Here is a 42,155-nt window from a genome sequence, read left to right on the forward strand (position 1 = left end):
ACAAGGAAACAAGGAAATGGTCATGCCGGGCGACAACGTGTCGATCACGGTCAAGCTGATCGCCCCGATCGCCATGGAAGAAGGTCTGCGCTTCGCTATCCGTGAAGGCGGCCGTACCGTCGGCGCCGGCGTCGTGGCAAAGATCCTCGACTAAGCAGTAATACTGGCGAACACGGCACCAACCGGCCGTGGTCGTCTGCCAGAGGGGTTGGCGGAATCGTCGACCCCGAAGTTGTTTTTAGGGGTATAGCTCAACTGGCAGAGCGTCGGTCTCCAAAACCGAAGGTTGGGGGTTCGATTCCCTCTGCCCCTGCCAAATCAATCAGCCGCGTCGCGAGAATGAATCGTGACGCGGCTTAGTCTCGTTTGCGAAACATGGCCAATCCCAATGTCGAAACCGTAGGCGCCTCGAGCGGCAAATGGCTGCTCGTCGTCGCGGGGCTCCTGGTGGTTGCGGGAGTGATCGGCTTCTACGTACTCGCGCAGCAGCCGTCGTACGTGCGTGGCGCGGCGCTGTTCGCCGGTCTCGCACTGGGCGTCGTCGTGGCGCTCGTGTCCGCCCCCGGCAAGGATTTCGTGGGGTTCGCCAAGGAATCGTATCGGGAAGTCAAAAAGGTCGTCTGGCCGACGCGCAAGGAAGCCGGTCAGATGACCGGGCTCGTGTTTGCCTTTGTAGTGATCATGGCGTTGTTCCTGTGGTCGGCCGACAAGCTCATCGAGTGGGTGATTTTCTCCCTCGTGCTGGGCTGGAAATAAGAGGTAACACATGACGGATAACGCTCAGCAGGAAACCACGGCAGCCGAATCGCCTTCGTCGAAGAAGCGCTGGTATGTGGTGCACGCCTACTCCGGCATGGAAAAGAGCGTGCAGCGCGCGCTGCAGGAGCGCATCGAGCGCGCCGAGATGCAGGACAAGTTCGGCCGCATTCTGGTGCCCTCCGAAGAAGTCGTGGAAATCAAGGGTGGTCACAAGTCCGTGACCGAACGCCGTTTCTTCCCGGGCTACGTGCTCGTGGAAATGGAAATGACCGACGAGACGTGGCATCTGGTGAAGAACACCAGCAAGGTCACCGGCTTCGTCGGGGGCGCGCGTAACCGCCCGAGCCCGATTTCGCAGCGCGAAGTCGACAAGATCATGACCCAGATGCAGGAAGGGGTCGAGAAGCCGCGTCCCAAGACGCTGTTCGAAGTGGGCGAAATGGTGCGCGTCAAGGACGGCCCGTTCACCGACTTCAACGGCAACGTCGAGGAAGTGAACTACGAGAAGTCGCGCCTGCGCGTCTCGGTCACGATCTTCGGTCGCGCAACGCCGGTCGAGCTCGAGTTCGGTCAGGTCGAGAAGGTTTAAGGATTTGACCGCCGCGGCGCGCGAGTGCCGGGGCGGACAGAGAGGGCAGGCTGAGAGGTCCGCCCAAAGAGGAGCGTGAGGCTGTGCCGACAGGCATGGCGATAGCGCGTTACGACTCAACAGGATCCGTTTTCCCGAGGAATCCGGATCTGGATTGGAGTAGAAATGGCCAAGAAGATCATTGGCTTTATCAAGCTGCAAATTCCGGCTGGTAAGGCAAATCCCTCCCCGCCCGTTGGTCCCGCACTGGGTCAGCGTGGTCTGAACATCATGGAGTTCTGCAAGGCGTTCAACGCCCAGACCCAGGGCATGGAACCTGGTCTGCCGGTGCCGGTGGTGATTACCGCCTTCGCCGACAAGAGCTTCACCTTCGTGATGAAGTCGCCGCCCGCGACCGTGCTGATCAAGAAGGCAGCAGGCATCGCCAAGGGTTCGCCGAAGCCCCATACCGACAAGGTTGGCAAGATCACCCGCGCCCAGGCTGAAGACATCGCCAAGGCCAAGAACGCTGACCTGACCGCCGCCGATCTGGACGCCGCCGTGCGTACCATCGCCGGTTCGGCTCGCTCGATGGGCATCACCGTGGAGGGTCTGTAAATGGCTAAGGTTTCCAAGCGCGTCGCCGCCAACAAGGCGAAGATCGAGCGTACCAAGTTCTACCCGATCGACGAGGCCCTGGGCCTGGTGAAGAGCTGCGCTTCGGCGAAGTTCGACGAGTCGATCGACGTGGCCGTGCAACTGGGCATCGACGCCAAGAAGTCGGACCAAGTGGTGCGTGGTTCCGTGGTGCTGCCCGCCGGTACCGGCAAGTCGGTGCGCGTGGCCGTGTTCGCCCAGGGCGAAAAGGCCGAGGCCGCCAAGGCTGCTGGCGCTGACATCGTCGGCATGGAAGACCTGGCCGAGCAAGTGAAGGCCGGTAACCTGAATTTCGACGTCGTGATCGCTTCGCCGGACACGATGCGTATCGTCGGTACGCTGGGCCAGATCCTCGGCCCGCGTGGCCTGATGCCGAACCCGAAGGTTGGCACCGTGACGCCGGACGTGGCCCAGGCTGTGAAGAACGCCAAGGCTGGTCAGGTGCAATTCCGTGTCGACAAGGCCGGTATCATCCACGCCACCATCGGTCGCCGTTCGTTCGAAGACACCGCGCTGAAGAGCAACCTGTCCGCACTGCTGGACGCGCTGGTCAAGGCCAAGCCGGCCACCAGCAAGGGTGTGTACCTGCGCAAGATCGCCGTGTCGTCCACGATGGGCGTTGGCGTTCGCGTCGAACAGACTTCGCTGTCGGCCTAAGCCCGACGGCACTCACCTGACCGGTTCCCGATAACGCCGGCCAGGGCAGGAATGAAGGATCCCGGCATCGCCGGGGTCGGTTTCGGCGCCGAAGGGCGACGAAGCAAGGCTTTGGGCAGTGGTGCCCGCCAACCGCGCAGCGGCAACGCAGCGCGACGGCAGGTACCGCTGGTTATCAAAGACCGCTGGTGTTCATGCCGCAGCAATCAGGCAGCGTGGACTTAATCGGTCGGCACATGGGGGCATCGCCCGATGGCAGCCGTCCCGCCAGCGCAGATGGCGCACCCGAAGGGATTGATGAATCCGGGCATGTCCCGGGTGATTCGGGCCAATCGGACGCCGTTCGTTTGGACTGATGCGATTGCAGAGGAGATTTCCCGAGCACCGCATCGTTTTGGAGCTTAACCGTGCCACTCAATATTGAAGATAAGAAGGCCGTCGTTGCTGAGGTTTCGGCGCAAGTCGCCAAGGCCCAGACCATCGTCGTGGCCGAATATCGCGGCATTGCGGTTGGCGATCTGACCAAGCTGCGTGCCAACGCTCGTCAGCAAGGCGTGTACCTGCGCGTTCTGAAGAACACGCTGGCTCGCCGCGCCGTCGAAGGTACGCCGTTTGCAGGCCTCGCAGAGCAAATGACCGGTCCGCTGATCTACGGGATTTCCGAAGATGCAGTGGCCTCGGCCAAGGTTCTGAACGACTTTGCCAAGACCAACGACAAGCTGGTCCTGCGCGCTGGGTCGTATGACGGCAAGGTGCTCGATGCTGTGGCCGTCAAGGCACTGGCTTCGATCCCGGGCCGCGAAGAACTGATTGCTCAGCTGCTTGGCGTCATGCAGGCACCGGTGTCGGGCTTCGCCCGTCTGCTGGCCGCCCTGGCTGCCAAGAAGAGCGAAKGCGCTCCCGCGGAAGAAGCGGAAGCCCCTGCTGCTTAAGCTGTCGCAGGCCTCGCAAAGACAGATCGCATTACCGATACCGAATCACATCTAGTAGGAGTATTCCAAATGGCAATCACTAAAGACGACATCCTCGAAGCCGTAGGCTCGATGTCCGTGATGGAACTGAACGACCTGGTCAAGGCGTTCGAAGAGAAGTTCGGCGTGTCCGCCGCTGCTATGGCCGTGGCTGCTGCCCCGGGCGCTGGCGGTGCTGCTGCTGCTGAAGAGCAGACCGAATTCAACGTGATCCTGGCCGAAGTTGGCGCCAACAAGGTCGGCGTGATTAAGGCTGTTCGCGAAATCACCGGCCTGGGCCTGAAGGAAGCCAAGGATCTGGTTGACGGCGCTCCGAAGGCTGTCAAGGAAGGCGTGGACAAGGCTGCTGCTGCCGACGCCAAGAAGAAGCTGGAAGACGCAGGCGCAAAGGTCGACGTCAAGTAAGTGGTACCGCGCGTGCCCTCGTGGCACGCGGATGGGGCTGGCAAAGGGAAATCCCGGCGCCAGCCTTTTTGCGCTTCTGTGGGTGTGTTTGATTGGGCACCCGGCGGATCGAAGTACCGGCCAGGGCGCAAATAAAGTGATGGATAGACTGCTTGGCGAGCGAAATCATTCGCTGCCTTAGCAGAAGCCAAACATCAGTGGCACACTAAGTGGTTGCTGATGTTTGTCTTCTGAACCGACTGCAGAAGACAAGTTTGGTCGGGTGTCCCCCGGGCGAGTACAGGCATTGCGCCGTGCAATGACCACACCGCCCGCAGCGTGCGGACACCGTCAGCCAGAGGTTGGTAGCGGCCAACCGCCAAATCCCCTCCCAGTCGCTGAACACCTCAGGTGCCGGCCAGGTCCAGCCTGCCCTGCGATGATTMGGAGATCCCATGGCGTACAGCTTCACCGAAAAGAAGCGCATTCGCAAATCCTTTGCGAAGCGCGCGACGGTTCATCAGGTTCCATTCCTGCTTGCCACCCAGATTGAATCCTACACCCAGTTCTTGCAAGCGGAAACGCCGACCGCGCGTCGCAAAACAGAGGGTCTGCAGGCCGCTTTCAGCGCGATTTTCCCAATCTCCTCCCATAACGGGCTTGCCCGTATGGAGTTTGTCTCGTATCACCTGTCCAACCCGCCGTTCGACGTCAAGGAGTGCCAGCAGCGTGGCCTGACGTTCCACTCGGCGCTGCGTGCCAAGGTTCGCCTGATCATCAACGATCGCGAGAACCCGGGCAAGGTCAAGGAAGTGAAGGAGCAGGAAGTCTACATGGGCGAAATTCCGCTCATGACGTCGACCGGTTCTTTCGTGATTAACGGCACCGAGCGTGTCATCGTTAGCCAGCTGCACCGTTCGCCGGGCGTGTTCTTCGAGCACKACAAGGGCAAGACGCACAGCTCGGGCAAGCTGCTGTTCTCGGCACGGATTATTCCGTACCGTGGCTCGTGGCTGGACTTCGAATTCGATCCGAAGGACATCCTGTACTTCCGTGTGGACCGCCGCCGCAAGATGCCGGTGACGATCCTGCTGAAGTCGATCGGCCTGACGCCGGAGCAAATCCTGGCGCACTTCTTCGTGTTCGACAACTTCACGCTGCAGTCGGAAGGCGCGCAGCTGGAATTCGTGCCCGAGCGCCTGCGTGGCGAAGTGGCGCGTTTCGACATCGCGGACAAGAACGGTCGCGTGGTCGTGGAGAAGGACAAGCGGATCAACGCCAAGCACATCCGTGACCTGGACTCCGCCGGTACCAAGCTGATCAGCGTGCCGGAAGACTATCTGCTCGGCCGCGTGCTTGCCAAGAACATCATCGACCCGGACACGGGCGAGGTGATCGCCAACGCCAACGACGAGCTGACCGAGACGCTGCTGGAAAACCTGCGCGAAGCCGGTGTCAAGCAGATCCAGACGCTGTACACGAACGACCTGGACCAGGGCCCGTACATGTCGCAGACGCTGCGCGTGGACGAGACCGCCGACCAGACCGCCGCGCGTATCGCGATCTACCGCATGATGCGCCCGGGCGAGCCGCCCACCGAGGAAGCCGTGGAAGCGCTGTTCCAGCGCCTGTTCTACAGCGAAGAGTCGTACGATCTGTCGCGCGTTGGCCGCATGAAGGTCAACAGCCGTCTGTCGCGCCCGAGCGGCGAGGGCAGCATGGTGCTGCAGGACGAAGACATCCTCGAGACGATCAAGATCCTGGTGAACCTGCGTAACGGCAAGGGCGAGGTCGATGACATCGATCACCTGGGTAATCGTCGCGTGCGTTGCGTGGGCGAACTGGCGGAAAACCAATTCCGCGCCGGTCTGTCGCGCGTGGAGCGTGCCGTCAAGGAACGTCTGGGCCAGGCCGAGACCGAGAACCTGATGCCGCACGACCTGATCAACTCGAAGCCGATTTCGTCGGCGATTCGCGAGTTCTTCGGTTCGTCGCAGCTGTCGCAGTTCATGGACCAGACCAACCCGCTCTCGGAAATCACCCACAAGCGCCGTGTTTCCGCACTGGGCCCGGGTGGTCTGACGCGCGAGCGCGCCGGCTTTGAAGTCCGTGACGTGCACCCGACCCACTATGGCCGCGTGTGCCCGATCGAAACGCCGGAAGGCCCGAACATCGGCCTGATCAACTCGCTGGCACTGTACGCCCGCCTGAACGAATACGGCTTCCTGGAAACGCCGTACCGCAAGGTGGTGGACAGCAAGCTGACCGACCAGGTGGACTACCTGTCGGCCATCGAGGAAGGCAAGTACGTGGTGGCCCAGGCCAACGCGACCGTGGATGCCGATGGCACCCTGATCGATGAACTGGTCTCGTCCCGCGAAGGCTCCGAGCGCGAAACGCGCATGGTGACTCCGGACCGCGTGCAGTACATCGACGTGGCGCCGTCGCAGATCGTGTCGGCCGCTGCCTCGCTGGTGCCGTTCCTGGAACACGATGACGCGAACCGTGCACTGATGGGCGCGAACATGCAGCGTCAGGCCGTGCCTTGCCTGCGTCCGGACAAGCCGCTCGTGGGTACCGGCATCGAACGTACCGTGGCCGTTGACTCGGGTACCGCCGTGCAGGCCATGCGTGGCGGCGTGGTGGACTACGTCGATGCCATGCGTATCGTGATCCGTGTGAACGACGACGAAGCCGTTGCTGGCGAAGTCGGCGTGGACATCTACAACCTGATCAAGTACACGCGTTCCAACCAGAACACCAACATCAACCAGCGTCCGATGGTGAAGGTTGGCGATATCGTCGCGCGTAACGACGTGATCGCCGACGGCGCCTCGACCGACCTGGGCGAGCTGGCACTGGGCCAGAACATGCTGGTGGCGTTCATGCCGTGGAACGGCTACAACTTCGAAGATTCGATCCTGATCTCCGAACGCGTGGTGGCCGAAGACCGCTACACCTCGATCCACATCGAGGAACTGTCGGTCGTCGCCCGTGACACGAAGCTGGGACCGGAAGAAATCACGCGCGACATCTCGAACCTCGCCGAAGCGCAACTCGCGCGTCTGGACGAGTCCGGCATCACCTACATCGGTGCCGAAGTCGAGGCTGGCGACGTGCTGGTGGGCAAGGTCACGCCGAAGGGCGAGACCCAGCTGACCCCGGAAGAGAAGCTGCTGCGCGCCATCTTCGGCGAGAAGGCATCGGACGTGAAGGACACCTCGCTGCGCGTGCCGTCGGGCATGAGCGGCATCGTGATCGACGTCCAGGTCTTCACCCGCGAAGGCGTGACGCGCGACAAGCGTGCCCAGTCGATCATCGACGACGAACTGAAGCGCTACCGCCTGGACCTGAACGACCAGCTGCGTATCGTGGAAGGCGATGCATTCCAGCGTCTGGAACGCCTGCTGCTCGACAAGCCCGTCAACGGCGGTCCGAAGAAGCTGGCGAAGGGTGCCAAGCTGACCCGCGAGTACCTGGCCGATCTGGACAAGTACMACTGGTTCGACATCCGTCCGGCCGACGAAGAAGTGGCGGCCCAGCTCGAGGCAGTGAAGGAAGCCATCGAGCAGAAGCGTCACGAATTCGACCTGGCCTTCGAAGAGAAGCGCAAGAAGCTCACGCAGGGCGACGAACTGCCGCCGGGCGTGATCAAGATGGTCAAGGTGTACCTGGCCGTGAAGCGTCGCCTGCAGCCTGGCGACAAGATGGCAGGTCGTCACGGTAACAAGGGTGTGGTGTCGAAGATCGTGCCGATCGAAGACATGCCGTACATGGCGGACGGTACCCCGGCCGACATCGTGCTGAACCCGCTGGGCGTGCCGTCGCGGATGAACGTGGGCCAGATTCTGGAAACCCACCTGGGCTGGGCCGCGCGCGGTCTGGGCCAGCGCATCGGTGACATGCTCAAGGCGCAGACCAAGGCACAGGAGCTGCGCAAGCTGCTGGCCCAGGTCTACAACGAGAGCGGCAAGCCGGAAGACCTGGACAGCCTGACCGACGCCGAAGTGCTGGAACTGGCTTCGAACCTGAAGAAGGGCGTGCCGTTCGCAACGCCGGTGTTTGACGGTGCGCATGAGGATGAAATCCGCCGCATGCTGGACCTGGCCTACCCGGACGAGATCGCCAAGGAGAAGGGCCTGACCCCGTCGAAGCAGCAGGTCACGCTGTACGACGGCCGCACCGGCGAAGCGTTCGAGCGTCCGGTCACGCTGGGTGTGATGCACATGCTGAAGCTGCACCACTTGGTCGATGACAAGATGCACGCGCGCTCGACGGGTCCGTACTCGCTCGTGACGCAGCAGCCGCTGGGCGGTAAGGCCCAGTTCGGTGGCCAGCGTTTCGGTGAGATGGAAGTGTGGGCACTGGAAGCCTACGGCGCGTCGTACGTGCTGCAGGAAATGCTGACGGTCAAGTCCGATGACGTGAACGGCCGTACCAAGGTGTACGAAAACATCGTCAAGGGCGAGCACTCGATCGACGCCGGCATGCCGGAATCGTTCAACGTGCTGGTGAAGGAAATCCGCTCGTTGGGTATCGACATCGATCTCGATCGTTACTGATCGGCGCGATGACGGCGTCCCGCTGCGGCGGGCGCCGGCCCGGTAGACCCGGCAGAGAAGATTTCCCACAGGATGAATGCCGTGGCCCCGAACAGACTTCGGTGCCGCGGCGAAACAAGGAGTTGCAATGAAAGCATTGCTCGATCTCTTTAAGCAGGTTCAGCAGGAAGAGCAGTTCGACGCGATCAAGATCGGCCTCGCCTCGCCCGAGAAGATCCGTTCGTGGTCGTACGGTGAAGTGAAGAAGCCGGAAACGATCAACTACCGGACGTTCAAGCCGGAACGCGATGGCCTGTTCTGCGCCAAGATCTTTGGCCCGATCAAGGACTACGAGTGCCTGTGCGGCAAGTACAAGCGCCTGAAGCACCGTGGCGTGATCTGCGAGAAGTGCGGCGTCGAAGTCACGCTGGCCAAGGTGCGTCGCGAGCGCATGGGCCACATCGAACTGGCTGCGCCGACTGCGCACATCTGGTTCCTGAAGTCGCTGCCGTCGCGTCTGGGCATGGTCCTGGACATGACGCTGCGCGACATCGAACGCGTGCTGTATTTCGAGGCATTCGTGGTGCTGGAACCGGGCATGACCCCGCTCAAGAAGAGCCAGATCATGTCCKAGGACGACTACATCGCGAAGTGCGATGAGTACGGCGAGGGCGAGTTCGTCGCCATGATGGGCGCCGAAGGCATCCGTGAACTGCTGCGCGGCATCGACATCGAGAAGCAGATCGAACAGATCCGCGCCGAGCTGCAGGCCACCGGTTCCGAAGCCAAGATCAAGAAGTTCGCCAAGCGCCTGAAGGTGCTCGAGGCGTTCCAGCGTTCGGGCATCAAGCCCGAGTGGATGATCCTGGAAGTGCTGCCGGTGCTGCCGCCGGAACTGCGTCCGCTGGTACCGCTGGATGGCGGCCGTTTCGCCACCTCGGACCTGAACGACCTGTATCGTMGCGTCATCAACCGTAACAACCGCCTGAAGCGCCTGCTGGAACTGAAGGCGCCCGAGATCATCGTGCGCAACGAAAAGCGCATGCTGCAGGAAGCGGTGGATTCGCTGCTGGACAACGGCCGTCGCGGCAAGGCGATGACCGGCGCCAACAAGCGTCCGCTGAAGTCCCTGGCCGAGATGATCAAGGGTAAGGGCGGTCGTTTCCGTCAGAACCTGCTGGGCAAGCGCGTCGACTACTCGGGCCGTTCGGTCATCGTGGTGGGCCCGACGCTGAAGCTGCACCAGTGCGGCCTGCCCAAGCTGATGGCGCTCGAGCTGTTCAAGCCGTTCATCTTCCACAAGCTGGAAACGATGGGCATCGCCACCACGATCAAGGCGGCGAAGAAGGAAGTGGAAAGCCAGACGCCGGTGGTGTGGGACATCCTCGAAGAGGTGATCCGCGAGCACCCGGTGATGCTGAACCGTGCGCCGACGCTGCACCGCCTGGGGATCCAGGCGTTCGAGCCGGTGCTGATCGAAGGCAAGGCCATCCAGCTGCACCCGCTGGTCTGCGCGGCATTCAACGCCGACTTCGACGGTGACCAGATGGCTGTTCACGTGCCGCTGTCGCTGGAAGCACAGATGGAAGCCCGCACGCTGATGCTGGCCTCCAACAACGTGCTGTTCCCGGCCAACGGCGATCCGTCGATCGTCCCGTCGCAAGACGTGGTGCTGGGTCTGTACTACACGACCCGCGACAAGATCAACGGCAAGGGTGAAGGCATGACGTTCGCTGACATCAGCGAAGTCATCCGCGCCTACGAGAACAAGGAAGTCGAACTCGCTTCGCGCGTGAACGTGCGGATCACCGAGTACGTGCTCGTCGACAAGGACGCCGTGGGCGATGCCCGCTTCGCGCCCAAGATCACGCTGCAGGCCACCACGGTCGGCCGCGCGATCCTGTCCGAGATCCTGCCGAAGGGCCTGCCGTTCTCGGTGCTGAACAAGCCGCTGAAGAAGAAGGAAATCTCGCGCCTGATCAACACCGCATTCCGCAAGTGCGGTCTGCGCGAGACCGTGATCTTCGCCGACAAGCTGCTGCAGTCGGGCTTCCGCCTGGCGACGCGCGCCGGTATCTCGATTGCCATCGACGACATGCTGGTGCCGCCGCAGAAGGAGAAGATCATCTCCGACGCCGCTGCCAAGGTGAAGGAATACGACAAGCAGTACATGTCGGGTCTGGTGACGGACCAGGAGCGTTACAACAACGTCGTGGACATCTGGGGCGCCGCCGGCGACCAGGTGGGCAAGGCGATGATGGAGCAGCTCCAGCACGAAGACGTGGTCGACCGCGAAGGCAATACGGTCAAGCAGGAATCGTTCAACTCCATCTACATGATGGCCGACTCGGGCGCGCGGGGTTCCGCAGCGCAGATCCGCCAGCTGGCCGGTATGCGTGGCCTGATGGCCAAGCCGGATGGCTCGATCATTGAAACGCCGATTACGGCGAACTTCCGTGAAGGCCTGAACGTTCTGCAGTACTTCATCTCGACCCACGGCGCGCGTAAGGGCCTAGCCGATACGGCACTGAAGACCGCGAACTCGGGTTACCTGACCCGTCGTCTGGTCGACGTGACGCAGGATCTGGTCGTGGTCGAAGACGATTGCGGCACCACCAACGGCGTGGCCATGAAGGCCCTGGTCGAAGGCGGTGAAGTGATCGAAGCGCTGCGCGACCGTATCCTCGGCCGTGTGACCGTGTCTGACGTGGTGAACCCGGAAACGCAGGAAACGGCGATCGAGACCGGCACGCTGCTGGACGAAGACCTCGTCGACCTGATCGACAACCTCGGCGTGGACGAAGTCAAGGTCCGCACCCCGCTGGCGTGCGACACGCGTTACGGCCTGTGCGGCAAGTGCTACGGCCGCGACCTGGGCCGCGGCGTGCTGGTGAACTCCGGCGAAGCGGTGGGCGTGATTGCCGCGCAGTCGATCGGTGAGCCGGGTACGCAGCTGACCATGCGGACGTTCCACATCGGTGGTGCGGCATCGCGTGCGGCAGTGGCCTCGAGCGTGGAAGCCAAGGCGACCGGTACGGTCCGCTTCACGGCGACCATGCGCTACGTGACGAACGCCAAGGGCGAACTGATCGTGATCTCGCGTTCGGGCGAGACGCTGATCACGGACGACCACGGCCGCGAGCGCGAGCGCCACAAGATCCCGTACGGCGCCACGCTGCTGGTGCAGGACGGCCAGGCCATCAAGGCTGGTACGCAGCTGGCCACGTGGGATGCGCTGACGCGCCCGATCGTGTCGGAATACACCGGCATGACGAAGTTCGAGAACGTCGAAGAGGGCGTGACCGTCGCCAAGCAGATGGACGAAGTCACCGGCCTGTCGACCCTCGTGGTGATCGATGCCAAGCGCCGTACGGCTGCCACCAAGGGCCTGCGCCCGCAGGTGAAGCTGCTCGACGCGAACGGCCAGGAAGTCAAGATTCCGGGCACGGACCACTCCGTGACCATCGGCTTCCAGGTTGGCGCGCTGATTACCGTGAAGGACGGCCAGCAGGTGCATGTGGGTGAAGTGCTCGCACGTATCCCGACCGAATCGCAGAAGACTCGCGACATTACCGGTGGTCTGCCGCGTGTGGCTGAACTGTTCGAAGCGCGTTCGCCGAAGGACGCCGCCGTGCTGGCGGAAGTCACCGGTACGACATCGTTCGGTAAGGACACCAAGGGCAAGCAGCGCCTGGTTATCACGGACCTGGACGGCAACGCCCATGAGTTCCTGATCGCCAAGGAAAAGCAGGTGCTGGTGCACGATGGCCAGGTGGTGAACAAGGGCGAAATGATCGTGGAAGGTCCGGCGGACCCGCACGACATCCTGCGCCTGAAGGGCATCGAGGAACTGGCGCACTACATCGTGGACGAAGTGCAGGACGTGTACCGTCTGCAGGGCGTGAAGATCAACGACAAGCACATCGAAGTGATTGTTCGTCAGATGCTGCGCCGCGTGCAGATCCAGGACGTGGGCGACACCCGGTTCATCCCGGGCGAGCAGGTGGAGCGTTCGGAACTGCTGGACGAAAACGACCGCATGATTGCGGACGGCAAGCGTCCGGCCACGCACGAGAACCTGCTGCTGGGTATCACGAAGGCGTCGCTGTCCACGGACAGCTTCATCTCGGCGGCATCGTTCCAGGAAACGACGCGCGTGCTGACCGAGGCCGCGATCATGGGCAAGACCGACGACCTGCGTGGTCTGAAGGAAAACGTGATCGTGGGTCGTCTGATCCCCGCCGGTACCGGCCTGGCCTACCACCGTGCCCGCAAGGCACGCGAGGCGGCCGAGCGCGAACGCGCCCAGGCGATCTCGGACGAAGAGCAATCGCTCTTCATCGAGCCGCCCGTGGTGCAGGCCACCGAGGGCGACGGCGACGCGGTCTGATCGCGATCGTTGCTGCACTGGAAGTGAAAAACCCGGCTTTCGAGCCGGGTTTTTTTTCGTCTGCGCGATCCGCAGCCATTGACTGCTCACGACAGGGCCAGCACGGCGGCCTCCATGCCTTGGGGCAGATGCAGGGTTAGTACGGACAACGCGGGAGCGACGCGCCGGCACAGATTCGTCAATACCTCCCCGGGTCCTGATTCCACGATGTGCGTGACGCCGTCGGCCTCGAGGTGCCGAACCATTGCCGTCCAGCGCACCGGGGCAGTCAGTTGCGCCACCAGCGCCGGCTTGATCGACGCCTCCGTGGCGACTTCAAGGCTATTGCCGTGCAGCACGCGCAACGAAGGGGCCGTGACGCGGATGTCGTCGAGGCACCGGGCGAGCGCCTCCGCCGCTGGCTGCATCAGCGAGCTATGGAACGGGCCACTGACTGGCAGCACGAACACCATCTTTGCGCCGGCCTCCCGGGCGGCCATCTTGAGACGCTCGATGGCCGGCATATGGCCGGCCACCACCACTTGCCCGGGCGCATTGAAATTCACCGGCTCAAGTACGCCGCCACCTCCGGCGCAGGCGGAACAGAGTCGTTCCACTGTCAGGTCATCGAGACCGATGACCGCTGCCATGCCCCCAACGCCGGGCGCCACCGCCGCCATCATCGCCAGCGMCCGTTGGCGCGCGATGTGCAGGGCATCCGGCAGCGCCAGGGCACCGGCGGCAACCAGCGCTGAAATTTCCCCAACACTGTGTCCGATCGCCCATGGCACGGCTACTGGAGACTGGGCCTGCCAGGTGCGATAGATCGCGATCGACGCCGCCACCACCAATGGCTGCGTGTTGACCGTGCGGGCGAGTTCCGCTGGATCGGCATGCTGGCTAAGGTGCCAGAGGTCCAGATCAAGCACATCCGAGGCTTCGTCGATCGTCTCGACGAACACACGCTCACCCCGCCACGCGGAAAGCATGCCGACGGATTGCGACCCCTGACCAGGAAACACGCAGGCGGGAACGATGCGAATCATTGCCGACGCCCCTTTAGCGCGCCGTCTCGACAGCATCGGTCGCTGCGAGCCAGCACCAGGCGGCCGCGCAGTGAAGGAGCCCGATAGCCAGAGATGCGAACGAGGATTGGATGTCGAACGTGGACAGGGGTTGCCGGAGCACCCATCCCACTACGATGAGGCCGCCCCGCAGCGTATAGATTGCTGCAATGCCGATCACCGCAATGCGCATCTGGGGGAGCGTCGGCAGCAACCCGGCCGCCGCCGCATAGTAGGCAGCAAAGACGAAGAACACCCCCGTGATGCCCGCTGTCAGCAATCCCGGCACCCAGGAGCCGCGCTCCGCCATGCCTGCGAGGGCCTCGCCGGCGCCGAAGGCACGGTACGCCTGCGGCCCTTTGGCGATGATGTAGATATGCAGGAAGGCGACAAGCGCGCTGCAAGCTGCGGCGGAAGTGGCGAGAATTGGCGTGATCATCATGACCTCGGATAGGGTTGGGATCAAAAGCGTAGGGCTAAAAGTTGTGGGTCAGATTGACCTGCAACATGCTGTCGCGACACAGCGCCTCAAAAACGCTGTCGCCGTTGCAACTCGCCTTACGGGCTACCAGACGCAGCCGCGCGGATTTGCCGAACCGACGGCTGACCTCGAGTTTGTGCATCAGGATGCGGGTCGCACGGTCGTGCAGCACGCCGTATTGCAGTTCCGCATCACCGGACTCGTTGAGGCGAATACGCACGCCGGCGAAGGGGCCGTGTGTGAACGGCGTGAACGGCGCGCTGGCGTCGCGGTGGTCGCGCAGGTATTCGAACAGCAGTGAAAGGTCGCCGTCGGGCCTGGCGAATGTGTATTCCGCACCGACGATGTAGGCACCGAAAGGCGCACCCTGCCCCCAACGAAAGATCGCCTCGCCCTTCCACAGCATGCTGCCAGCGGGCAATACACCGGTCACCCCCAACTGTCGGATGCGCTGGTAAGCCGTCGTCAAGTCGGGGGCGATGGTGGGCTCGCGTGACAAGCCATCGAAGTAGTAGGCACCGACGTCGGCATCCGCGATGGTCCCCGACCAGCGTACGGCGATATCGTTGGTCCGCTGCCAGGGCGCCAGGCCGTGGGAGGGGGCCTCCGGTGCCAGCGGCCCCATGCGTTGCCGGCTTCGAAGGCCCAGTTGGGGGCGGGGCCGGAACCACGGCATCCAGTACACGGCGAGACGTCCGTACGCCTCGCTGAAGCGGGTGTAAGACAGCATCGGCTGGCCGAGCTTGGCCTCCAGATCGATGTCCGCGCGGGTATCGATCTGGTTGATGATGTTGACCGGATGGCGTGACTCCATCACGCTCCAGTCCAATGTCTCCATCCCGGMTTGCCAGAGGTTGTCGCCGCGCTCGGCACGGACGGTGGCTTCGCGAAAATCGAAGTAACGCATGTCCGGATCGGAAACGTCCAGGCGGACGTAAGGGGTCAGCCGGCCGGTGACGCCCGGGTACATGGGGTGTGTGACAATCCAGCCGAGATTGAGGACCAAGGCCGCGGCATGTTGGTGCTGTGCCTGAAATGCGGGGGGGCGATTGAACAGCCAGACTTCCGGACCGATACTCCCGCTTGTCTCGACGACTGGCATCGCGTGGCCAGTGCCCGCATGCCAGACGAGACACCGGGTGGCGAGCCAACGGACGCATCCCCGTTTAGCGAACATACTCCAGCCGCTGCGGCTCGAAATCCCGCTTGTCGACGCCGCCATCCCGGAACTTGTAGCCGGACATACTGATGCGGGTCGACTTGCCGGTCTGATGGTTCACCATGTTCATCCACCCTGGCTTTAGCAACTGCTGTCCGTAGGCGGCAAAGTCGCCGCTCTCCAGCGTCTTCTGCAAGGCCCCGCGACGGTCGTACAGTTCCGCTTTCAATGTCACGTACCGCTCGCGGTCGATCCACAGCACCTGCTTCGTATAGCCGGAGCCCTCGTAGCGGGGCGTGCGCTCGACCTTGAAGCACGGTGTCCCGCCGGTGTCTTCGTCGCCCAGATAGCGGTGGCTGAACTTGCGCGGCAACTGCGAGGTCAGGTCTTCGAACGAGAACTCGCTGCCCATGAACGAGCCCGACTTGCTGTCCGAGGCGATGCGCCGCGTGCGCTTCAGGGCCGGCAGGTATAGCCACTGATCGTCGGGCTTATCGGCATGCGCAAAACTCAGGAAAGCCGTGTGCCGGATGTCGGCCGGAGACTCGAACAGCATCAGGTGCTTGTCACCGTCGCCGTCCGTCTCGAGCACGGCGCCACGCATCTTGCGCACGCTTTGCTGGCCATGCCGGTCACGCAGGATCATTTCCATATCCATGCGATAGCTGCTGAACCCGCGTTCGCGCGCGTACATCTCCGCGACGATGGCTTCGCCGCGGGTGGCGTCTTCCGCCGCCGCAGCCACGGGCGATACCGCGATCAGACAGAACACAAGCGCCACAAGGCGCATCCGGAGCTTCATCATGTCAAATGCCTTTCAACGGTTGGGAGTGGGGGGCGGAAGCCGGCTTCGGGGTGTCCCGGTCGATGGCAAATAGCAATGGCGGCAGCAGCACAAGGTCCACGATGGCGGCAATCGCGATCGTCAGCACGGACATGATTCCCATGTCGGCGTTCAGGTCGAAGTGCGAGAAGATCAGTACGCCGAAGCCGGCCACCAGGACCGAAGTGGTGAACAGCACCGCCATGCCGGAAATGCTGTACGCGTTCTCCACCGCCGCCCGGGGTGACAGACCCAGCACCGTGCGGGCGCGGTGGTACTTGAAGACGCTGTGAATCGTGTCGTCGACGATGATCCCGTAGGTCAGCACCCCCACCACCGCCACCGACAGGCCGACTTGCCCGACAAACGCTCCCCAAAGCCCGAAAGCCATCAAGGACGGCAGGACGTTCGGAAGCAGGCTGGCGAAGCCCAGTCGGACACTGCGCAACACCAGCCCGATGACGACGGAAACGAGCAGGATCTGCAGCACATACCCCTGCAGCGTACCGGCGACATTCATCTCGCCGATATGCGAGAACATGATGGACGGCCCAGCGCCAGACGCCTGCATGCCGGCCGGCAGGTTTGCGCGCATCCACGCCTGCACGCGCTGGTCGAAGGCCACCAATGCCGTGGACGTGATGTCGCGCAGGACCACGGTCAGCTTGCTGGCCGAGCGGTCGATCCGAATCTGATCGTTCAGATCCAGCCCGGGTGGCAGGGACAGCTCGTACACGAGTAATACCTGGGCCGCCGCCATGTCATCATCAGGCACGCGATATGCGGTCGACGCATCGCCATGCAGCGTGCGGTGAACGCGCTTGACCACGTCGGCGAGCGAGCTGACCTGGAAGACTTCGGGCTGCGCGCGTAGCCAGTCGGCAAGCCTGTCCAGATCCCGCAGGTACGCGGCCGAACCCACCGTACCCCCGACACCTGACGGCACCGCGTAGTACACGGTATGKACGCCGGATAGATGCGACTGGATGAAGTCCGTATCGCGGCGGAACTCGACGGCCGGACTGAAATAGTCGACGAAATTGTCCTCGAGTTGATTGCGCGTGACGAACCAGGCGGCAGCGAGGTTGAGCAGCGCCACCCCGATGAACACCGGCTTTCGCCACGCCACCACGGCGCCCGCCATGCGGCCGATGGCATGCCCCTGCCGCAGCATCCGCTGCTGCCCGGAGATCGGCAGCACGGCCAGGCACGCCGGGAGGAACGACGCTGACAACAGCAGCACCACGATGGCACCAATGCCCAGCATCACGCCGAAGTTGGCGACCGGTGGAACGTCCGACAGGCACATGCTGAAGAAGCCGAGCGCGTCCGTGCCACAGGCCACCAGCATGATGGGGGCGTTTGCTGCCACGGCATCCCGTACGGCCTCATGCCGTGACGCGCCGGCCCCCATCCGCCGGATCGTGTAGACAATTACGTGCAAGCAATTCGCGACGGCGATGGTGGTGAGGATGGTCGGCGTGGAGACGGAGATGGCCGTGAGCTTGACGCCAAGCCAGCCGACCATGCCGAGCGCGGCGAAGATCGCCAACGTCATCGTCAGCAACGCAGCCGCCACGCCGCACGCACTGCGCAACGCCACGAACATGACGACGAGAATCAGCGCGTACATCAGTGGCGTCAGCGTGGCCAGGTCGGCCTTCGCTTCCTCGTCGAAGGCGTTGTCGAGCAATATGCCGCCCGTGGCCATAACGCGGATATCGGGGTCCAGCGCGCGCGCCTGATCCATCAGGGCGCGCAGTGCATGCACGGCCTCCGGCAAGGTTGTCTCCGTTGGCGCGGGGAGTGTAAAGCTGATACTGATTCCCGCCACAGACCCATCGGGCGAGACCAACCGCTTTACCAATAGCGGCTCGCTGAGTGCGATGGCGCGGATGGCCGCGATCGCTTCGGGTGTCTGGCCCGTCCCCGGCTGGTATAGGGGGCGCACCCGGAGGTCATCGTCGTGGGCTTCGGCATGCTGATGGTTCGTGAGACTGTCCACGCGTCGCACATGGGGCAGCTGCCATGCCAGTTCGGTGAAGCGCGCCATTGCGTCCAGCGCGCGAGGCGTAAACACCGTCCCGTCTCGGGGGACAAAGGCCACCAGCGCCTGGTTGTCGTCTGCATAGGCGTCTTGGAGTGCCTGATTGGCGAGCAGTTGCGGATCGTCCGAACGGAAGAAATCGCGATAGTCACTGCTGAAGGCGATGCGCTCGAGTCCCGCACTGGCCGCCACGCAAAGTAGCACCGTCGCGACGATCACCATCCATCGCCGCCTGACCAGCCATGCTGCATAGCGTATGGCCAAGGCGTGATGGGACGCGTCCGGGTCGCGCAGGCGGGGTTCAGTCGACGAAGAAGCCATCGCGTTTCATCTCGGTGAGTGATTGGCGGAACGCCTCGCAGACCTGTTCCAGATCGGCGGGCATGTGGGCGTCGCTCAGGGCGAGAAAGTGCAGCTCCGGCATATAGACGCCATGCGTGCGCATGTAATAGGCCAGTGCGATGCTGGCCTTGTAGTCGCTGCCGCCCTGGATCTCGCGATAGAAGCGCGTTTCCCGATGCGAAAAGCTCACCGTGAAGATCGAGCGCATGGATTTGATGCGGGCCGGCACTTGCAGCGCGCGGGCGATGCTTGTCAGCTGCTCGAGCAGCCATTCACTCTTCGCATGCAGCGTCTGATAGACCTCGGGATGGTCGCGGAGATATGTCAGCATCGCGGCGCCAGACGCGGCGCTCAATGAGTTGCCGCTCATCGTGCCGCCCAGGAAGACCCGCGTCTCGTAGTCGCGGAAGGGGTCGGCAGTACTGCGGGCGATCTCCATCAGCTTCCGGCTCCCCACCACGGCGCCGCACGGCATGCCGCCGCCAATGATCTTGCCCAGTACCGTCAGGTCCGGCGTGACGTTCGCCAGGGTTTGGGCGCCGCCGTAGCAGACGCGGAAGCCGCTCACGACCTCATCGAACACCAGCGGGATGTCGAGCTCGGAGCAGGCCGCACGCAATTGCTGGAGGAATTCGGTGTCGAGCCTCCCCACGGAAAACGGCAGGGGTTCGAGAATGACGCAGTCGATTTCCTCGGCACGCTCGCGCAGCACGCGCAGAATTTCTGGATGGCCGTACTGGAGGACAACGGTGTTGTTCACCGTTTCGTCCGGGGTGCCGGGACAGCCTGCCACCGGCTCGGGCCGCTCTACCGGCCCGCGTTGCTGAAACCACGAGCTGACCATGGCCTGGTCGGAGAAGCCGTGGTACTGGCCCTCGCATTTCGCCACCTTTCCGCGTTGCCGGTAGGCGCGGCAAATGCGCAGCGCCTGGATGACGGCCTCCGTTCCCGAATTCGAGAGGCAGGCGTAACCGCTACCCGGGAACGCATCCACCAGTAGCCGGGTAAGTTCAACCTCCGACGGGTTGCCGACAGCGTTCAGGCAACCGTCCGCCATGGCCGCCTGCTGTGCGGCGACAATTGCCGGATGCGCGTAGCCGAGGATGTGTGGCCCGTAGCCACCGGTGAGATCGATATAGCGATTGCCGTCGACGTCTTCGATCTGGCATCCCTGGGCCCGGCGCGCGAACATCGGATAGGTGCAGGGGAAGAAGTAACGGTTCATGTGGATGGACGCGATCATGAACCGCTGCGCGTCGTCACGCATCGCCAGTGTCTTTGGCGTTGCCCGGTGGAAATGGCCGTCGAAGCGCTGGCGCACATCGTCATTCATGTAGGGCGAGTATTTGTCCGAGAACCGTCGGGAATTGGCCCAGACGTCGATGTCCGGATCGATCTGCTTGCCGAAGCCCTCGCAGGTGGTTAACGTCAATTCGACCTTGGTGAAGTTCGGGGTGTAGTTGGCACCGTGGCGGCGCAGTGCCTGGCTGATGTCCCAGAAGAACTCGTCGGTCTTCCACTGATCCGCGATCTCGTAGAAGTGCCGCAGGATCACCGCCTTGACGTCCTCGAAGAACTGGCGATGGTCACGCACAGCCTCCTTGTCTACGACGAAGTGACTCAGGAAGCGGGTGGTGGCGAGGTCCCATTCATGCCGGATCGACGCGAAGAAGAACGACGCCAATCCCCATTTCTCTGCCTCCGTCACGTAGACCGTGATGCCGAAGTCGAGAAAGATGATCTTGCCGTCCGCCGTGAAACGCACGTTGCCGGGATGGGGGTCGCCATGGGCGACGCCATGCATGTAGAGCATGGTGTAGATGGCATCCTGGAAGCGGCGCGCCAGTTGCGCCCGGGGGATGCCCACTCGTTCGAAGTCCCGGCCCGGAATGCCCTCCATATATTCCATGGTCAGCACGCTCCGGCGGGTCAGTGCGGTGTGCACCCGTGGGATGATGACAAAGGGGTGATTGGCGAAATTCCGCGCGAGCGCCGTCATGTTGCGCGCCTCCACCTCCATGTCGACCTGTGGCAGCAGTAACTCGCGCAACTCGGCCACGCGTACCGGCATGTTGAAATGGCGCAACGAGGGCACCATGGCATGTGCCAGTGCCGCGAGCCGGGCAATCGATCGCAGGCTCTTGCGCAGGCGGCGCGAGACGCCAGGCTTGACCAGCTTCACCGCCGCGCGCTCGCCACCCTCGAGCCGCACTTCATGGACTTGCGCAATGGACGCGCTGGCAAGCGGAACATAGTTGAAGGATTCGAAGACGGATTCATACCCGCTGCCGAACGCCTCGGCGAGGAGCTTTCGCACGGCCGGCTCGTCAGCTGCCGGGACATCGTCCTGCAGCCGTTGCAGCGCGGCGATGGTGTCAGGCCCGAACAGGTCGGAGCGGGTCGAGAGGATCTGCCCGATCTTGATGTACAGCGGGCCCGAGGCGATGCAGAAGCGGGCGATGCATTCGCCAAGCAGGCTGGCCCGGTCGGCGGGAGGGCGGCGTGCGGCGCGAAGCCGGTACGAGGCGGCGAACCAGGCCATCGAAGGCAGCAGGGTCATGGCGTAGAGCATGGTCGGGCTCCGATCTAGTAGATGAACGTCGAGGATGCGAATGACATGCCGGCGCTGCCGATCCAGAATCCGATCCGGTCGCCGCGTGCCAGCGACCCATCGCCCGCGTGCAGGGCAATGGCGGCGGGAATGGAGCACGCGCCCACGTTGCCGTAGTCCGGAAAGATGTGGCGGATGCAGTGCCCGAACCCGGCCTCGTCCGCCCAGCCCTGGAATGCGGGGACAGAGCCGCCGGTATGCGGAAAAAGCAGGCGGATGCTGTCGCGATAGGGCGCAAGCAGTTTCAGCGAGTCCGTCATGTGCTGGCTATAGCCGAAGACCAGCGAGCTGAAGGATGTGAAGGCGCCAAGGCCATTGAGGCCGATGCGCTCGCTGGGCCGGGCGCGCCCGAGGTGGCCCGGCAGCGGAATGGTGCAGAGATCGACGCCCCGCTTCGTCGACAGGTAGTGAAAGACCCAGGGTTGTTCTGTATCGGCGCGCAGCAGCGTGGCGGTTGCCCCGTCCCCCCCGCAGTAAGCGGAGAAACAGTGCGCGATGTCGCGCAGGGAACCCAGCGTGAAGTTGCTCGGATACGAGACGCCGCCCGGTACGTAGTACGACTCGGCATTGACKATTAGTGCGGTGCGGTAACGGCCGGACAGGAAATGGCTCTGCGCCACGTCGCACGCGCGCGTCCAAGCCATGCAGGCGTCGACGATGTCGAAGCAGTCCACGCTGTCCATGCCCAGCGCGTCCGCAACGAAGTACGCATCGCCGGGCTCGATGAAGCCCCGGGTGTTGCCCGCGTAGATCAGCAGATCCACGTCATCCGGGCCGCAGCCGGCCTGCGCCATCGCCTGTTCGGCGGCACGGACCATGTGGTCCAGCGGCCGCTCGCCCTCGTCGAACCAGTAGCGCGTCTTCGCCTGCGTTTCATTGAGCTTCCAGCGGATGTAGGTAAGCGCGTGCTCGACGTTGCCGTCGAATCCGGGTGTGCTGTGACGGCGGATCTCATCCAGCACGGCCTCGTTGTCCATCCTGCGGGATGCCGGAAGAAAGGAAATGCCATCGATGCGCATGGTTGGGGCCTCCTGGTGAGCGCGGTCGGGAAAAGGGGGTCATGTCGGCGCGTGACGCGGGTCGATCATCGCKACCAGGCTGCCGACGCGAATCACCGGCGTKGGGCCAATACGGACTTCACCACCGAACACCACCGCATTKGGCAGTAGCCGGTCTATCCGGGCGTCCAGCGTCAGCACGGAGTCGAAGGGCACGTCGTGGATCAGTTCGATGCCGGTCATGGCGCCGAGTACCACCTCCCTCGGTGCCCCGCCGGCCTGGCCAAGGAAGAAGAGCGCGATGCCGGCTTGCCCGAGGGATTCGATAGCCAACCCCGCCGGGTACACGGCCGGTGCCTGTGCGGCGAACAGCGGTGATTGGCGGGTAGCGAGTTTGCACGCGCAGATCTGGGCGCCGGCGGTGTAGCTCTGGACCGCATCGACCAACAGGAAGGGGTAGCGATGCGGCAGCAGTGCCGCGACCTGGCGGTGTGTCAGGACCGGTGGCGCCTGAGACGGCGCCACGGCAGGATGTTCGATGGCGGCACACGGCGCGCCACAGGCGAAGCTGGCCCGCGCACAAGGCTTGCCGCGAACACTCGCGGTGGCTGCCAGGGAGAGTCCGTCCGGCCCGGACGTCCGGACAGTTGCCTCGAGGTTGACGACGTCACCGGGCAGGATCGCGTCGAGGTACTGCACCCGCGCCATCGTCCGGACGCGCATGGGATGCCCCGCCGTGCGCGTGGCGAGGCGTTCCGCCAGGACGAGCAACTGGTCCAGCAGCAGGACGCCGGGATAGATCGGGGCACCGGGATAGTGCCCCAGCGCGAAAAGGTCCGTGCCGCTGACCAGCAGCGCTTCGCCCAGTGTGGCGGAAGGGGAGGAGGGTGGCATCGTCACCAGTACCAGACGTTGTTGAAGTGATGAATGAGGGTCGGCATGTCCGCCTCGTCGACGGACTCGACGCCGTCGATGAGGTCCGCAGGAGAAAGTCGCAGGCGGTGCAGGTCGGGTCGCCATGCGTACACCGGGACGTTGGCGGCGACCAACGCGGCGACGCCGGACTCGTGGTGGGAAAGTCCGTCTATCGTCAGGCCGCCCAACGTCAGCAACGGCGCCGGCTGGTCGCGTCGCGCGAACAACACGGTATCGGCCTTGAGCAGGAGGGCATGGTGGGCCCCCATCTGCCGCATGACCCGGCTCAGCCATACGATGTGCCCGTACCGCTCCTCCAGACTGCCGCGATAGGCTTGCTCGACAATGGCGAGTGAACTGCGGGAGCGGCGCCTGCCCCGGCCGGCGGTGGCCGTCATGACTTGACTCCGAGGACCATCGCGCTGTCTGCAGCGCTGAGGTAGTGCTGGAAGCTGAAGGGAATCTTCACCATCGCCTCGGGGATCTGCTGGGTGTTGCCGCGCTCTTCCATGCAATAGCGGCATACCAGCCACTCAAGCTGGTCGCTGTAGCGACGCTTCAGCGTCTGGACCAATGTGGCGGTTGTCGTGCCCGCCGGTGCGTCCGGCGCGAAGAGGTCTGGTGGGCGGCACAGCGAGATCTGCGACAGCCCGGTTGCGTGGCCGCAGTTCCACACAGTGACGTGACGGCCCTGCCGCAAGGCCGCATCCACCATCCGGAACAGGGAGGTCACGGTCTCGGACCGGAACGGTGTGCCCATCATGCCGAAGAAGACGGAGCCCGGCGCGGCGTCCGGGGGGAGAGATGCGGTCATGTCAGGAGTGCCAGATGGTCTTGGTCGACGGCTCGCAGATAGCGCGCACGAGGGTGTCTGCATCGATGACGGTGGCAACGCCACGGCTGACCGTCGCCGCCACGCCGCGCAGGGCCAGCGAGACATCGTCCACCGTGATGCGCAATTGCCCGCCATGCCGGCGGCTGAGTGTGCGGATCGTGTCCGGGTCCTGCTGCAGCCAGGTCGCGCCGTCCTGCATCAGGTGCAACTGCACCGAATCGCCGGCTTTCAGCAGCGCCTCGGCCAGGCGGATGCACTCCGTGCCGCCGGGGTTTGCGGGGGAGTGCGTCTCGATGAGCAGGACGGTAACGGTAGGGGTTGCTTCCATGACGAATGCTCCTAGCCGCAGCCGCCGGCATGGTCGAGGATTGCCGCCGGCGGGCTGTCCTCGCTGCACAACGGGTCGGACAGATCGATGGCAGGCATGCCCGTGGCGGCGGCCATGAAGTCCCGGAGGCGATCGACGCCCCAGAACTTCTCCCTGCCGACAGTGAAGAACGGCACGCCGAACACGCCCGTGTGGATGCAGTCCTGCAGCCGGGTCAGTCCGACCTCCCGGACGGCTGCATCCGTGTGGGCCGACGAGAGCGCGTTGGGGTCCATCCCCAGCGCACTGCCCAGCCGTGCGATGACGTCGGGATCGCAGATGTCCGCGCCTTCCTGCCAGCGCGCCAGCGTGACCCGCTCGAGGAAGGCCAGCCCCTGCCCGTGCATGTCGGCGACGATCCATGCGAGGTGCGGCACCTCCCAGCGCGGCGCGCGATCCAGTGGCCACATCGGGCGGAGCCCGCGCCGCGCCGCAAGGCGCCGCACATCGGCGAGGATGTAGAGATGCTTCTCGCGCGACATCGGGTGATACAGGAACGTGCTGCCGACCATGCTCAGTTGCGCCTGGTAGTCCGCGTCCGGCTCCCAGAAAGGCACCAGTTGGACGGCGGCGAGAAGATCGGGCCGTGTCTGCCTGAGATCGTGCAAGGCCAGCCACGAGTAGGGGCTGCGCAGCGAGAAATAGAAGACGGGATGTGCTGCCTGCATGCCGCCTCCTTCAGTCCGCGCACTGCCTGCCGCGCAGGGCGGCCGAGACCTCGGCGTCGAAGGTCACGAGCGACCAGTCACGGCGGTTCTCGACCACCGCGTAGCCGTGGGTGATCAGGCCAGTCGCCGTATGAACCAGTCCGCCATGCCGTTCGACATAGCAATCCATGCGCGACCGATAGGTGGTGTCCTTGAAAATATCCTCGACGGTGAAGACGGTGTGGATGGTCTCCTCCATCATCGCTTCGTCGAGGATCTGGAGGCTCGCCTGCGGTACGACGGGAATCCACTTCTTGTTCTCCAGCAATGTGCGGATAGAGATTCCACGCTCGGCGACAAAGAGATCCAGCACCTCCTCCATCAGTCTCAGGTAGCCCGAATGCTGGAGGCGATCGTTGAAGTGGCAGTAGAAATAGGGCACCCGCCATTGCCAGACGAAGCGGTTGCCTTCATCGGCAGCCAGCGCGCGACGCACGTCCAGCGGCGGGTTACCGGCCTGGCGCGCCGTGGCCAGGCCGGCATCGGGAATGGAGCGCTGCGGCCCTCGCCGGATCCGGGTACAGGTGTATGGCGCGAGGCGCGGCTCCCCGCTGGCTGGCTGTGGGGTTACGACGCTGTCGTCCAGGCGGAACAGCACGTCCACGTAACCGGTGACGGCCTTCAATGGTTTGCCGTCGCGCGGCACCGTCAGTGTCACGGCGACGCGCAGCACCCCGTTCGGTGCCTTCGGCGACGGCACGACCTCGATATCTACCGTATCGTCAATGTGAAGCGCATGGAGGATCCGTACGCTCGAATCGACGATCTCGAGACAGAGACCTTTCTGCTCATAGAGTTCGCGCGGTCCGAAGCCGTGCGCGCGGAAATGATCGACAACGGCTTCCTCGATGCAATACATGACGTGCTTGAAGCCGATCCAGGTGCAGATGTTGCAGCCTTCGAAGCGGGGCCGGACCTTGGTGTGGGTGCGGTCGAAGCCAGTCGTGTCGGAGTGATGCAAGGTCATGGCGTGGATTCCGTGGAGTGGAAGGAAGGGGTGGCGCCAGCACAAGTCTGGCGAGGCGTGGCCGGCATTGGATCGCCGCGCACCTGCAGGAACTGCGCGATGGCGCCGACAGCGTCGTGCCGGAGATCGTTCAGCAGAAAATGGCCGGCATCGCGAAAGACACGGAGCCGGCCTGCCGGCAGGGTGTCGACCATCGCGCGGACGTCGGGCAATCGCGCAAACTGGTCATCGCCGCCGGCCAACACGAGAAGTGGCTGGCGCACCTCGTGCAGGGGAAGGAAGGGCATCCCGGAGTACAGGCGCCAGAACTCGGTCCAGACGTAGCAACCGAAGTGCTCGCAGGCAGTGCGTGTCATGCGCTGCAGGACGTCCGGCGCCAGCGGGCGCGCGGTGCGGGCGCGGATGCTCTGTTGGACAAAATCCGGGAATGCGTTGACGTGCTGCTGGAACAGGGACCAGGTCACCTCCCGGTGTAACGCCTTGTAGAACGGCGAGACCAGCGCGGCGGGCGCGGTGGCCCCGGGTGTGGCCGGGTGCTGGGCAAGCAGCGTCAGCACGGTGTTGGCGCCGAACGAGTGGGCAATCCAGACGTCCGGGCACAGTTGAAAGCGCTCAAGCGCAGCGGATAACCACCGCTCGGGTGGCAGCACCCGGCCCCAGAGGCCAGACTGCAACCCGTTCCAGGGCAGGTCCAGCACGACGCACCGATGCGTGGCGGCCAGGCGCGGCAGCAGCGGTTCCCAGACGCTGCCTGCTTCCATCATCCCGTGGACCAGCACGGCCAGCGGGGCGCCGACGGGCCCACACACCCGCGCCTGAAGCGTGTAGCCGCCCAGTGATGCCAGCAGCGTCGTCATTGCCCGACGCCGCCCGCTTCAATGACGATGGCTCCGGCGCGGCGGTCCCCCCAGCTGCCACCGCCGAGGACGACCGCCCCGCGAGCCGACTCCGGCTCCGCGGCGCGTGCCTGTTCGCAATGATGGATCAGCGCATACAGCGTGCCGGCCCCATAGGCCGGGCCGGACAATATGCCGAGATCGCGCTGCGCGCCCTCGCGCTGATGGAGTGCGGTGACCGCGTGGGCGGCAAAGCTGTCGCCGGCGACGTAACAAGGCTTGCTCGCATGATCGGTCAGCAGGGCGTCCAGGGCGGGCGAACGTGCCGCATCGGCATGGCAATAGGCGTAGCCGGCCAGGGCACCATGGTGGCGTGCGCCACGGGCGTTGGCATCATCGGTCCGCTCGAGCACCAAGGCGCCTGCGCCTTCCAGCAAGGCGGGCAGCCCGCCGCCTTCGGCAAGCCGGCGGCCGGCCAGCAGGCTGCGCGCCGCCGGGCCATCCACTTCCACCGCGACAACCACCATGCGCCGGGCGCGGCCGTTGCGGATGGCATTGGCGGCCAGCACGATGGCATCGAGCGACGACGAAGCCCCGGTACAGACGGTGAGGTTGAGCGCACGCAGTCCGAAGCGAATGGCGATGGCGGCCGAGACGACATTGCTGGAGGCGTTGGGTAGATCCATTGCGCTGGTGGCATTGACGTGCTGGCGATGGATGGTCTCCGCTGCCTGGCAGACCGTATCCAGATTGCACGTGTTGGTAGCGACCACCACACCGAACCCGTCATCGTGCAAGGACACGGTGTCCGCCTTCACGAAGCCGGCGTCGGCCAGCGCCTTGGATGCTGCGCAGAGGGCCAGCAACGTGGAGCGCTCCTTGTAGCGAAGCCCCTTCTTGCCCAGCAGTCGCTCGGGCGTGAAATGCGGCGCGGCGGGACCGGCCCGCAACCCCTCCGCGAGGCTGTCGTGGGCGGAGAAGGCCGGGATCTCCCAGCCATGACCCGAGATGAGGATGGCCTGCGTGCGGGGATTCATGATTCGCACTCCAGGATGGCCACGGCATTGACGCCGCCGAAGCCGAACGCATTCACCTGGGCCAGCCGCGCATTGACCGGGGTGGCCTCGTTGACGATATTCATGGCGCGCGCCTCCGGCATCAGGTGCTCGAGCCCGACGGTGGGCGGCAGCATGCCGCACTCGATGGCTTCGATCGCCGTGACCACGCCAACCAGCCCCGACGCCCCCGAGGTATGCCCAGTCATCGATTTCATCGCACAGATACGTGGATGCGAGACGTGCTGCCGCATCACGCGCTGCATGGCCTCGGCCTCGGCCTTGTCGTTGAGCGGCGTACCGGTGCCGTGGGCCATGATGATGTCGATGTCCTCCGGCGCCAGACCGGCGCGTTGGTAGGCATCCTCGATGGCACGGGCGATGCCCGCCGGATCCGGGGCCGTCTCGTGCGCCGCATCGCAGCTCGTGCCGACGGCCCGCAACGTTGCCAGCACCGGCGCGCCGCGCGCGTTGGCGCTCGCGCGGGATTCCAGTACGACGGCGGCGGCGCCATCGCCCATCAGTACGCCGCGCCGGTCTCGATCGAATGGCCGGACTGCGTCGGGGTGCGAGGGATTCACGCGATCCAGCAAGCCGAACATGCTCTTCGTGATGGTGTCGCAGCCGCCGACGATCGCGAAGTCGAAGGCGCCGTCGCGCAGGAAGTCCTCGGCAACCGCGAGTGCGAAGCTGGAGGCGGAGCAGGCATTGGCGAGCGTGATGACCGGAAAGCTGGTGTGCAGCCTTCGGTTCAGTGCGCGCTCGAAATGCAACTGGTCGATCGTCATCGGCGTGCCGACCGTCCAGAACAGTTCCAGCGTGCGTAGCTCCCGCAGGCCGGTTCCCACCACGACGACGCAACGGGCGTCCGGCGGCAGTGCGGCCTCCCGCACGGCGGCCTGTACCGCATCGCAGAGCAGTTCGGTGGCGCGCAGCGCCCGGTCGATGCCGCCGGGGCGGTCGTCAATCTCATAGGCGTTGCGCACGTTGAAATGGTCGGCGGTAAATGCTTKCAGGCGCTTGCGGCCGGAGTGCCCTGAGCACAGGCTCTCGAAACACGTGCATTTGTCTTCGCCGAGGCTGGTCTTCATGGCCGAGCCGGTGATCGCATATGTCATGGAAGTTCCTTAGCCGCAGGCGCGCGGCGCACGATGAGGCAGCCCGCGTGCCCGTCGTCGGTGGTGGCCAGGACCATGCCCGCCGCACCGGCGGGGGCCTGTTCGAGACAGGCAAGCAKATGGCAGAGCGCGAGCACGAAGGTGGCGCTGTAGGTGTCGCCGAACCGATCGACGAGCGCCGTCTGGTGGACGGTCATGCTGGCGCCGGGCAGCCGCGCGATGGCGCGCCGTTCGATGTCGGCAATGCGAGGCTCGGCCGCGCCGCACAGGCAACAAGCGACCACCTCGGACGCATCGAGGCCGGCTTGCGTCAGGGCTTCGCCGATGCAGGCCAGTGCGCCCTCCACCGCGTGGTCCAGCGCCAGATCCCCGGCCGGGCCGTCGACGGGTTCGCTGTAGCGCCCGTAACGCAAGGCCAGGATGGCCACCCCTTCATGCTGCGGCGTGGTGCGCTCGAGCGAGAACATCGCGCAGCCTTCGCCCAGGGGCACGGCTTGCCGCTTGCCCAGCTGGATCAGGCCGCGATGTGCCCAGGCCGTCTGCACGCAAAGCTCCTCGACGGCACCTGTCAGAAGCCGGTCCGCATAGCCCCGGCGCAGCATCTGCGAGGCGTACTGCAGCGCGAGCAGTCCGGACAGCCGCCCTCCCGAGATGGTTGCGTTCACCGCGCGCGCCTTGAAGCGAATGGCGCACTGGCCCGCCGCGCAGTTCATCACGGTGTTCGGGAAGTGGGCGGGATTGACCAGGAATGGCCGCTCCTGGACCAGCGAGTCGCGCGTGAAATCGCTGGTGCTGCGGATACTGCCGGTACTGGTGCCCAGCACGAAGCCGGTTCGTTCGGCTTGCTCCCCTTCATAAGGCGGCTGGTCGCCATGCAGCAGGCGCGCCGTGCAAAGCGCGAGCGCCGTGGTGCGGTCGATAGAACGGGTTCCCTTGGCGCCAATCAGTGCGGAGACGTCGAAGTGTGCCGGGCGATAGGCGACGTCCTGCGGATACGGGTCGGTCGATTGCGGCAGTTCAGTCACCGGGGGTGCCGTTGGGTCAGCCGTGCGCAACGCATCCGCCCCCACCCCCAGGGCCGATATCGCCTGCCAGCCAACAATCGAGATGCCGTGGGCGGTCATGCGCTGCTCCTCATTGGGGGTACCTCGCGTACACGGTGATGGCGTTGTTGCCGCCGAAGGCAAAGCCGTTGTTCTGCACCACGCGCAGGTCGGCGGCGCGCGAGTGGTTGGGTACGCAATCGAGCGGGCAGCGGGGGTCCGTCTCACCATGGTTGATGGTCGGCGGCAGGAATCCGTCCCGGACGGCCACCGCGCAGGCGATGCTGGCCAGTGCGCTGGCGGCGCCCATGGTGTGTCCGATCATCGACTTGATGGAGGAAACCGGCGGCTTGGTGGCGCCGAACACCTCGGCGATGGCACCGGATTCCGTGATGTCGTTGGCGATGGTGCCGGTGCCGTGGGCGCAGATGTACTGGATCTGCGCCGCGCTGACGCCCGCGTTACGGTGTGCGAGCCGGATGCAGCGCACGATGCTGTCCCGATTCGGCGCCACCATGTGGTCCGCGTCGCAGGTCAGTCCGTAGCCCAGGACCTCGGCGTAGATCCGCGCGCCACGGGCCAGGGCGCTGTCGAGCGACTCGAGCAGAAGCAGACCGGCCCCTTCGCCCGTCAGGATGCCCTTGCGGTCCTTGTCGAATGGCTGGCAGACCTGCGGCGCGATGGTGCCCAGCCGGTAGAAGCCGGCGAATGTCTTGCGGCATACCGAGTCCGCGCCGCCGCACAGCATGGCGTCCGCATCCCCGAGCCCGATGCAGTCATAGGCATAGCCGATGGCGTAGTTGCCGGCCGAGCATGCCGTGGGGAGGGTGATGGCGCCGCCGCGCAAGCCCAGCGCGCGCGCCACCGCGAATGAGATGTGGTGCGAAGGCACCTGCTGGAGCAGCGCGGGGTCAATGCCGGCATAGCCATGGCGTACCGCCTGCTCGGTGAGCTGGTCGATCACCTGCGATTCGCCGTCGGTCGTCCCGATGGACACGCCGCAGCGGGCCTGTTTGAGCTGGGCTGTATCGATCCCGCTGTCACGTATCGCCATGCCGGCCGCCGCGACCGCGAACTGTGCACTGCGGCCCAGTGTGCTCGGATCGATCCCGGCGGTCCAGGTGGCGGGGTCGAAATTCCGGACTTCGCATCCGCGATGGCTGGCGAAGCCCGACGTGTCGAAGGAGCGAATCTCGGACACGCCGCACGCCCCGGCACGGAGCGCGTCGGTGAACGCCTTCACGCCAAGACCTATGCTGCTCACGGCACCAATGCCGGTCACGACGACACGTCGCATGATGATGGCTCCGGTGCGTGACTCAGGACTTGACCGAGGCGGCTTCATCCACCACCTGGCAGACGCCCTCCAGGTTCACCATGCGAGCCAGCCCGTCCTGCGAGATGGTCACGCCGAAAGCCTTCTCCAGGCTGGCGAGGATTTCGATGGCGCGCAGCGAATCCGCGTCATGGTCTTCCTTGAAGCGGCTGGTCATGGTCATGTCGGTCGGCTCKATCTCAAGGATTTCGGAAACGATCTGCTTGATGGCGGCGATGCGGTCGGGGGAAGTCATGATGGATGTGCTCCTTCTTGGGTGGAAAGCGGTCGGCATTGGGAAACAAATGCCATGTAGCGGTGCTCGTGTATGGCGACGAGGATGAAGGGGTGGTCGTCACGCAGCGTCGGCAGGGCGCACAGCAGGGGTGCCAGGGCGCCTGCGTCGTCGCACGTGAGGATGTCTGGGGGCGGAAGGCCTTTGGGCCAGCTGAGCGGCGTGCGGGCCGGGACAACAAGCCGCGTCGGTCCGGGAAACCCGGAGGCGGTGCGCGTCAGCGCGTGGACCAGCCGCCGCGGCAGTTGTCCGGTCGTTTCGACCCGGCCCCAACCGAGGGGCCGCAGGCAATGACCGTTCTCCGTCGCGCGCCCGCCCAGCCGGAGCGCGACGGCGCCCGGCAGGATGGCTGCGCCGGCACCCTCGGGGATCGCCTCTTCGGCGGCAATGACCAGCGATTGGTCGGCGCGCCCGGCCTGGATCGCCTGGATGCCCAGCATCAGGGCTTCGAAGCCGGCCAGGAACGGCGACGTGACGGTGCTGCATAGCGCGCGGGCCTGACAGTCGATGGCGACGTGGGCGGCGGCAATATTGGCCGAGATATTGGGTGCGCTGACGGTGCTGACGGCATCCAGTCCGCCGTGGGCCACGGCCTGATCGAACAGGTGCCGGACTGAGACATCCGCGACACTTGTACCGAAACAAAGCGCGAGCCGCTCAGGGGCGACGCGGCCATCCGTGCATGGATCGGGACACCGGCGCGCCGCGGCCAGCGCGTAGCGCGTGGTGTCGTTGAGGTAGCGGTGCCGCGTACCCGGCAGCCACAGGGCCGGATCGAACCAGTCCGGGTCGACGATCGCAAGCGTGCCAGGCGAGCACGGGAGAAGATCTTCCCCGATGCCGGGCGCCACGGCCGCGCAGGTCAGGAGATTGACGGCGCTCATGGCGTCCCTTCCTGCAAGACCAGGGACACGTTGTTCCCACCGAATCCACAGGCATTGATGAGTGCCCGAAGCGGCCGTCTTGCCCGCAGTGGCGTTTCACGGCTGGGCAGCCGGATGCGCGTGGCCGGATCAGGGCGCTCGCAGTAGCCTGCCGGCACCTTCCGATGTGCCAGTGCAAGCGCGGCCGCGAGCAGGGAGAACATGCCGGACGCGCCTGCGGTGTGTCCGATATGCGCCTTGGCGGACAGCACCGGTGGCATGACGACGCTTGGGCCAAGCACTGCCGCCAGAATGTTGCCTTCGATGCGGTCGTTGGGGGGCGTGCCGGTGCCGTGTGGCACGATGACGTCGATGCCGTCGATGCCGACATTCGCATCGCGCAGCGCCTCGCGCAAGGCCCGGGAGATGTCCCGGCCGCCGGGTTCTGGGGCGGTCGGGTGGAAGGCGTCGCAGCTCACGCCGATGCCTCGGATGCGTCCGGCGGATCCGGCGTGCGCGGCAGCTTCGCTGTCGGCCACGAGTACCAGCGCGGCGGCGCCTTCGCCAAGCACGGTGCCCAGGCGGCGGACGTCGAAGGGCATGCACCGCTGCGGATCGAGCGCCGTCATGCGTTGAAAGCCCGCTTGGGTGACGTGGGAAAGCAGGTCGGCGCCGATCACGATCATCGCGTCGGCCATGCCGGCCCGGATGATGTCCACCGCATGGACCAGGGCATGAAGGCCAGCCGAGCAGGCGTTGGCGGCGACGAAAGCCGGTCCGGACACCTGGATGGGCAGCACGTGCGGCAGCGTGTCGATGGCGCGGTACGGGTGGCTCGCGGCATACGGCGCCACGGCGCCTTCTAGGCGGTGCCGTTCGGCACGGCGGCTGTCCCCGGCCGCCGTGCCAAGCACCAGACCGGTGTGCAGGGTGTCGAGTGCATGGCCGCGTCTGCGGGCGTCATCGAGGGCTTGCAGGGCAACATCTGCGATCAGGCTGTCGAAGTCGGCATGCACATGAGAGGCCGACGCGGGCAGGCAATGGCCATGGCGCCACGTCCGCCCATCGGTACTCCGCGGGACGATGGCGTTCGGTGACGGCGCCTCGGGTGCGCGTTGCAGGGCACGCCAGAAGGCTTCGACATCCGGACCTGCGGCGGAGCAGGCGCCGAATCCGGCCAGCAGGACATCGCGCCGCTGTGTCATCGCTGGCCTCCAGTGGCGCCGAGTGTCGTCGCGCCAATGGAGAAGGCCATCAGATCGTCGAACAGGGCGACAGTGCGTCCCCCGACGCTGGTCTGTCCCGCCAGGTGGGCCACGTTGCGCCCACATTCCAGGAGATGGACGTCGTGGCGAAGCTGGTCCCCCGGCAGGGCTCGGCCAAGCAGATGGATGCCGCGAAACTCGCCGAACACGGTCAGCGAGGCGGCGCCGCCAGCGTCCGCAAAGAAGCCGCGCCGGGATAGCAGCAGCCCCGCGCCCTGGGCGAAGGACTCCACCAGCAGCGCCAACGGATATGCCAGTTGCGCCTCGTCCATGCCGCGATGCGCGGCGCCGAAGCAAGGCTCATTGAGCGTGATGTTCTTGTAGGCGACTGCGCGAGCAGTGCCATCCAGCGCCACACGATCGACCAGCCGCATGGGATGACCATGCGGTAGCACCTTGAGGGCGACGGTCGGATCGCGCGGCAAATCCGCCGCGGATACTTCCGGGGCGCCTGCATGGCGTGGCACCGGGCCAGTGCCGAGGATGCCGTGGGCCACCGCGCTACCAGGCTTGGTAAAGCGGATCTGCACCGCATCGAGGTCATCCCAGGCAACCTGCAATGTGCAGGTGTCCCCCGGCAGGACCGGGTTCTGGAAGCGCAGGCGCGTCACACTGGTGACGCGGCGCCCCGTCTGGCCGCTCTGCGCGAGCGCATGGTTGGCGGCATGCTGCGCCATCTCCAGCAGGAATGCCCCGGGCAGGATGGGGTACGTCGGAAAGTGGCCCTGAAAGCTGTCGTCGTCGTCCGCAAAACGCCAGTCGAATTCCCATTCGCGGAGGCCGGGCCGGCGACAGTCCGAGAAGCCCCGGACGCTGCGGGCCATGATGAGAGGCGGGAGGATGTCGTCCACGATATCGCCCTGGCGCCTTAGAGGACGAGCCCGCCGTCGATCTGAAAGACCTGGCCCGTGACGTAGGCCGCGTCGGCGGAGGCCAGGAAGCGGACCAACGCCGCGACTTCCTCGGGCCTGCCAAAGCGGCGCAGCGGCACGCGGGCCAGTGCGGCCGACGCGACGCTGTCGGAAAGGCCTGCCGTCATGTCGGATTCGATGAAACCCGGCGCCACGGCATTGACGCGCACGCCGTAGGGCGCAACCTCCTTGGCCAGCGCCCGGGTGAAGCCGATCATGCCGGCCTTCGATGCCGAATAGTTGGTCTGGGTAGCGTTACCGTAGACGCCCGCAATGGACGCCACGTTGACGATGACGCCGGTGCGCCGCTTCATGAAGTGGAAGGCGGCGGACCGGCTCAAGTGGAAGGTGCCGGTGAGATTGGTGTCGATGACCGCGGCCCATGCATCGGGTCGCATTGTCGCCAGCGGCGCATCGCGGGTGATGCCGGCGTTGTTCACCAGCACGTCGACCTGGCCGAGATGTTCGATGGTCTCGGCAAAGAAGCGCTCGCAGGCGCCCGCGTCGGCAACGTTGCATTGCAGGGCCAGCGAGGGGATGCCTGCGGCGCGCAGCTGGGCGAGTGTCTCGAGGCCGGCATCGCCTGATGCGTGATGGCAGTAGGAGATTGCGTAGCCAGCGTCGGCCAGTGCCAGGCATATCGCCCGGCCGATCCCGCGTGAGCCGCCGCTGACCAGTGCAACCGGGCGCTGCGGCGATGCCATCGATGTCATCTGCCATTCCTCGCAATGTCGATGGCGCATTGCAACAGACATGGCGAAGTGCAGTAACTACCAAATCTGATAGGCGCGTGGGCTACGTTTGCGCCAAGTCAACTCACCCGTTGAGCCACCCCTGCAAGGCAGCGCACACGGCTGCCGCCGTCTTGTTCCTGGCCTGCAGCTTGAGCATTGCATTGCGAATGTGGAAGTTGACGGTGTTGCCGGAGACCATCAGCAATGCGGCGATTTCCGACGAGGTCTTGCCCTGGGCAGTCAGTTTCAGGACTTCGAGCTCGCGCTCGGTCAGGGGCGACTGTCCTTGCCCGGTGGGGCGCGCCATGCGTTGCTGGTCCAGCACGAGATGAACCACGAAGGCGAACCAGCGCATGCGAATTTCGCGACGGCCAAGCTTGCCGTTGACCGGCGGGGTTGGCGACGGGGCGGAGGGTAGGGGCCCACCGCGCATGGCCAGGGTGAAGTCCTCCTCCGACAGACCGTGGCACAGGCCCAGCAGCCTTGCCTCGCTCCACAGCTGGCTCGCCGAGAATGTCATGCTGCGGTTCCCCATATCGAAGCCGAGCATCGCGGCGGTCGTCTCGATGCTCTCGAGTACTTCACGCTCCGAGGCTGCCGGCTTGCTGATGCGATTGAGTCGATCCTGCCAATTGCCCATTGCATCGCCCCTTGTTGAGAGTCTGGCAATGCCCATGGAACTCTGCAACCGTCGAGAACGCAATCGCCGTTATCCGAAATAGCGATCTCGGCAGCATCGGCGCCGAGCCCGGGCGCCTTAGTGGTAAGGTTACGGCTTTCCCGAATTCCGCTGTCCATGTCGCGCGCACTGGCGATCCTCAAAGAAGTCTTCGGCTACCACGCCTTTCGCGGCCGGCAGGCAGAGATCATCGACCATGTGGCCGAGGGCGGCGATTGCCTGGTGCTTATGCCCACGGGCGGCGGGAAGTCGCTCTGCTACCAGATACCGGCGCTGCTGCGCCAGCAGGCGGGGCAGGGGGTCGGTATCGTCGTCTCGCCCCTGATCGCGCTGATGCAGGACCAGGTGGCGGCGCTGACCGAGGCCGGTGTGCGCGCCGCGGTGCTCAATTCCACGCTGACCAGCAGTGAAGCCTCCGCCGTGGAGCGCGACCTGCTCGCGGGGCGGCTGGAAATCCTCTATGTGGCGCCCGAGCGGCTGATGACGCCGCGCTTCCTCGACCTGCTCGAACGTACCCGCGTCGGGCTGTTCGCGATCGACGAGGCGCATTGTGTGTCGCAATGGGGCCACGACTTCCGGCCCGAGTACATCCAGCTGTCGGTGCTGCACGAGCGCTTCCCGCAGGTGCCGCGTATTGCACTCACGGCCACGGCGGACACGCAGACGCGCGAAGAGATCGTCGAGCGGCTGGCGCTGGACGACGCGCGCGTGTTCATCTCCAGCTTCGACCGGCCGAACATCCGCTACCGCATCGTCGAGAAAGACAATGCGCGCAACCAGCTGCTCGCCTTTATCAAGGCCGAACACATGAATGGCCACGGCGGGCACGACAGCGGCATCATCTATTGCCTGTCGCGCAAGAAGGTCGAGGATACCGCCGCCTGGCTGGCCGGCCACGGCATCCAGGCGCTGGGGTATCACGCCGGCATGGATGCCCAAGTGCGGCAGCGTCACCAGGCACGCTTCCGGGAAGAGGAGGGCATCGTGATGGTGGCGACAATTGCCTTCGGCATGGGCATTGACAAGCCGGACGTCCGGTTCGTCGCCCATATGGACCTGCCCAAGAGCATGGAAGGCTATTACCAGGAAACCGGTCGCGCTGGCCGCGACGGCCTGCCCGCCAATGCCTGGATGGCCTACGGCCTGGGCGACGTGGTGCAGCAGAAGCGGATGATCGACGAGTCCGAAGCGGACGATGCCCACAAGCGCGTGTCGTCCTCCAAGCTCGACGCCCTGCTGGGTTTGTGCGAGACGGCCGGATGCCGGCGCGTGCGCATCCTGGCGTATTTCGACGAAAACGCTGAGCCGTGCGGCAATTGCGACACTTGCCTTGAGCCGCCAGCGACCTGGGACGGCACGCGCGAGGCGCAGATGGCCCTGTCCTGCGTCTACCGCACGGCCCAGGCGAGCCGCGTCCACTTCGGCGCGACCCATCTGATCGATATCCTGCGCGGCAACGCCAACGAGAAGATCCGGCAGTGGGGCCATGACAAGGTCTCGACCTTCGGCATCGGCAAGGACCGGTCGGTCTCGGAGTGGCATGCGATCTTCCGCCAGCTGATTGCCCACGGGCTGCTGGTGATCGACCATGGCGGCCATGGCGCGTTGCTGCTGGGCGAGTCGGCCCGGGCCGTGCTCAAGGGCGAGCAGCCGATCACGCTGCGCCGGCAGGTCAGCAAACCGGCCAAGTCCGGCGACCGCGCCGCACGTGGCACGCGTACCGACCATACCGCGACGATGGACCCCGACGCGCTGGCCCACTGGGAGGCGCTGCGCAGTTGGCGCACGGCGGCGGCGCGCGAGCACGGCGTGCCGGCCTACGTCATCTTCCATGACGCGACGCTGGCCGAACTGGCCCGCAGCGCGCCCGAATCGCTMGGCGAACTGGCTGAAGTGCCCGGTATCGGTGCATCGAAGCTCGAGCGCTACGGCGAGGAAATCCTCGAGACGCTGCGCGCGGTCCGAGTCTGACCGGGGCGCCMACCCAAGGCGTATACAGAGCGGGTATACCGCTTGACCATTGTCAACACCCCTGCTAGGATGCCAGATTCGAGTTTTTGGCTTTGGATTTCGCTCGTCCGTCGGACGCGCGCCCGCGGAGTGATCCTTGCGGCGCAGCCGGCAGGATAGCCAAGCGGGATCCGGGCGAGCTCGCGCTCTTTGGCAAGTCTGTCACTTCACAGCCCTTCCTTTCGAGCGCCCGCTCTCCATTCCCGTCCGAAACCCGTAGTTGCCCCTCAGGCCGAATTCATTGATATGGAGCCGGCGGAGGGGTGTTTTTGTAAAACCAAGCTGGATTGAACAATGCCAACTATCAACCAACTGGTTCGCAAGCCGCGTGTCTCTGAAGTCGTCAAGAGCAAGAGCCCTGCGCTTGAGAACTGCCCGCAGCGTCGCGGCGTGTGCACCCGTGTGTACACCACGACGCCGAAGAAGCCGAACTCGGCACTGCGTAAGGTCGCCAAGGTGCGCCTGACCAACGGTTTCGAGGTCATCTCGTACATCGGCGGTGAAGGCCACAACCTGCAGGAACACTCGGTCGTGCTGATCCGCGGCGGCCGTGTGAAGGATCTGCCGGGTGTGCGTTACCACATCGTCCGTGGCTCGCTCGACTTGCAAGGCGTGAAGGACCGCAAGCAAGCTCGTTCGAAGTACGGCGCGAAGCGTCCGAAGGCTGCCTGATCGTTTTCAGGGCAGCTGGGCAAGCGATTGCCCGCAGCAGCAACAAGAAGATGGCCTGTGGCGCGAGTCATGGTGCTGTCACCAGGCGGCGGTACAACGGAGAGTTATGCGCCGTGCCGTCGAGTAAGTGGTCACCCGGCGAATTTGCCATGCAGGCAAGCTAGTTGGTGGCCGGAGAGTCGCGATAAGTAACGCGCTCTCAACTGAATCTAAAGGAAAGAAGATGCCACGTCGTCGTGAAGTCCCCAAGCGGGAAGTTCTGCCTGATCCGAAGTTCGGTAACGTTGAAGTTGCCAAGTTCATGAACGTGCTGATGCTGGACGGCAAGAAGTCGGTTGCCGAACGCATTGTGTACGGCGCGTTCGACCAGATCGAAAAGAAGGCAGGCAAGGCCCCCATCGAAGTGTTTTCCGTTGCCATCAACAACGTGAAGCCGGTGGTGGAAGTGAAGAGCCGTCGCGTGGGCGGCGCTAACTATCAGGTTCCGGTCGAAGTCCGTCCGTCGCGTCGTTTGGCATTGGCGATGCGTTGGCTGCGCGAGGCCGCGAAGAAACGCAGCGAGAAGTCGATGGCGCTGCGCCTGGCAGGTGAGCTGCTGGAAGCATCGGAAGGCCGTGGCGGCGCGATGAAGAAGCGCGATGAAGTGCACCGCATGGCCGAAGCCAACAAGGCGTTCTCGCACTTCCGCTTCTAAAGCGAGCGAGACACGTTGTTGGTTGCCGGGCGGGCTGTGTTGCTACACATCTCGCCCGTTTGTGTTAGGGGCGCGGGCGATGAGATGCCGGCGCCTCACGGACGAATAGAGGATTAAAGTGGCTCGTAAGACTCCCATTGAGCGCTACCGCAATATCGGTATTTCGGCTCACATTGACGCGGGTAAAACCACCACGACCGAGCGGATCCTGTTCTACACCGGTGTGAACCACAAGATCGGTGAAGTGCACGATGGCGCGGCCACCATGGACTGGATGGAGCAGGAGCAGGAGCGTGGCATCACGATCACCTCCGCTGCCACCACCGCTTTCTGGAAGGGCATGGCCGGGAACTATCCCGAGCACCGCTTCAACATCATCGACACCCCGGGCCACGTGGACTTCACCATCGAGGTGGAGCGCTCCATGCGCGTGCTGGACGGTGCCTGCATGGTCTACTGCGCAGTGGGTGGCGTGCAGCCCCAGTCGGAAACCGTGTKGCGCCAGGCTAACAAGTACGGCGTGCCGCGTCTGGCCTTCGTGAACAAGATGGACCGTACCGGCGCCAACTTCTTCAAGGTCTACGACCAGCTGAAGAACCGCCTGAAGGCCAACCCGGTGCCCGTCGTGGTGCCGATCGGTGCTGAAGACGGCTTCCAGGGCGTCGTCGATCTGCTGGAAATGAAGGCGATCATTTGGGACGAAGCCAGCCAGGGCGTGAAGTTCGAATACCAGGACATCCCGGCCGAGCTGCAAGCTATCGCTGAAGAATGGCGCGAGAAGATGGTCGAGTCCGCCGCCGAAGCCAGCGAAGAGCTGATGGAAAAGTACCTGGGCGGCGAAGAGCTGACCCGTGCCGAGATCGTCAAGGCGCTGCGTGACCGTACCATCGCCTGCGAAATCCAGCCGATGCTGTGCGGCACCGCGTTCAAGAACAAGGGTGTGCAGCGTATGCTGGACGCCGTGATCGACTTCCTGCCGTCGCCGGTCGATATTCCGCCGGTCACCGGCGTGGACGAACGCGACGACGAAAAGAAGCTCGAGCGCAAGGCTGACGACAGCGAGAAGTTCTCGGCGCTGGCGTTCAAGATCATGACCGACCCGTTCGTTGGCCAGCTGATCTTCTTCCGCGTGTACTCGGGCAAGATCAATTCGGGCGACACCGTGTACAACCCGGTGAAGCAGAAGAAGGAGCGTCTGGGCCGTATTCTGCAGATGCACGCGAACCAGCGCGAAGAAATCAAGGAAGTGCTGGCCGGCGACATCGCCGCTGCGGTGGGCCTGAAGGACGCCACCACGGGCGATACGCTGTGCGATCCGGCTGCCCCGATCGTGCTCGAGCGCATGATCTTCCCGGAGCCGGTGATCTCGCAGGCTGTCGAGCCGAAGACCAAGGCTGACCAGGAAAAGATGGGCATCGCCCTGAACCGCCTGGCCGCTGAAGATCCGTCGTTCCGCGTGCGTACCGATGAAGAATCGGGCCAGACCATCATTTCGGGCATGGGCGAGCTCCACCTGGAAATTCTGGTCKACCGCATGAAGCGCGAATTCGGCGTGGAAGCCAACATCGGCGCGCCGCAGGTGGCTTACCGCGAAACCATTCGCAAGAAGGCCGAAGACGTCGAAGGCAAGTTCGTCAAGCAGTCGGGCGGCCGCGGCCAGTACGGTCACGCCGTGATCACGCTGGAACCGCAAGAGCCGGGCAAGGGCTTCGAGTTCATCGACGCCATCAAGGGCGGTGTGATTCCTCGCGAATACATCCCGGCAGTCGAGAAGGGTATCGTCGACACGCTGTCGGCCGGTATTCTKGCTGGCTTCCCGGTGGTGGACGTGAAGGTTACGCTGACGTTCGGTTCGTACCACGATGTGGACTCGAACGAAAACGCGTTCCGCATGGCCGGCTCGATGGCTTTCAAGGAAGCCATGCGCAAGGCCAGCCCGGTTCTGCTCGAGCCGATGATGGCCGTGGAAGTGGAAACGCCGGAAGACTACACGGGTACGGTGATGGGCGATCTGTCGTCCCGTCGCGGCATCGTGCAGGGCATGGACGACATGATTGGCGGCGGCAAGATCATCAAGGCCGAAGTCCCGCTGTCGGAAATGTTCGGTTATTCCACGTCGCTGCGCTCGGCCACGCAAGGTCGCGCCACGTACACCATGGAATTCAAGCATTACGCCGAGGCACCCAAGAACATCGCCGAAGCCGTGATCACGGCCAAGGGCAAGTAATTGGAAGTTTGCCGCCGCGCCTGCCGGTGCGGCGGCGCGATGAAACAACAAGATTGCATTCCATTAGGAGCTGAAAAATGGCAAAGGAAAAGTTCKAGCGGACCAAGCCGCACGTGAACGTAGGTACGATTGGTCACGTTGACCACGGCAAGACGACGCTGACGGCAGCAATCKCCACGGTGCTGGCTGCGAAGTTTGGCGGCTCGGCCAAGAAGT

At 64.5% G+C, this 42,155-nt stretch carries 38 protein-coding genes and 1 tRNA gene; 15 read left to right on the forward strand and 24 right to left on the reverse strand.

The annotated features are described in order from the left end of the window. The 10 genes from AC1EJR_RS25720 to rpoC form a co-directional block, all read left to right on the forward strand. Positions 1-154: EF-Tu C-terminal domain-related protein (locus AC1EJR_RS25720; protein WP_477147776.1), on the forward strand; the 154-nt coding region annotated here is incomplete at its 5' end. Positions 155-240: 86 nt separating this feature from the next. Next, positions 241-316: transfer RNA gene (locus tag AC1EJR_RS25725), tRNA-Trp, on the forward strand. Positions 317-375: 59 nt separating this feature from the next. Beyond that, the gene (gene secE, locus AC1EJR_RS25730; protein WP_092301702.1) at positions 376-756 is read left to right on the forward strand and encodes a preprotein translocase subunit SecE; all 381 of its coding nucleotides are present in this window, start codon (positions 376-378) and stop codon (positions 754-756) included. A 10-nt stretch (positions 757-766) separates the two neighbouring features. Then, positions 767-1,348, forward strand: coding sequence for a transcription termination/antitermination protein NusG (gene nusG, locus AC1EJR_RS25735; RefSeq protein ID WP_017511590.1), 582 nt, complete (start codon positions 767-769; stop codon positions 1,346-1,348). 165 nt (positions 1,349-1,513) lie between these two features. Beyond that, positions 1,514-1,945 (forward strand): 50S ribosomal protein L11, encoded by a 432-nt coding sequence (gene rplK / locus AC1EJR_RS25740; protein WP_092301705.1) that lies wholly within the window; start codon positions 1,514-1,516, stop codon positions 1,943-1,945. Further along, entirely contained in the window at positions 1,946-2,641 is a 696-nt protein-coding gene (gene rplA / locus AC1EJR_RS25745) for a 50S ribosomal protein L1 (RefSeq protein ID WP_092301708.1), read from the forward strand. A gap of 407 nt (positions 2,642-3,048) precedes the next feature. Next, positions 3,049-3,573, forward strand: coding sequence for a 50S ribosomal protein L10 (gene rplJ / locus AC1EJR_RS25750; RefSeq protein WP_477147767.1), 525 nt, complete (start codon positions 3,049-3,051; stop codon positions 3,571-3,573). Positions 3,574-3,642: 69 nt separating this feature from the next. After that, positions 3,643-4,017, forward strand: coding sequence for a 50S ribosomal protein L7/L12 (gene rplL / locus AC1EJR_RS25755; protein WP_092301713.1), 375 nt, complete (start codon positions 3,643-3,645; stop codon positions 4,015-4,017). Positions 4,018-4,451: 434 nt separating this feature from the next. Then, positions 4,452-8,558 carry a DNA-directed RNA polymerase subunit beta gene (gene rpoB / locus AC1EJR_RS25760; protein ID WP_477147768.1) on the forward strand — a complete coding sequence of 1,369 codons (4,107 nt, stop codon included), beginning with the start codon at positions 4,452-4,454 and terminating at the stop codon, positions 8,556-8,558. A gap of 127 nt (positions 8,559-8,685) precedes the next feature. Next, entirely contained in the window at positions 8,686-12,927 is a 4,242-nt protein-coding gene (gene rpoC, locus AC1EJR_RS25765; protein WP_477147769.1) for a DNA-directed RNA polymerase subunit beta', read from the forward strand. A gap of 86 nt (positions 12,928-13,013) precedes the next feature. Here the strand turns inward: rpoC and fabD are convergent, their stop codons facing one another. From fabD to AC1EJR_RS25885, 24 genes are all read right to left on the reverse strand, one after another. Then, the gene (gene fabD, locus AC1EJR_RS25770) at positions 13,014-13,952 is read right to left on the reverse strand and encodes an ACP S-malonyltransferase (protein WP_477147770.1); all 939 of its coding nucleotides are present in this window, start codon (positions 13,950-13,952) and stop codon (positions 13,014-13,016) included. 13 nt (positions 13,953-13,965) lie between these two features. Beyond that, positions 13,966-14,412 carry a hypothetical protein gene (locus AC1EJR_RS25775; protein ID WP_092301721.1) on the reverse strand — a complete coding sequence of 149 codons (447 nt, stop codon included), beginning with the start codon at positions 14,410-14,412 and terminating at the stop codon, positions 13,966-13,968. A 34-nt stretch (positions 14,413-14,446) separates the two neighbouring features. Then, positions 14,447-15,553: a hypothetical protein gene (locus AC1EJR_RS25780; RefSeq protein ID WP_477147771.1), complete on the reverse strand. Its 1,107-nt coding sequence runs from the start codon at positions 15,551-15,553 to the stop codon at positions 14,447-14,449. A 64-nt stretch (positions 15,554-15,617) separates the two neighbouring features. After that, a complete protein-coding gene (locus AC1EJR_RS25785) occupies positions 15,618-16,415 on the reverse strand; it encodes an outer membrane lipoprotein-sorting protein (RefSeq protein ID WP_092301725.1) in 798 nt (265 codons plus the stop codon). Between the two features lies 1 nt (position 16,416). Next, positions 16,417-18,702: an efflux RND transporter permease subunit gene (locus tag AC1EJR_RS25790; RefSeq protein ID WP_477147772.1), complete on the reverse strand. Its 2,286-nt coding sequence runs from the start codon at positions 18,700-18,702 to the stop codon at positions 16,417-16,419. Positions 18,703-18,781: 79 nt separating this feature from the next. Continuing rightward, positions 18,782-21,394, reverse strand: a complete 2,613-nt coding sequence (locus tag AC1EJR_RS25795; protein ID WP_477113863.1) for an aminotransferase class III-fold pyridoxal phosphate-dependent enzyme — start codon at positions 21,392-21,394, stop codon at positions 18,782-18,784. A gap of 14 nt (positions 21,395-21,408) precedes the next feature. Beyond that, on the reverse strand, positions 21,409-22,452 hold the full coding sequence (locus AC1EJR_RS25800; protein ID WP_441593722.1) for a beta-ketoacyl-[acyl-carrier-protein] synthase family protein: 1,044 nt from the start codon (positions 22,450-22,452) through the stop codon (positions 21,409-21,411). Between the two features lie 39 nt (positions 22,453-22,491). Then, positions 22,492-23,325 carry an ApeI family dehydratase gene (locus AC1EJR_RS25805; protein WP_441593723.1) on the reverse strand — a complete coding sequence of 278 codons (834 nt, stop codon included), beginning with the start codon at positions 23,323-23,325 and terminating at the stop codon, positions 22,492-22,494. Between the two features lie 2 nt (positions 23,326-23,327). Beyond that, complete coding sequence (locus tag AC1EJR_RS25810) at positions 23,328-23,744, reverse strand: hypothetical protein (protein WP_477113864.1); 417 nt, start codon at positions 23,742-23,744, stop codon at positions 23,328-23,330. Then, positions 23,741-24,160 (reverse strand): hypothetical protein, encoded by a 420-nt coding sequence (locus tag AC1EJR_RS25815; protein WP_477113865.1) that lies wholly within the window; start codon positions 24,158-24,160, stop codon positions 23,741-23,743. Before AC1EJR_RS25815 ends, AC1EJR_RS25810 begins: the two co-directional genes overlap by 4 nt. A 1-nt stretch (position 24,161) precedes the next feature. Then, complete coding sequence (locus tag AC1EJR_RS25820; RefSeq protein WP_092301746.1) at positions 24,162-24,509, reverse strand: DsrE family protein; 348 nt, start codon at positions 24,507-24,509, stop codon at positions 24,162-24,164. A gap of 11 nt (positions 24,510-24,520) precedes the next feature. After that, entirely contained in the window at positions 24,521-25,216 is a 696-nt protein-coding gene (locus tag AC1EJR_RS25825; protein ID WP_092301749.1) for a DsbA family protein, read from the reverse strand. Between the two features lie 10 nt (positions 25,217-25,226). Further along, a complete protein-coding gene (locus AC1EJR_RS25830) occupies positions 25,227-26,222 on the reverse strand; it encodes a hypothetical protein (protein WP_441593725.1) in 996 nt (331 codons plus the stop codon). Continuing rightward, positions 26,219-27,079, reverse strand: a complete 861-nt coding sequence (locus tag AC1EJR_RS25835) for an alpha/beta fold hydrolase (RefSeq protein WP_092301754.1) — start codon at positions 27,077-27,079, stop codon at positions 26,219-26,221. The genes AC1EJR_RS25830 and AC1EJR_RS25835 overlap by 4 nt, the downstream gene beginning before the upstream one ends. Further along, complete coding sequence (locus tag AC1EJR_RS25840) at positions 27,076-28,095, reverse strand: beta-ketoacyl synthase N-terminal-like domain-containing protein (RefSeq protein WP_441593726.1); 1,020 nt, start codon at positions 28,093-28,095, stop codon at positions 27,076-27,078. Before AC1EJR_RS25840 ends, AC1EJR_RS25835 begins: the two co-directional genes overlap by 4 nt. Continuing rightward, on the reverse strand, positions 28,092-29,231 hold the full coding sequence (locus tag AC1EJR_RS25845; protein WP_477147773.1) for a beta-ketoacyl-[acyl-carrier-protein] synthase family protein: 1,140 nt from the start codon (positions 29,229-29,231) through the stop codon (positions 28,092-28,094). The genes AC1EJR_RS25840 and AC1EJR_RS25845 overlap by 4 nt, the downstream gene beginning before the upstream one ends. Continuing rightward, positions 29,228-30,355, reverse strand: coding sequence for a beta-ketoacyl synthase N-terminal-like domain-containing protein (locus tag AC1EJR_RS25850; protein ID WP_477147774.1), 1,128 nt, complete (start codon positions 30,353-30,355; stop codon positions 29,228-29,230). Before AC1EJR_RS25850 ends, AC1EJR_RS25845 begins: the two co-directional genes overlap by 4 nt. 10 nt (positions 30,356-30,365) lie before the next feature. Beyond that, positions 30,366-31,571: a beta-ketoacyl-[acyl-carrier-protein] synthase family protein gene (locus AC1EJR_RS25855; RefSeq protein WP_177220026.1), complete on the reverse strand. Its 1,206-nt coding sequence runs from the start codon at positions 31,569-31,571 to the stop codon at positions 30,366-30,368. Between the two features lie 22 nt (positions 31,572-31,593). Beyond that, complete coding sequence (locus tag AC1EJR_RS25860) at positions 31,594-31,845, reverse strand: acyl carrier protein (protein ID WP_092301769.1); 252 nt, start codon at positions 31,843-31,845, stop codon at positions 31,594-31,596. Then, a complete protein-coding gene (locus tag AC1EJR_RS25865) occupies positions 31,842-32,768 on the reverse strand; it encodes a beta-ketoacyl synthase N-terminal-like domain-containing protein (protein WP_477113869.1) in 927 nt (308 codons plus the stop codon). The genes AC1EJR_RS25860 and AC1EJR_RS25865 overlap by 4 nt, the downstream gene beginning before the upstream one ends. Then, positions 32,765-33,952: a beta-ketoacyl synthase N-terminal-like domain-containing protein gene (locus AC1EJR_RS25870; RefSeq protein ID WP_441593729.1), complete on the reverse strand. Its 1,188-nt coding sequence runs from the start codon at positions 33,950-33,952 to the stop codon at positions 32,765-32,767. Before AC1EJR_RS25870 ends, AC1EJR_RS25865 begins: the two co-directional genes overlap by 4 nt. After that, positions 33,949-34,863, reverse strand: coding sequence for an ApeI family dehydratase (locus AC1EJR_RS25875; protein ID WP_477113870.1), 915 nt, complete (start codon positions 34,861-34,863; stop codon positions 33,949-33,951). The genes AC1EJR_RS25870 and AC1EJR_RS25875 overlap by 4 nt, the downstream gene beginning before the upstream one ends. A 17-nt stretch (positions 34,864-34,880) precedes the next feature. Continuing rightward, complete coding sequence (gene fabG / locus AC1EJR_RS25880; RefSeq protein ID WP_218158060.1) at positions 34,881-35,636, reverse strand: 3-oxoacyl-[acyl-carrier-protein] reductase; 756 nt, start codon at positions 35,634-35,636, stop codon at positions 34,881-34,883. 103 nt (positions 35,637-35,739) lie between these two features. After that, on the reverse strand, positions 35,740-36,333 hold the full coding sequence (locus AC1EJR_RS25885; RefSeq protein ID WP_092301781.1) for a helix-turn-helix transcriptional regulator: 594 nt from the start codon (positions 36,331-36,333) through the stop codon (positions 35,740-35,742). 120 nt (positions 36,334-36,453) lie between these two features. On the opposite strand from AC1EJR_RS25885, the gene recQ reads away from it, so the two are divergent. The 5 genes from recQ to AC1EJR_RS25910 all read left to right on the forward strand — a co-directional run. Then, positions 36,454-38,307 (forward strand): DNA helicase RecQ, encoded by a 1,854-nt coding sequence (recQ, locus tag AC1EJR_RS25890; protein WP_092301784.1) that lies wholly within the window; start codon positions 36,454-36,456, stop codon positions 38,305-38,307. Between the two features lie 333 nt (positions 38,308-38,640). Beyond that, positions 38,641-39,018: a 30S ribosomal protein S12 gene (gene rpsL, locus AC1EJR_RS25895; RefSeq protein ID WP_010810460.1), complete on the forward strand. Its 378-nt coding sequence runs from the start codon at positions 38,641-38,643 to the stop codon at positions 39,016-39,018. A 223-nt stretch (positions 39,019-39,241) separates the two neighbouring features. Beyond that, positions 39,242-39,712 (forward strand): 30S ribosomal protein S7, encoded by a 471-nt coding sequence (gene rpsG / locus AC1EJR_RS25900; protein WP_092301786.1) that lies wholly within the window; start codon positions 39,242-39,244, stop codon positions 39,710-39,712. Positions 39,713-39,830: 118 nt separating this feature from the next. Further along, complete coding sequence (gene fusA / locus AC1EJR_RS25905; protein ID WP_477147775.1) at positions 39,831-41,939, forward strand: elongation factor G; 2,109 nt, start codon at positions 39,831-39,833, stop codon at positions 41,937-41,939. Positions 41,940-42,016: 77 nt separating this feature from the next. Further along, a partial coding sequence (locus AC1EJR_RS25910) for a GTP-binding protein (protein ID WP_477147777.1) occupies positions 42,017-42,155 on the forward strand: 139 nt, incomplete at its 3' end.

The organism is Cupriavidus sp. 05T42, assembly GCF_056396345.1.

What these genes read in the sequence shown, in the direction of transcription:
- AC1EJR_RS25775 (WP_092301721.1), bottom strand. Translation starts at nt 14,412, where the DNA reads ATGATGATCACGCCAATTCTCGCCACTTCCGCCGCAGCTTGCAGCGCG.
- rplA (WP_092301708.1), top strand. Translation starts at nt 1,946, where the DNA reads ATGGCTAAGGTTTCCAAGCGCGTCGCCGCCAACAAGGCGAAGATCGAG.
- AC1EJR_RS25785 (WP_092301725.1), bottom strand. Translation starts at nt 16,415, where the DNA reads ATGATGAAGCTCCGGATGCGCCTTGTGGCGCTTGTGTTCTGTCTGATC.
- AC1EJR_RS25835 (WP_092301754.1), bottom strand. Translation starts at nt 27,079, where the DNA reads ATGACGACGCTGCTGGCATCACTGGGCGGCTACACGCTTCAGGCGCGG.
- AC1EJR_RS25840 (WP_441593726.1), bottom strand. Translation starts at nt 28,095, where the DNA reads ATGAATCCCCGCACGCAGGCCATCCTCATCTCGGGTCATGGCTGGGAG.
- rplK (WP_092301705.1), top strand. Translation starts at nt 1,514, where the DNA reads ATGGCCAAGAAGATCATTGGCTTTATCAAGCTGCAAATTCCGGCTGGT.
- AC1EJR_RS25830 (WP_441593725.1), bottom strand. Translation starts at nt 26,222, where the DNA reads ATGACCTTGCATCACTCCGACACGACTGGCTTCGACCGCACCCACACC.
- AC1EJR_RS25825 (WP_092301749.1), bottom strand. Translation starts at nt 25,216, where the DNA reads ATGCAGGCAGCACATCCCGTCTTCTATTTCTCGCTGCGCAGCCCCTAC.
- AC1EJR_RS25810 (WP_477113864.1), bottom strand. Translation starts at nt 23,744, where the DNA reads ATGACGGCCACCGCCGGCCGGGGCAGGCGCCGCTCCCGCAGTTCACTC.
- AC1EJR_RS25855 (WP_177220026.1), bottom strand. Translation starts at nt 31,571, where the DNA reads ATGCGACGTGTCGTCGTGACCGGCATTGGTGCCGTGAGCAGCATAGGT.
- AC1EJR_RS25865 (WP_477113869.1), bottom strand. Translation starts at nt 32,768, where the DNA reads ATGAGCGCCGTCAATCTCCTGACCTGCGCGGCCGTGGCGCCCGGCATC.
- AC1EJR_RS25815 (WP_477113865.1), bottom strand. Translation starts at nt 24,160, where the DNA reads ATGACCGCATCTCTCCCCCCGGACGCCGCGCCGGGCTCCGTCTTCTTC.
- rplL (WP_092301713.1), top strand. Translation starts at nt 3,643, where the DNA reads ATGGCAATCACTAAAGACGACATCCTCGAAGCCGTAGGCTCGATGTCC.
- rpsG (WP_092301786.1), top strand. Translation starts at nt 39,242, where the DNA reads ATGCCACGTCGTCGTGAAGTCCCCAAGCGGGAAGTTCTGCCTGATCCG.
- AC1EJR_RS25885 (WP_092301781.1), bottom strand. Translation starts at nt 36,333, where the DNA reads ATGGGCATTGCCAGACTCTCAACAAGGGGCGATGCAATGGGCAATTGG.
- AC1EJR_RS25870 (WP_441593729.1), bottom strand. Translation starts at nt 33,952, where the DNA reads ATGACACAGCGGCGCGATGTCCTGCTGGCCGGATTCGGCGCCTGCTCC.
- rpsL (WP_010810460.1), top strand. Translation starts at nt 38,641, where the DNA reads ATGCCAACTATCAACCAACTGGTTCGCAAGCCGCGTGTCTCTGAAGTC.
- secE (WP_092301702.1), top strand. Translation starts at nt 376, where the DNA reads ATGGCCAATCCCAATGTCGAAACCGTAGGCGCCTCGAGCGGCAAATGG.
- fabG (WP_218158060.1), bottom strand. Translation starts at nt 35,636, where the DNA reads ATGACATCGATGGCATCGCCGCAGCGCCCGGTTGCACTGGTCAGCGGC.
- nusG (WP_017511590.1), top strand. Translation starts at nt 767, where the DNA reads ATGACGGATAACGCTCAGCAGGAAACCACGGCAGCCGAATCGCCTTCG.
- AC1EJR_RS25795 (WP_477113863.1), bottom strand. Translation starts at nt 21,394, where the DNA reads ATGCTCTACGCCATGACCCTGCTGCCTTCGATGGCCTGGTTCGCCGCC.
- AC1EJR_RS25820 (WP_092301746.1), bottom strand. Translation starts at nt 24,509, where the DNA reads ATGGAAGCAACCCCTACCGTTACCGTCCTGCTCATCGAGACGCACTCC.